The sequence below is a fragment of the Quatrionicoccus australiensis genome, assembly GCF_020510425.1.
In the GTDB taxonomy this organism is placed as follows: Bacteria; Pseudomonadota; Gammaproteobacteria; order Burkholderiales; family Rhodocyclaceae; genus Azonexus; species Azonexus australiensis_A.
In genome coordinates this window covers 1,884,607-1,939,834 of record NZ_JAHBAH010000001.1, presented here as the reverse complement: position 1 = coordinate 1,939,834, position 55,228 = coordinate 1,884,607, and the positions used below count along the sequence as shown (strand labels likewise).

Below are 55,228 nucleotides of genomic sequence, written 5' to 3'. Positions count from 1 at the left end.
TCACCCGGGTACATCGAAAAACCGAGTTTGTTGATCGGCGCGCCGAAACGGGCGTTTTCGTTGCAGATGCGCAGGTCGCAGACGCCGGCGATTTCCAGTCCGCCGCCGATGCAGGCGCCCTGGATCATGGCCACGGTCGGATGCGGGCAGTCGGCGATGGCATTGAGTGCGAGGGCAACCTGGCCGTGATAGTGCAGCGCCTGTTCAAGCGTTGTGCGGGCCGTGACAAATTCCTCGAGATCGCCGCCGGCAGCAAAGGCCTCGTGGCCGGCGCCGCGGATGACGATACAGCGCACGTTGCGGTCGACCGACAAAATAGCCATGTTTTCAGCCAGTTGCTGCCACATCGCGAGGTCGATGGCGTTCAGCTTGCCGGGGTTGTTCAGGGTCAGGGTGGCGATTTCGCCGTTGTTGCAGAGGTCGACCGTAGCCATAACAAATGCTTATCCATGTTGCGAAGTTGTGAATTATAGAGCGGTCCCGATTCACTATTAACCAATGTCTTGTATAAGATATAATACTGCCGCCGGTTTTCCGGTAATTATTAATTAAGGGGGACAGCAACCATGAGCAGCGCGATGTATGAGCGGATGCGGGCCAATCCGAAATTTCAGGAGCTTGTCGGGAAACGCACGCGTTTCGCAACGATCCTGGCGGCCATTGTTTTGATCATGTTTTACGGCTTTGTGATGGTGGTGGCATTCAACCCCGTCGCTTTGGGGCAGCCGGTCAGTGAAGGTTCGATGTGGACGGTCGGCGTTGCCGTCGAACTGTTCATGTTCATTTTCTTCTGGGTGCTTACCGCTGTTTATGTGAAGCGCGCCAATACCGAGTTTGACTCCCTGACGCAGGAAATCGTCAAGGAAGCCTGGAAGGAGAACAAATAATGCGTCATCTGAGCAAAACTACCAGCGCGCTCGGTCTTTTCGCCGTTGCGGCCACGGCCTTTGCCGGTGGCCCGCTCGAGGGCGTCACCGAACAGCAGGCGACCAACTGGCACGCCATCATCATGTTCTGTCTTTTCGTCTGCATGACGATGGGCATTACTTACTGGGCATCCAGCCGCACCAAGTCGACCGCTGACTTCTACACCGCGGGTGGCGGTATCACCGGCTTCCAGAACGGCCTGGCAATTGCCGGCGACTACATGTCGGCCGCGACGCTGCTCGGTCTGACCGCCATGGTCTATGGCAAGGGTTACGATGGCTACATCTACATGCTGGCCTTCTTTGCCGGCTGGCCGATCATCCTCTTCCTGATGGCCGAACGCCTGCGCAACCTGGGCAAGTTCACCTTCTCCGACATCACCGCCTATCGTCTCGATCAGGGCAAGGTGCGCACCATGGCCGCGATTTCGTCGCTCGTCGTGGTCTGCTTCTACCTGATTGCCCAGATGGTCGGTGCCGGTCAGTTGATCAAGCTGCTCTTCGGTCTGGAATACAACGTCGCGATCTTCGCCGTCGGTATCCTGATGATGGTGTACGTCACCTTCGGCGGCATGGTTGCCACGACCTGGGTGCAGATCATCAAGGCCTGCATGTTGCTGGCCGGTGGCACGCTGGTCATGTTCCTCGCCTTCAGCCAGTTCGGCTTCTCGTTCCAGACGCTGCTTGAAAAGGCGACGGCGGCACATGCCCTCGGTCCCAAGCTGATGTATCCGGGCAGCCTGCTCGCCGATCCGGTGACCGCCATTTCGCTCGGCCTCGGCCTGATGTTCGGTACGGCTGGCCTGCCGCACATCCTGATGCGCTTCTTCACCGTGACTGATGCCAAGGAAGCCCGCAAGTCGGTGCTTTACGCTTCCGGTTTCGTTGCCTACTTCTTCAACGTCATCTTCATCATGGGCCTGTGTGGCATCCTGATCGTCGGTCAGAACCCCGAGTTTTTTGAAGGCGGCGTGGTCGGCGGCAAGCTGGTCGGTGGCGGCAACATGGTTGCCATGCACCTGGCCAAGGCGGTTGGCGGCGACATGCTGCTCGGCTTCCTGGCGGCGGTTGCCTTCGCCACCATCCTGGCTGTGGTTTCCGGTCTGGCACTGGCTGGCGCTTCGGCCATCTCGCACGATCTCTACGCCCGCGTCATCATGAAGGGCCAGGCTTCGGAAACGAAGGAAATTCGTGTTTCGAAGATCGCCACCATCTGTCTCGGCTTTGTTGCCATCGTGCTCGGCATCCTGTTCGAAAAGCAGAACATCGCTTTCATGGTCGGTCTGGCGTTCGGTGTGGCTGCGGCTGCCAACTTCCCGGTGCTGATCCTGTCGATGTACTGGAAGGGTCTGACGACTCGCGGCGCATTGTTCGGTGGCTATGGTGGTCTGGTTTCTGCCGTCCTCTTCGTGCTGTTCTCGAAGTCGGTCTGGGTCGATGTGCTGGGCTACAAGGCGGCTCTGTTCCCCTACACCCAGCCGGCACTGTTCGCGATGCCGATTGCCTTCCTGTTTGCCTACATCTTCTCGAAGACGGATTCGAGCGTGCGTGCCGGCAAGGAAATCGAAGCTTTCGAAGATCAGTATGTCCGTGCCCAGACGGGTTACGGTGCTGCTTCCGCCAGCAATCACTAAGCTGCGCAAGTGGTGAAAAACCCCGGTGGCGCAAGCCGCCGGGGTTTTTTTTGATCTCTCCAACCGGTCGACCGTTCGCCGATGTAGTAAATTGGCAACACAAGCTACCGAGCGGCGTTTCTCGCCCAGGGGGTCAAATGAAAAGAAAGATCGAACCGACAACAGTCGAGCGCAGCATGCGCGAAGACGATTTCATCGTCTCGAAAACCACCGCCAAGGGCATCATTACCTACGGCAATCCGATTTTCATCGAATTTTCCGGGTATACCGAGGCTGAACTCCTTGGTACCCAGCACAATATCGTTCGTCACCCGGATATGCCTCGGGCTGCATTCAAGCTGGCCTGGGACACCATAGAGTCTGGGCGGGAGTTCTTCGGCTATGTGAAAAACATGGCAAAGGATGGCAGTTTCTACTGGGTTTTTACCCATATCACGCCGGATTTTGACCGGAACAAGCGAATCGTCGGCTACACCTCGGTGCGGCGTTGTCCGAGGCGCGATGCGATCAGCAAGATCGAGCCGGTTTATCGGCAAATGCTGGCGGCCGAGAGCGCTGCCGGTGCCAGGGATGCGATTGCGGCCGGTACCAAGGTCTTGCTTGATCTGCTGCAACAGACAGGAATGAGCTATGAAGAACTGGTCTTTTCCCTTTAGGCGCTGGGCGCTGGCTCTCTTGCTCGGAGCCGGTATTGGTTCTGCCTTTGTCTCGCCCTGGCTGGTCGTGCTTTTTTCGGTTCCGGCCTTTCTTGTTTTGTTCTGGCCGGAAAGCGCTGTCACCGGGCCCTTGCCCGAACTCGACCAATTGCTCAGCCGGGTCGGTCAGGGGGATCTCGTTGCCCGCATGCCGCAGGCCCTTCAGGATAGGCGCTTGGAAGCCATCCGCGTCAATCTGAACTCCTTGCTGGATCAGACCGAAACGGCTTTCCGGGAAATTCTCGGTGCGATGTCGGCCTCATCCGAGAACCACAACTGGCGGCGCCTGCAGACCACCGGTTTGCACGGTACTTTCCGGGGGGTGCTTGAGCAGATGCAACTGCTGCTCGATCGCCTTGGTGCGGCGCAGGAGTCGGTTGCCCGCGAGGCCTTGTTGTCGCGTATTTTCCTGCGCTCCGAGCGTGGTCTTTCGATGGCGATCAAACATGTTGATCTCACCTTGAACGAAGTCAGTGGCCACTCGGTGCAGGTCGAAAGCATGGCCGGGGAGTTCGCACAGTCAGCGAGTGTCATGGCCAATGCGGCCGGCCGTATGTCGACGGCCCTGGGCGATGCGCAACAGGCGGCAGAGAGCGGCGTGCAGGCGCTCGATGATCTCAATGCCAAGGCGGCCGCCATTCGCGATCTGAGCGGTCGGATTGACGGTATTGCGAAACAGACCAATCTGCTCGCCCTCAATGCTGCGATCGAGGCAGCCCGGGCTGGCGAGGCCGGGCGGGGGTTCGCCGTCGTGGCCGATGAGGTACGCAAGCTGGCCGACCAGTCGCAGCGCTCAGCCGAAGAAATCACCGTTGCCATCTCTGCAGTCAGTGCTTCAATGGAGTCGGCAACCCGGCAAATTGGCGGCTTGCATCGCTCGGTAAACGGTGCGCGGCTGACGGCGGCCGAGTTCAGTGAAAACCTGACACTATCGTCGGCATCGGCCCTGGAAGTTGGTGAGTTGGCGGCGACGATCGAAACCGGGGCACGCGCGATGATTTCTTCAATGCAGTTGGTGGAGATGGCCCAGAAGGCGCGGTCCGACGTGACGGCCATCCTGCACGGGGAAAAACTCGATGTATCCAGCCTGCCGGCCATCGAGCAGGAAGCGATCGCGGTGGTCGAGTCGAGGAAATGGGTCAAGGGCAGTGCGGATCGTGATGCCCTGGTCGATATTTACGATCGACTGTTTGCCAATATCGAAAGTCAGATGCACTGATTGGGGATGGCGTTGCCATCCCCAAGGCAACTAGGATTTGGCTGGGCTGTCCTGCATCTTGGCCAGCGCCTCGCGACCGGAAAGCAGATGGTCGTGCATTGCCTTCTCGGCCTTGGCCGTATCGCCAGCCTCAAGAGCGCCCATGATGATGCGATGCTCATCGAGTGACTGCTGCAGGCGTCCTTCCAGCGACAGCGAGTGCAGACGCGACAGCTTGAGCACCTTGCGCAGATCCTGAATTACGGTCAGCAACCAGCGATTGCCAGACAAGAGCTGAATTTGCCGGTGAAACTCCTGATTGGCCTCGAAGAACGCGTCGATGCGGCCATCGCGTGCGGCGGATTCAAGTTGCTCATGAATTTTTTTCAGCCGGGCGATATCGGCCGATTTGGCACGGCCAATCGCTTCGCTGACGCAACGTCCTTCCAGCATGGCCATCAGCGGGAAAATGTCGTCGAGATCCTGGCGCGAAATTTCGGTGACGTAACAGCCGCGGCGTGGCTTCAGTTCAACGAGTCCTTCCGAGGCCAGTACCTTGAGCGCTTCGCGCAGTGGCGTGCGGGAGATGCCGTACTGTTCGGCGAGTTTTTGCTCGTCGATCCAGGTGCCGGGATTCAGTTCGTGAGCGAAGATGCGCTGGCGCAATCGTTCGGCCACTTCCTGGTAAAGCGCTGTAGGTGCAATGCGGTTCATTGTTTCCGTCTAGTGTGAATGGGCTGGCCGATACGTTGTCGGCTTGCTTCCATAATTATGGATAAAGTATTATGTGAGGTTTGGTATGTCAAGCTGGGTCTGAAAGCGTAGAATTTTGAATTCTGCATCATCGGCCTGAAAAAATCGAATCAGCGAGGGGTGTGTCATGTCTGAAAAGTTCTTTGATTCCAATAACCTGGATGCATGGGAAAAGGCCGCAGCAAAACAGTCTCCGGGCGGCGATATCGGCAATCTGGTCTGGAACACCCCGGAAGGTCTGGCCGTCAAGGCACTGTATACGAAGGCTGACGTTGCCGGCCTGGAATTCGCTGACACCCTGCCCGGCTTCGCCCCTTATCTGCGCGGCCCGCAACCGACGATGTATGCCGTCAAGCCGTGGACCATCCGTCAGTACGCCGGTTTCTCCACTGCCGAAGCCTCCAACGCCTTCTACCGCAAGGCGCTCGCCGCCGGCGGCCAGGGCGTTTCCGTGGCTTTCGACCTGGCGACGCACCGTGGTTACGACTCGGACAATGCCCGCGTTACGGGCGACGTCGGCAAGGCCGGCGTCGCGATCGACTCCGTCGAAGACATGAAGATCCTCTTCGACAGCATCCCGCTCGACAAGATTTCCGTCTCGATGACGATGAACGGCGCCGTGCTGCCGATTCTTGCCGGCTACATCGTTGCCGCCGAAGAACAGGGTGTTTCGCAGGACAAGCTGTCCGGCACCATCCAGAACGACATTCTCAAAGAGTTCATGGTGCGGAATACCTATATCTATCCGCCCAAGCCGTCGATGAAGATCATTGCCGACATTTTCGGCTACACGGCGCAGCACATGCCGAAGTTCAACTCGATCTCGATTTCCGGTTATCACATCCAGGAAGCCGGTGCCAATCAGGCCATCGAACTGGCCTTCACGCTGGCTGACGGCATGGAATACGTGCGTACCGGCGTCGCTTCCGGCATGGACGTCGACACCTTCGCCGGTCGCCTGTCCTTCTTCTGGGCCGTCGGCATGAACTTCTACCTGGAAATCGCCAAGATGCGCGCCGGCCGCCTGTTGTGGGACCGCATCATGACCGGTTTCAACGCCAAGAGCGCCAAGTCGAAGATGCTGCGCACGCACAGCCAGACCTCGGGCTGGTCGCTGACCGAGCAGGATCCGTACAACAACGTCGTGCGCACCACCATCGAAGCGATGGCGGCCGTCTTCGGCGGCACCCAGTCGTTGCACACCAATGCGCTGGATGAAGCCATCGCACTGCCGACCGAATTCTCGTCGCGCATCGCCCGCAACACGCAGTTGATCATCCAGGAAGAAACCCACATCACCAACGTCGTCGATCCGTGGGCCGGCTCCTACATGATGGAAAAGCTGACCCAGGACATGGCCGACAAGGCCTGGGGCATCATCCAGGAAATCGAAGCGATGGGCGGCATGACCAAGGCCGTCGAATCGGGCTGGGCCAAGATGCAGGTCGAAACCTGCGCCGCCGACAAGCAGGCGCGCATCGACTCCGGCAAGGACGTCATCGTTGGCGTCAACAAGTACAAGCTGGCCAAGGAAGACGCGATCGACATTCTCGATATCGACAACCATGCCGTGCGCGATTCGCAGATCGCCCGTTTGAAGCAAATTCGCGCTACCCGTGATTCAGCAGCCGTTTCTGCCGCTCTGGACGCGTTGACCGCTGCGGCTGAGTCCGGCGAAGGCAATCTGCTCGACCTGACGGTCAAGGCCATGCGCCTGCGCGCCACGGTCGGTGAAGTGTCGGATGCGCTGGAAAAGATCTTTGGTCGTTTCCGTGCCAACAACCAGACCATTTCGGGTGTGTACGGAGGCGTTGTGGAAGGTCAGGAAAGCTGGGAAAAGATCAAGGCCGATGTCGCCAAGTTCGCCGAAGAAGAAGGTCGTCGCCCGCGCATCATGATCGCCAAGCTCGGCCAGGACGGCCATGACCGTGGTGCCAAGGTGGTGGCTACCGCCTACGCCGACCTCGGTTTCGACATCGATATGGGGCCGCTCTTCCAGACCCCGGAAGAAGCTGCCCGTCAGGCGATTGAAAACGACGTGCACGCCGTCGGCGTGTCGTCGCTGGCCGCCGGTCACAAGACCTTGCTGCCGCAGCTGGTCAAGGCGCTCAAGGATCAGGGCGGTGACGACATCATCGTCTTCGCCGGTGGCGTGATTCCGGCCCAGGACTACGACTATCTGTACAACGCCGGCGCCAAGGCCATCTTCGGGCCGGGTACCCGGATCGAGGATTCGGCCATCAAGGTGATCGAAGAAATCCGCAAGGCACGCGGCTAAGCCCTGCATGCATCCGGGCGAAGCTGCCGTGCTGGCGCATTCCCTTTCTTCTGCCGATCAGGCGCTGGTAGACGGCGTGCTGGCCGGTCAGCGCCGTGCGCTGGCCAAGGCCATCACGCTGATCGAGTCGACGCGGCCGGATCACCAGCAACGCGCGCAGCAGGTGCTGAACGCGCTGCTGCCGAGCACCGGCAAGGCGATCCGCATTGGTATTTCCGGCGTGCCGGGGGCGGGTAAATCGACTTTCATCGAAGCACTCGGCGTCTGGCTGATCGAGCAGGGCAAGAAACTTGCCGTGCTCGCGGTCGACCCCTCGTCTTCGGTGTCCGGCGGTTCCATCCTCGGCGACAAGACGCGTATGGAGCTGCTCAGTCAGCGCGAGGAAGCCTTCATCCGGCCGAGTCCGTCTTCCGGTTCATTGGGCGGCGTTGCCGAGAAGTCGCGCGAAGCCATGCTGCTCTGCGAAGCCTCCGGCTACGATGTGATCATCATCGAGACGGTTGGCGTCGGCCAGTCGGAAACGACCGTCGCCGGCATGGTCGACATGTTTTGCCTGCTGCAGTTGCCGAATGCCGGCGACGATCTGCAGGCCATCAAAAAAGGTATCGTCGAGATCGCCGACATGGTGGTCATCAACAAGGCCGACATCGACAAGCAGGCTACCGCCGTTGTCCGTGCCCAGTGGCGCAATGCGTTGCACATGCTGCGTCCGGCCTCACCGAACTGGGCGCCGCCGGTCATCGCCCTGTCGGCCTTGCACAAGCAGGGCATCGGCGAGTTCTGGGAACAGGTCGAGAAATTCGAGGCCGCCCTCAAACCGACCGGCGAGTTCGCGGCCAAGCGGCAACACCAGGCATTGTCCTGGATGTGGCAGATGATCGATTCCGGCCTGCGCCAGCATTTCCGTCTTCACCCGCGCGTGCAGGAAAACCTGCCCGCGTTCACCCAATCCGTCGAACAGGGTCATACGACACCGGCTGCTGCCGCGTATGCGCTGCTCGACTATCTGAAACACTAATCACCCGATCCACTTAGGGAGTTTTCTATGCACGACATCATCCGCCAGCTGGAAAAAAAGCGTGAACTGGCCCGCCTCGGCGGTGGCCAGAAGCGTATCGACAGCCAGCACAAGAAGGGCAAGCTGACCGCCCGTGAACGTATCGAGCTGCTGCTCGACCCGGATTCCTTCGAAGAATGGGACATGTTCAAGGAGCACCGCTGTACCGATTTCGGTATGGATCAGGCGGAAAAAACTCCGGGTGACGGCGTGGTTATCGGCTACGGCACGATCAACGGCCGTCTGGTCTTCGTCTTCTCGCAGGATTTCACCGTGTTCGGCGGCTCGCTGTCGGAAACCCATGCCGAGAAGATCTGCAAGGTCATGGATCAGGCGATGAAGGTTGGCGCCCCGGTGATCGGTCTCAATGACTCGGGCGGCGCCCGCATCCAGGAAGGCGTTGCCTCCCTCGGCGGTTACGCCGACGTGTTCCAGCGCAACGTGATGGCCTCCGGCGTCGTGCCGCAGATCTCCATGATCATGGGCCCCTGTGCCGGTGGTGCGGTGTACTCGCCGTCGATGACCGATTTCATCTTCATGGTGAAAGACTCGTCCTACATGTTCGTGACCGGTCCGGAAGTCGTCAAGACGGTCACCCACGAAGACGTCACCGCCGAAGAACTGGGCGGTGCAGTGACGCATACCAGCAAGTCCGGCGTCGCCGACCTCGCTTTCGAGAACGACGTCGAAGCCCTGTCCATGCTGCGCCGCTTCATGAACTTCCTGCCGGCCAACAACAAGGAAAAGCCGCCGGTTACCTGGACCAACGATCCGGCCGGTCGCATGGATTATTCGCTCGACACCCTGGTGCCGGACAATAACAACAAGCCGTACGACATGAAGGAATTGCTGATCAAGGTCGTCGACGACAACGATTTCTTCGAAATCCAGCCGGATTACGCCAAGAACATCATCATCGGCTTCGGTCGCGTTGACGGCCACCCGGTCGGCATCGTCGCCAACCAGCCGCTGGTGCTGGCCGGCTGTCTGGACATCAAGTCCTCGATCAAGGCTGCCCGTTTCGTCCGCTTCTGCGATGCCTTCAACATTCCGGTCGTCACCTTCGTCGATGTGCCGGGCTTCATGCCGGGTACGCAGCAGGAATACGGCGGCATCATCAAGCACGGCGCCAAGCTGCTCTACGCGTACGCCGAATGTACCGTGCCGAAGGTCACCGTGATTACCCGCAAGGCCTACGGCGGCGCTTACGACGTGATGTCGTCCAAGCACCTGCGCGGCGACGTCAATCTCGCCTGGCCGTCTGCCGAAATCGCCGTGATGGGCCCGAAGGGCGCCGTCGAGATCATCTTCCGCGAGGAAAAGAACGATCCGGCCAAGCTCGCCGAGCGCGAAGCCGAATACAAGGACAAGTTCGCCAATCCGTTCGTGGCTGGCGCACGTGGCTTCATCGACGACGTCATCATGCCGCATGCCACCCGCAAGCGTATTGCCCGCTCGCTGGCCATGTTGCGCGACAAGAAACTCGACAATCCGTGGCGCAAGCACGGCAACATTCCTCTGTAAGCGTCAGGGAGAAAAAGGAATATGTTCACTAAAATTCTGATCGCAAACCGCGGCGAAATCGCCTGCCGTGTCATCAAGACCGCCCGCAAGATGGGCATCAAGACGGTCGCCGTCTATTCCGAAGCCGACAAGGATGCCTTGTTCGTCGATATGGCCGATGAAGCCGTCTGCATCGGCCCGGCTGCCTCGAAAGAGTCTTATCTGGTTGCCGACAAGATCATCGCTGCCTGCAAGCAGACCGGTGCTCAGGCCGTCCATCCTGGCTACGGTTTCCTGTCCGAGAACGCCGCATTTTCCCGCCGTCTGGAAGAAGAAGGCATCAAGTTCATCGGTCCGAAGCACTACTCCATCGCCAAGATGGGCGACAAGATCGAGTCCAAGAAGCTGGCCATCGAAGCCAAGGTCAACACCATCCCGGGCTACAACGAGGCCATCGCGGGTCCTGACGAAGCCGTCAAGATCGCCCAGGGCATCGGCTATCCGGTGATGATCAAGGCTTCCGCCGGCGGCGGCGGCAAGGGTCTGCGCGTTGCCTACAACGATGCCGAAGCCCATGAAGGCTTCTCTTCCTGCGTCAATGAAGCCCGCAACTCCTTCGGTGATGACCGCGTCTTCATCGAAAAGTACGTGCTCGAACCGCGCCACATCGAAATCCAGGTGCTTGGCGACAGCCATGGCAACTACGTGTACCTGAACGAGCGCGATTGCTCGATCCAGCGTCGTCACCAGAAGGTCATCGAAGAGGCGCCGAGCCCCTTCGTCGATCCGGAAATGCGCAAGGCGATGGGCGAACAGGCCGTGGCCCTGGCCCGTGCCGTGAATTACGAGTCGGCCGGTACGGTCGAATTCGTGGTCTCCGGCGCGACCAAGGAATTCTACTTCCTGGAAATGAACACCCGTCTGCAGGTGGAACATCCGGTTACCGAGCTGATCACCGGCCTCGACCTGGTCGAGCAGATGATCCGCGTTGCCTACGGCGAAAAGCTGCCGCTGGCCCAGGCTGACGTCAAGATCAACGGCTGGTCCATGGAGTGCCGGATCAACGCCGAAGACCCGTTCCGCGGCTTCCTGCCGTCCACTGGTCGTCTGGTCAAGTTCCTGCCGCCCAAGGAAACCACCGACGCCAATGGCACGACCCGTGTCGATACCGGCGTATACGACGGTGGCGAAATCTCGATGTTCTACGACTCGATGATCGCCAAGCTGATCGTGCATGCTGCCACCCGCGAGCAGGCCATCGCCCGCATGCGTGATGCCCTGAACGGTTTCGTCATCCGCGGCATTTCCTCGAACATTCCGTTCCAGGCCGCGCTGATGCAGCATCCGGTTTTCCATTCCGGCATCTTCGATACCGGTTTCATCCCCAAGCACTACCCGACGGGTTTCGACGCCTCGATGGTGCCGCATGATGATCCGGCCCTGCTGGTCTCTGTTGCTGCCTACGTCTATCGCGCCTTCACCGACCGTTCCGCTTCGATCACCGGCCAGTTGCAGGGTCACGAGCGTATCGTCAGCGACAACTGGTGTGTTGTTCGCCTGAATCCGAACGGCAACGAGAGTCATCATGTTGTGGCGCGTCCGATCGCTGGCGGTTACCACGTTGAATACCAGGGCAAGCAATACGAGATCCTGTCCGACTGGAAGCTGGGCGAGTCGCTGTTCAACGGTACCTGCAACGGTGAAGCATTCACCCTGCAGGTCGAACGTCACAAGACCAAGTACAGCCTGTTCCACTGGGGCACGCGTGCCGACTTCATGGTGATGAGCGCCCGCGCTGCCGAACTGCTGGCCCTGATGCCCGAAAAGCCGGCGCCCGACCTCTCGAAGTTCCTGCTTTCCCCGATGCCGGGTCTGCTGCGCGAAGTGGCAGTCAGCGTCGGTCAGGAAGTCAAGGCGGGCGAGAAGCTGGCGGTCATCGAAGCCATGAAGATGGAAAATATCCTCAAGGCCGACCAGGACTGCAAGGTCAAGAAGATCTCCGCTGCGGCCGGCGAAAGCCTGTCGGTGGATCAGGTGATCATCGAGTTCGAATAAGCCGGATTTCGACCGTTTCTGACGGTCGACCACTGCGCGGAGGTCATTTTCGCGCAGCGCCGGACAAAAGGCCCGTCACGCGACGGGCCTTTTTATTTGCTCAGGCCAGACGGCAACTGTAGCGAACGAAGTCGATACCGCGTTCGATGACTTCGATCGGTACGAGATGCTCCAGCGTGCCGCCTTCGAGGGCCAGGCCGATACCGGGACGGATCGGGGCGGCGGACGGAATGAGCAGCGACACCTGTCCGGCGTCATGCAGCAGGAAGGCGGCCACCCGCGGCATTTTCTGTTCGCGCGGGCCCAGCGGCTTCAGGCGGCAGGCTTCGACTTTGCCGGCATACCAGTCCAATGTGGCGCTCAGGCTGCCGCCGGCGTCGCCGAGCAGCGCCCGCAATACGCCAAGGCGTGCCTGGCCATCGCGCAGCGTGGCGATCAGGCAGGGGGCCAGGCGGCGTTCGCCGGTCTCGGGCGGGCGGATTGCGATGCCGTCGAAGACTTTCCACATTTCGCCCGGAATGTGCAGACGCTGGACGGCAGTCGGCATGCGTGACACCTGGTCGAAGCCGAAAATCGCCATGCGCTCATTGGCCAGAGCTTCACTGCGTATGTCCATGCTGGCTTCGGGATTGAGCAGCTCTTCGGTGAATAGTGCGTAGGCATCGGCCGGGCCGAAGGCGAGCTGGACATCGCCGCTTTCGCTACCGGTGACCGGCGGGCTGGCCAGCAGATAGCGGTCGATGTCGGTCAACAAGCGGATGCAGGCACTTCCTGAGAGCTCACGGCCGAGCTTCAGTGATTCGGGAGTCTCGCCATTTTGCAGGGCTTCGATGCGGGCGCTGATCTTGCGGGCGATCGAGCGAATGCCTAGCCAGCGCGGCATGCCTTCCGGCAAGGTGGTGCCGAACAGCGAGGCGAGCGAGATTTCACGGGCATGCGAACTCTGGTCGGCTTCCATGTGAAAACTGCACAACTCGCGCCAGCGGCTGATCGCGCGATTGGCCACGGCCAGTTGCGGCGCGGTCAGGCGGTAAGGATCGATCAGGCGAAGCAGGAAGGCCCAGGCGAGCAGCCCGGCAATATTGCCCTCGCCCAGATGCGGGAAATGCTTGTCGGTTACCGGCTGACGCAGGATGCCACTGCTCTCGGCCTGAATCAGGACACCGAAGAGCAGTTGATCGAGCTGGGCGGGACATTCGCGGGAGGCCAGGAAGTGGCAGAACTCGGCGGTCCGGAAAGCGTTGGTGGCGCGAAACAGCAGCCGGCATTTTTCCTTGGGGGCAAAATGCGGCGCCAGACGCAGATAGGCAATGCCCAGGCGGGCCCACAGGTGTTGCGATGCGAGAAAGATGCCTTCGTCTTCCACCGGCATCGGCAAGGGCTTGCGCGTATAGCGCGATTCGAGAGCGGCGAGTGTGGCGACCGATGCGCCGTGCAGGAGGTCGAGCTGTTCGGCGATCTGGCCGGACGGCAGGCGCGCGCCGTCTACGGCATTGAGTTGCCCGGTCAGCAGTTCGAGCATGAGCAGCGGCTGGGTCTGGGGCTGGGCCGCGAGCCATGCCTTGGCGCTGGCCAGGTCGGCAAAGGCGGCATGCCGGGTTGGCTCGGGCGCGGGCAGGTTCAGCCAGTGCATTCAGAATCCTTTCGGGTTATGCTTTAGCCATGAGTGGATTCGAGCATTATGAACGCGAACTGGCCGATCTTGATCACGAGATTCGCCGTTACGCTGCGATCTGTGGGGTCGATCTGGCCAATCGTTACGCGCTGGATGCCTGCCTGCAGGATCATCACGCCAACTGGGCCGACGACAAGGCACGCGAGAGCCTGCATGGCCTGTTGATCCTGCGCATCAAGCTGGAGGCGGAGATGATCGAACTGGGCTTTACGCCACCGCCGCTCATTCCGCCGGTTTCCTTCGAGAGCTGATCAGCCGTCGGCGTTGATCTTGGTGATCAGCGCCTGCAGTGTTGCAGCAGCCTGATCGTTGGCAACCTGACAGGTGCCGGCTGCCTGGTGACCACCGCCGCCGTACTGCAGCATCAGTTCGCCAACGTTGGTCTTGCTGCCGCGGTCGAGAATCGACTTGCCGGTCGCGAAAACCGTGTTCTGCTTCTGGACGCCCCACAGCACGTGGATCGAGATGTTGGTCTGCGGGAAGAGCGCGTAGATCATGAAGCGGTTGGTCGCCCAGATGGTCTCTTCATTGCGCAGGTCGAGGACCGCGAGGTTTTTGTGTACCGTGGTGCAGCGCTGGATCTGTTCGCTGGCCATTGCCGCCTGTTCGACGTAAAGATCGACCCGCTCCTTGACGTCGGGCAGGGCGAGAATCTCGTCGATGCCGTGATTGCGGCAGTATTTGATCAGATCCATCATCAGCGTGTAGTTGCTGATCCGGAAGTCACGGAAGCGGCCGAGGCCGGTGCGTGCATCCATCAGATAGTTGAGCAGTACCCAGTCGGTCGGATTGAGGATCTCGTCGCGGCTGAATTGTGCCGCATCGGCCTTGTCGACCGCATCCATCATGTCGTCGGTGATGTTCGGGAAGGCTTCCTTGCCGCCGTAGTAGTTGTACACAACACGCGCAGCCGACGGGGCTTCCGCCTGGATGATGTGATTCTTGCGCTCGCCGGTGTTGCGGATGGTTTCCGACAGGTGGTGGTCGAAGGCGAGGTGGGCGGCGGCGACGTAAGGCAGGTTGGTGGTGATGTCGCGCGCGGTGATGTCGATCTTGCCGTCCTGCATGTCTTTCGGATGCACGAACTTGATGTCGTCGATCAGGTCGAGTTCGTTGAGCAGCACGGCACAGACGAGGCCGTCAAAGTCACTGCGCGTGACGAGACGGAATTTCTCTTGGGGCATGGAATGTCTCCGGTTGGCGAATGGCGTTATGAGGCAGAGCATAGCGCCATTGTTGCCGGAGTGGAACGCACCCGGCGCAGGCTGTGGCGTCTGCGCCGGGTGCTGGCGGTCAGTTCTTGCCGCCGGCTTTCATCTTGTCGATGCCGCTGCGCAGCATCTGGTCGATTTCCGAACCCGGATCGACTTGCGGCAACAGGGCTTCCCAGTAGGCGACGCCCTGTTTGTTGTCACCGGCTTCCATGGCGGCGGCGCCGGCCAGGAACAGGGAATGCGCGTGCTTGGGGTCGAGCTTGAGGGCGCGTTCGACGAGCTGGCGCGGCTTGCCCTTGAGGCCCTTGCCGCCGGCCATGGCCAGGGTTTCGGCATAGCTGGCGAGAAGTTCGGGGTCTTCATTGACCAGCTTTTCTGCTTTCCCGTAGGCGCTGCCGGCTTCCTCGTAGCGGCCCATGGTCTTGTAGGAGCGCGCCAGCATCAGCCAGCCCTTGAGGTCGTCGGGATTCTCCTGCATGCGGGCGGCCAGCCGGCTCACCATTTCATTGATCTGTTCCGGCGTCATCTGCGGCTGGGCGACGGCCTGGGCCGGGTCGAGAGCGCGTGGGTTGCCGAGGATGCCGTAGGCACCCAGCGCCAGGATGGGCAGGAGCAGGATCAGGGCGATTGCCGTCTTGCGGCTCGGCGCATTGCTGGTGCTGGTTTCGCCGCTGCCGGCCGGGACTTCCTCGAGCAGGCGACGCTGGATTTCGCGCTCGGCCTGGGCGAAATCGGCATCAGCCAGCGCACCGGCCTGATGCTCGGCCGCCAGGTCGGCCAGTTGGTCGCGGAAAATGGCCAGATTCGAAGCCTGGCGATCGCCGGTGCTGTTCTGCGGGCGACGGGCGAACCACAGCGGCGGCAGGATGAAGGCGGCGACGACCACGATGAGCAATATGGCGATGAGGGCGAACTGGATCATTTCGGGTCGGTTTCCTTGAGCAGCGCGGCGGCGCGGCGGGCTTCATCGGCGGTCAGTGGCTGATCGTCGGCAAGGCGCCCGGCACGCTGGCGCAGGTAGCGCAGCAGGGCGTAGAGGCCGAACAGCAGCAGGGCGATCGGACCGCCCCAGAGGAGCAGCGTGATGCCCTTGACCGGCGGCCGGTAGAGCACGAAGTCGCCGTAGCGGACGACCATGAAGTCGACGATTTCCTTGTCCGACTTGCCATCCTTGATCATGCCGCGGATTTCGCGGCGCAGGTCGACGGCCAGTTCGGCATTCGAGTCGGCAATGGTCTGGTTCTGGCAAACCAGGCAGCGCAATTCTTCGGAAAGGCCCTGCAGGCGCTTTTCGGCCACCGGGTCGGCAGCTTGCGCCGCTTCGTTGATTTCCGAGCCGAAGGCAGCGGTCGACGCGAGAAAAAGGGCAAAAACCAGAACGCGCGCGATCATTTGTCGAGCTCCGCGATCAGCGGCAGGATCTTGCCGGACAGGACGTCCGGCGTGATCGGGCCGGTGTGCTTCATGCGGATGATGCCGGCCTTGTCGATGACGTAGGTTTCCGGCACGCCATAGACGCCGTAGTCGATGCCGACGCGGCCGTCGAGATCCATCACGGTCAGCGTGTAGGGGTCGCCGTGCGTCGCCAGCCATTTTCCGGCGCGCTCGAAGGCGAGCTTCTTCTCGTCGGCAGCGGAGATCTTGCCCATGTCGAATTCGCCGTCGCCGCGCACTTCCTTGTAGTTGAGGCCAACCAGCGGCACCTTGCTGCTCTTCGAGAAATTGACCAGCACCGGGTGTTCCTGGCGGCAGGAGATGCACCACGAAGCCCAGACGTTGAGCAGCCAGACCTTGCCCTGCATGTCCTTCGGGCCGAGCGTCGTGTCCGGCTTGGCGAGCACGTTCAGGCTGAAGGCCGGGGCCGGCTTGCCGACCAGCGGCGACGGGACGTCGCGCGGATTCAGATTGAGCCCGATGGCGAGCAGCACGACGAGGGCGGCAAAGCCGCCGAGTATCCAGAAATAACGGTTCATGCGGTTTGGCTTCCTGCGGGAATGGCGGCGCTGGCGCGCGCCTTGGCGCGGTAACGGCGATCGAGCAGCGCGAGCAGGCCGCCCAGCGCCATCAGGATGCAGCCGCCCCAGATCCAGTCGACGAAGGGTTTGTAATAGACGCGCACGGCCCATTCGCCTTCCGGCTTGTCGCGGTCGATCGGCTCGCCGAGCGAGACATAGACGTCGCGCAGCAGGCCGGCATCGATCGAGGCTTCGGTCATCGGCATGCCGGAGGAGGCGTAATTGCGCTTTTCCGGGTTCATTTTGCGCTGGAATTTGCCGTTGACCGCCAGGTCGAAGTCACCCTGCGCCGCCATGTAGTTGGGGCCTTCGACGGCCTTCACGCCGTTGAAGGTGAAGTGGTAGCCGGCGACATCGACCGATTCGCCGGGCGCCATCTTGACGTCCTTTTCTTCCTGGAAGCTCGACACCATGGTGACGCCGACGACGAAAACGGCGATGCCGACGTGGGCCAGGTGCATGCCGACGAAGCTGCGCGGCTGGCTCAGTGCGGCAGCAAGGAAGGAACGGTTGCCACGCGTGTTGCCGACGCGTTCGACGAAGTTGGTTAGTGCCGTGAACACGATCCAGGCGGCGAGCAGGATGCCCAGTGCGGTCAACGCCGTCCAGCTGCCATAAACCAGCGGCAGGGCGATGCCGACGACGACTGCGGCGGCGAAGGCCCAGCGCACGGTACGGCTGATTTCGGCGATGGAGGCTTCCTTCCAGCGCGCGAAGGGACCGATGCCCATCAGGAACAGCAAGGGTGTCATGACCGGGACAAAAACGGCATTGAAATACGGTGGACCGACCGAGATCTTGCCGACGCCGAGCGCATCGATCAGCAGCGGGTAAAGCGTGCCGAGCAGCACGGTGGCGCAGGCGACGACGAGCAGCACGTTGTTGGTGAGCAGCAGCGACTCGCGCGAGACCAGGCCGAAGCGCCCGCCCAGGCCAACCTTGGGGGCGCGCCAGGCGAACAGCGCCAGCGAGCTGCCGATCACGGCGACCAGGAAGATCAGGATGAAGACGCCGCGGCGCGGGTCGGTGGCGAAGGCATGCACCGAGGTCAGTACGCCGGAACGGACCAGGAAGGTGCCGAGCAGCGACAGCGAGAAGGCGGAAATCGCCAGCAGTACCGTCCAGTTCTTGAAACTGCCGCGCTTTTCGGTGACCGCCAGCGAATGGATCAGCGCCGTACCGACCAGCCAGGGCATGAAGGAAGCGTTTTCGACCGGGTCCCAGAACCACCAGCCGCCCCAGCCCAGTTCGTAATAGGCCCACCACGAGCCCATCGCGATGCCCAGGGTCAGGAAGCACCAGGCGGCCATTGTCCACGGGCGCGACCAGCGTGCCCAGGCCGCGTCAAGCTGGCCGGAAAGCAGCGCCGCAATGGCGAAGGCGAAGGCGACCGAGAAGCCGACATAACCCATGTAGAGCAGCGGCGGGTGGATGACCAGGCCGAAGTCCTGCAACAGCGGATTCAGGTCGCGCCCTTCGGCAGCGGCCGGCAGCAGGCGCTCGAACGGATTCGAGGTGATCAGGATGAAGAGCAGGAAGCCGAAGGCGACCAGGCCGAGCGTGCCGAGGACGCGGGCGACCATGGCTTCCGGCAACTGGCGCGACAGCATGGCGACGGCAAAGGCCCACCAGGTCAGGAACAGCATCCATAACAGCAGCGAGCCTTCATGACCGCCCCAGACGGCGGCGACGCGATATTGCAGCGGCAGCAGGGAGTTCGAATGCTGGGCGGCATAAACGACGGAAAAGTCGTTCGTGACGAAGGCCTGGATCAGGCAGCCGAAGGAAATGGTCAGCAGCAAGGCCATGGCCGAGGCGGCCGGACGGGCCAGTGCAATCCAGGCGGAATGGTTGCGGTGGGCACCGAGCAGCGGCAGGGTGCCGAGGATCAGCGCGACCAGGGTGGCAAGAATGAGGGCGAAATGACCGAGTTCAGGAATCATGCTCAGTAGCCTGCTTTCGGTTGGGTGCCGGCCGATGAAGGCGAGACATGCTGGTTGGCGCCCTGCGCATCATTGACCGCCTGGGCGGCTTCCGGCGGCATGTAGTTTTCGTCATGCTTGGCGAGCACTTCGCTGGCGGTAAACTGGTTTTCTGCGGTCATTTTGCCCTGCGCGACGACGCCTTTGCCTTCCTTGAACAGGTCGGGAAGGATGCCCTTGTAATGCACGCTGATGTCCTTGGCGGTATCGGTGATCACGAAGGCGATGGTGACGCCGTCGGCCTGGCGTTGCAGGCTGCCTTCCTTGACCAGACCGCCGATGCGGAAGGTCTTGCCCTGCGGCGCCTTGCCCGCTGCGACTTCGCTCGGCGTGATGTAGAGGGCGATGTTGCTGTTCAGCGCGTTGAGGACGAGCGCGGCGATGATGCCGATGATGGCCAGCGCGCCGCCGATCAGGGCGAGTTTCTTGTGACGGGATTTCATTCTGCGGTGTTCCTGGTTTCGGCGCGCAACTGGCGCTTGAGGCGGGCGATGGTGGTCTTTCGATGGCGGACGACGAGAATAGGTTCAATCGCCATGATCGCCGCGGTGACGCCGAACGACCCCCAGACGTAAAGACCGTAGCCGCCCATGGCGAGGAAGTCGGAGAAGCTGTTCCAGTAGATCATTTGCCGTCTCCCGCGAGCAGGGCCTTGACCCAGTCGGTGTGCCGCTCGCGTTCAAGCATGATGGTGCGCACCCGCATGAAGGCGATGGCGATCGAATACATCCAGAAGCACATGGCCATCAGCAGCATGCCCCAAAGCATGGTCTCGGCCATCGACGACTTGGTCAGGTTGACGCTCGAACCCTGGTGCAGCGTGTTCCACCATTTGACCGAGAAATAGATGATCGGCACATTGACCACGCCGACCAGCAGCAACAGGCCACCCGCCTTGTCGGCACGCTTGGCATCGTCGATCGCGGCGGTCAGCGCCATGTAGCCGATGTAGAGGAAGAGCAGGATCAGCTCGGAGGTCAGGCGCGCATCCCAGACCCACCACGTGCCCCACATCGGCTTGCCCCACAGGGCGCCGGTCCACAGCGACAGGAAGGCCATCAGCGCGCCGGTCGGCGCCAGCGCCTGCGCCATCATGCCCGACAGGCGGGTGTTGAAGGCCAGCCCGATGGCAGCCCAGCCGGCCATGATCAGGTAGATGAACATCGACAGCCAGGACGCCGGGACGTGGATGAAGATGATCCGGTAGCCCTCGCCCTGCTGGAAGTCGGTCGGCGCGACCAGCATGCCGAGGTAGAGCCCGGCCAGGCCGAAGACGACGGAAATGGCGACAAAGTAGGGAATCAGCGCCCCGGCCAGCGGGTAGAAGGTGGCCGGTGACGCGAAACGATAGAGATTGAAGCGGTCTTTCATTCGAGGGCAATCTTCAAGGCAGCGGCAGACGCCCAGGGGGCGAAGCCGAGTGAGGCAAAGGTAAGGGCGGCCAGCAAGGACAGATGACCTTCCCCCCCGAGACCGGTCACTGTCGCATCGACTGCGCCAGCGCCGAATATTAGCACCGGGATGTAGAGCGGCAGCACGAGCAGCGAGAGCAGCACGCCGCCGCCGCGCAGGCCCAGGGTCAGCGCCGCGCCGATCGCGCCAATGCCGGACAGGGCGGGCGTGCCGAGCAGGATGGCAAAAGTCAGCACGACCAGCGCGTCGCCGGACAGGTCGAACTGGATGCCGAGGATGGGGGCGATCAGCGCCAGGGGCAGGCCGGAGACCAGCCAGTGAGCGATCACTTTGCCGGTAACGACCAGCCCGAGAGGGTGTGGCGCCAGTGCCAGTTGTTCGAGCGTGCCGTCGCGATGATCGTCGGCGAACAGGCGCGGCAGCGACAGCATGGTGGCGAGCAGGGCTGCGACCCACAGCACGCCGGGCGCCAGTTTCCTGAGCAGGTCGGGTTCCGGCCCGACGCCGAGCGGGAACAGGCTGACCACGATGACAAAGAAGAAGAGCGCCGAGACGATGTCGGCCTGGCGGCGCATGGCCAGTTTCAGGTCGCGGGCGATGACGGCAGTGACGATTTTGAACATTAGCGGTCGACGCTCAGGAAAGACGCAATTCGCGCACCTTGCCGGCCGGGATATTGACCAGCTGGTGCGTCGTCATCACGGCCAGGCCGCCGCGCTGCAGGTGGCCGGAAATGATGCCGGCCAGCCAGTCGACCGCTGCAACGTCGAGGGCGACGAAGGGTTCGTCGAGAATCCACAGCGGCCGCTTTTCCTTGACCAGGCGGGCCAGCGCGACGCGCCGTTTCTGGCCTTGCGACAGGTATTTGCAGGCGAGATCCTCGCGTCCGGCGAGACCGACCTGTTCGAGGGCATCGATCGCCTCTTCCTCGCTCAGCGCCTCGTCGGCAAGACGCGCCGCGGCGAGCAGGTTCTCGAGCGGGGTCAATTCTTCCTTGATCGCGTTGAGGTGGCCGAGATAGCAGAGATCGGCGCGGAATTCGTCGGATTTGATGCTCGCGCCCTGCCAGCGGATTTCACCGGCTTCCGGCGGCAGCAGGCCGATCAGCATGCGCAGCAGGCTGGTCTTGCCGGCCCCGTTCTTGCCCTGCAGATACAGCAGTTCTCCGGCCTCCAGCCGAAAGCTGAGGCCTGCGAACAGGCGGCGCTCGCCGCGCACGCATTCCAGATTGTCAGCTTCAAGCATCAGGGGAAAAACCGAAATAAATCAGCGGTGAATTATGAGCGCGCAAGTGTACCGGCAGATTGATGGGAATCAAACAAAACGGGCAAGAAAAACGGGGGCCGCAGCCCCCGTCACGGCATCTATCGATCTGCCTATTTCTTCTCGAAGGGCGTCGGACGCGGCGTGGCATCGGCCGACGGCGGCAGGATCGGCAGCTTGAAGTTCGGCTGGTCGCCGGTCAGCGTCTTCAGGAAGGCAACGACCTTGGCATTTTCATCGGCCGTGAACTTCTTGCCGAGCTGGATGCGGGCCATGATGTCGACCGCTTCCGGCAGCGTGTTGGCGGCGCCGTCGTGGAAGTACGGATAGGTCATTTCGACGTTGCGCAGGGTCGGCACCTTGAAGTTGAAGCGGTCGGCATCCTTGCCGGTCACTGCCGAGCGCCCTTCGGCCGGACTCGACGCCTTGTAGGCTTCGACCTGGCCCATCTTCTGGAAGGAGTTGCCGCCGACCGCCGGGCCGTTGTGGCAGGCGACGCAGCCGGTCTCCTTGAACAGTTTGTAGCCGGCCAGTTCATCCTTGCTCAGCGCCTTCTTGTCGCCCTTCAGCCATTTGTCGAAGCGCGAGTTCGGGGTGATCAGGGTTTCCTCGAAGGCGGCGATGGCTTTTGTCACTTTTTCGATGTCGACCGTCTCGGAAGCGAAGGCTTTCTTGAATTCCGCGACATAGCCGGGGATCGATTGCAGCACGTTGATCGCCAGGGTGTGCGTAAATGCCATCTCGCCCGGATTGGCGATCGGGCCGCCGGCCTGGGCCTTGAGGTCGGCAGCGCGGCCGTCCCAGAACTGGGCGAGGTTGAGGCTGGAATTGAGCACGGTCGGCGCGTTGATCGGGCCTTCGTTCCAGTTGTGACCGATCGAGGTCTTGATGTTGTCGGTGCCGCCCATCGACAGGTTGTGGCAGGAGTTGCAGGAAATGAAGCCGGACTTGGACAGACGCGGATCGAAGTAGAGCTTCTTGCCGAGTTCGACGAGGGCCGGGTTGCTGACCTTGGCGGCAGCGATCGGCTGGATCGGTTCCTGACTGGCAGCCTGCGCAAGCTGGCTGATGAGCAGGCCGGAAATGACCGCGAGGGCGGTGGACAAAATGCTGCGTTGCATCGTTATGTTCTCCCTTTGTGAAAAATTGCTGCGGCCATTCTCTCCTGTTCGGATGTGTTAACATTGATCCAAGTCAATGATTTTTATGGGTTTTGTATATAGGTGCTATAGCTTGCACCTATAACAGCAAGGGGCGATAGACCCCACCATTTTGCGGAGGATAGTCATGACCTTGACCGAATTGCGTTACATCGTTGCCCTCGCCCAGGAGGGTAATTTCAGTCGTGCTGCCGAACGTTGTTCGGTCAGCCAGCCGACCTTGAGCGTCTCGATCGCCCGTCTTGAAGACGAGTTCGGCGTGCAGTTGTTCGAGCGCGGCAAGGGCTTCGTCAGCCCGAGTGCGGTCGGGCTGCGCGTCGTCGAGCAGGCGCAGCAGGCCATCGCCGAAGCCGACAAGGTGCGGCAGATCGCCATGCGCGGGCGCGATCAGCTGGAAGGCCCGCTGCGCCTTGGTGTCATCCATACCATCGGGCCTTACCTGCTGCCGCAGCTGATCCAGTCGCTGAAGCGGGTGGCGCCCAGCATGCCGCTCGCCATCGAGGAAAACATGACGGCAACGCTGGCCGACATGCTGCGCGACAACGAGATCGACGTCGTCATCATCGCCCTGCCCTTCGAGTTGCCCGGCGTGCTGACCCGGCCGCTCTACGACGAATCCTTCAAGGTCGTCGTGCCGCGCGGTCACGCCTGGGAAAACATGGCGGAAATCAGTCCCGAGGAAGTGGCCGGCGACGAAGTGCTGCTGCTCAAGGCCGGCAACTGCTTCCGCGACCAGGTGCTGGGCGCCTGTCCGCAGGTGAGCAGTCCGGAAACCGACGTCCGGCTGGGCCACTCGATCGGCACCATCCGTTGCATGGTGGCTTCCGGACTGGGGGTTTCGGTGTTGCCCGAAGGGGCGCTCGGCCACCCCTACAGCAACGAGCTGATCAGCGTCATTCCCTTCCGCGCGCCGGCGCCGTCACGCCGCATCGCCCTTGCCTGGCGCGCCGGCTTCATCCGCCCGAAAGCGATCGATGCGCTACTGGCGGCCGTGGCCGGCCTGCACAACCCGGCTTATCACCTGCTTGCCTGACGGGTCAGCAGCACCTCGGTCTGGATTCTTTGCAGGTGGTCGCTCAGGGTTTGGCTGAGTTTTTCGACTGCAGCAAGCAAGCGCGCTTGTTCCGGTGGGGGGCGTCGATCGAGCAGTTGTTTGCCGAGTTGATGAATCTGCCGGTGAATGTCCGCCAGTTCGTTGAACTCCTTGATGGTCGCATAGCGCTGGGCTTTCGGGCTGGTGTACCAGCGGCCGAAACGGCAGGCGTTTTCATCCAGCTCCGGTGCCGGCAGCCGACCGTCGTCATCGGCGAGGCAAGCGTACAGTTTCTTCATCCAGCGGGTGTGGTCCACCCCGGCAATCAGCATCGGGATGTCTTCCCGCGACCAGTTGAAGGCGGTGGTTGACCCCCAGAGTTCATCCGGACGGAATCGCGTGACCCATTCCGGGAGTTGTCCGGCCGGCATCGGGCGGGCAATGCCGAAACCCTGTGCCATGTCGCAGCCGAGCAGCAGCAGGACCATGCCGTGTTCGACGGTTTCGACGCCCTCGGCGATGACCTTGCGCTGAAAGGCGCGGGTCAGGCCGATGACGCCTTCGACAATGGCGAGGTCGTCCGGGTCATCCAGCATGTCGCAGACGAAGGACTGGTCGATTTTCAGGATGTCGGCAGGCAGCCGCCGGAAATAGGTCAGCGATGAATAGCCGGTACCGAAATCGTCAAGCGAGAAGCTGACACCGAAACGCCGGCATTCGGAGAAGAGTGCGGCGACCCGGGGAATGTCTTCAAGGGCGGCGGTTTCCAGAACTTCCAGTTCGAGATGCTGGGGCGCTACCGCAGGACGGGCGGCGAGCAGTTCGCCCAGGCGCTCGGCAAAGCCCGGAGACTGCAGGTGGTTGCCGGCAATATTGACGCTGACGGTGATGCCGAGGCCTTGCTGCTGCCAGTCTTCAAGCTGGCACAATGCTTCCTGCAGCACCCAGTCGCCGAGCGTGATGGCAAGTTCGGTCCCTTCGATGGCGGGCAGGAACTCACCCGGCAGGAGCAGGCCGCGTTCCGGATGCTGCCAGCGGATCAGGGCCTCCGCCCCGACCACGCTGCCCTGGCGCATATCGACCTTGGGCTGGTAGAAAAGCACGAACTCGCCTTGCTCCAGGCCTTCGCGGATCCGCCCGACTTCATCGCGGCGGACGCGGGCGCGCCGGTCGTTTTCCGGGTCGAACAGGTGAAAGCGGTTGCGCCCGGCCTGCTTGGCCGCGTACATCGCCTGGTCGGCGTGGCGCAGCAGGGTGTCGCTGTCGGAGCCATCCTGCGGGTAGAGGGTGACGCCGATACTGGCCGAGATGAAGATCTCGTGGCCGGCAATCCGGAACGGCATGGTCAGGACCGAGATGATCCGGCTGATCGCATAGTCGCAATCGCGGATGCTGTCGAGCTCGGCGAAAAGCAGCACGAACTCGTCGCCGCCCAGCCGCGATACGGTGTCGCCGGCGCGAATGCAACTCTTCAGGCGCTGCGAGACCTCAACCAGCAACTTGTCGCCGACCGAGTGTCCATACTGGTCATTGACCGGCTTGAAACCATCGAGATCGAGATAGGCGACGGCGAGAACCTTGCCGTTGCGTTCGGTCTGCGCCATCGCGAGTTGCATGCGGTCGCCGAGCAGCATGCGGTTGGGCAACTGGGTCAGGGCGTCGAAATGGGCCAGGTGTTCAAGCCGTTGCTGGTGTTCCTTGATCAGCGTGATGTCGGAAAAAATGCCGACAAAGTGGGAAATCATGCCTTCGCGGTTGTGTACCGTCGAGATGGTCAGCAGTTCGACAAAAATCTCGCCGGATTTCTTGCGGTTCCATACTTCGCCGCGCCAGTAACCCGCCTGGCGGATGGTTTCCCACATGTCGCGGTAGAAGTCGGCGTCGTGATGGCCGGATTTGAGCAGGTCGGCGGTCTGGCCGATGGCTTCCTGGCGCGGATAACCGGTCAACTCGCTGAACGTGGCATTAACTTCGATGATCCGGCCGGCCGGGTCGGTGATCATGATGCCTTCGTGCGCGTTGTCAAAAACGCTGGCCGCCAGTTTTTGGCGCTCTTCGGCAATCAGGCGTTCGCGGATGTCCTGGGCGATCGCGAACATGGCGGGTTGGCCGTCCCAGTAGCCGGTGATGATGCGGGTATCGACGGCAATCCGGCTGCCGTTGGCATGGAGCAGCGGCAGCGGACTGCTTGAGCGTTCGCCGGCGAGGATTTCGTCGAGTATCCGGTCAGCCATTTCGCGCGTTTCCAGCGGGTTGACCGTATGGATGTGCTGGCCGAGCAGGGCGACCGGACCATAACCGAGCTTGTCGGCAACCGTATGGTTGTAATGCACGATCTGTCCCTGTTCGGCGACGACAAACAGGAAGTCCGTCAGGTTGTTGAACAGGCCGCTCAGGTTGTGTTGCAGGCGCTCGGCTTCTTCTTGCGCATTCAGGCGGAGCAGGGTCTGGGCAAAGGTGTTGCTCAGGGTTTCCAGGGCCTGCAGCGTTTCATGCGAAATCTGTTTGACCTGGCGTCCGGCCAGGTAAAGACAGGCGATCGACTCGCCGGCCAGCATCACCGGCAATATCGTCAGGCAGCGCAGGCCTTCCGCTTCAAGGTGGGGGGCGGCGATCAGCGGCGCTTCCGTGCAGTGATCACCCGTTTCGCTGCAACTGCAGACCAGGCGGCCATTGCGGATGACCGCGGCTTGCGGGGTGTCGGCGGCAAGTTCGGCATTCAGTCCGGCGAAATCAGCCGACAGTCCCTGCTCGGCGGCGAGGCGGTAGCTGCCGTTGTCCTGGCGGTAATAGATGCCGCCGGCGTCGAGGTCGGGAAAGCGCAACGCTGCCTTGAGAATGGTATCGAGCACGTCCTGGCGCGGCATCCCGGTCGCCAGCGCCTGCGCCAGGTCATGCTCGATTTCCAGGCGCAACGCTGCCTGTTTTCTTTCGCTGATATCGACCACCGAAGCGATCAGTACCTGGCGGCCGAAGTAGGTGCACGGGTGCAGGCGGACGTCGACCGGGAAAATACGGCCATCGGCAGCCTGGCCCCAATACTCGAAGTACTGTGGCGTACCGGCAATGGCGGCGCTGATATGCGAGCCGGTTCTGCTCAGGTCGTTGAGACCGGGGGCGCCGAGCTTGTGGTGGGTCTGGCCGATCATGGCCGGGCGCGGGTAGCCGAAAATCTGCTCGGCACCGAGATTGGCATCGAGAAAAGTGCCGTCTTCGGCCTGGATGAAAAGCGCCTCGCTGATGCTGTCGAAAATGCCGCGGAAGGTGCTCTGGCTTTGCTGCAGGCTCTCGGCACCCTGCTGGTGCGCCATGATCAGGGCGGCCAGTTGGCTGGCATGCGTGAAGATGGCTTGCTGCTCATCGCCGGGCGTGCCCGGCATGCTGTGATAGGCGCTGAAGGTGCCGAGCAGTTCGCCTTGCGGCGAGAGGATGGGCTCGGCCCAGGCGGCGGCAAAACCGGCCGCCTGGGCGGCCAGGTCAAAGCCGGAGCGGGCGGCGCCGCCGGCGAGGTCGTCGGCGATCACCCGCTGATGCAGTGCCGCGGCTGCGGCGCAGGGGATGTTGCCGGCGTGTACCGGAATATCGGCCGTCGCCTCGCAGAAGGTTTCGGGCAGGCGCGGCGCGGCGAGATAGCGCAGGGCGTGGTCGCCGGCACTGTAAAGCTGGATGGCGCAGCGCCAGGCAGGAATTTCGGCCTCGACGGAGAGGACGATCAGTTCGAGGATGCCGGCCAGCGGTTCGTTGCGCAACATGCCGGCGAGTGCCGCATTGCGCAGCAGGATGGCTTCTTCGGCGCGGCGTCTGTCCGAGATGTCCTGGGCAAAACCGACCGTGCCGAGCAGCTTGCCGTCATCCCCGAAAACCGGGGCCTTGTAGGTTTCGAACCAGTTCAGGTGGTGTGTCCGTCCGATCGGTTCGGTCACCACTTTTTTCTGGCCGCTGCGCATGACAGCCTGATCGTCCGCCCGGTAGCGTTCGGCCAGTTCGGGGGGCCAGTAATCGTAGTCGGACTTGCCGATCAGGTCGGCCGGTGAGCGCTCGCCACAGGTGTCGGCCAGGCTGCGGTTGCCCGCGAGAAAGCGTGATTCGGTGTCTTTCAGCCAGACGAGGAAGGGGAAATTGTCGAGCAGGGCGCGCTGGTAGCGATCATTGAGCTGGATTTCTTCCTGCGCGAGATTGTTGGTGCGGGTCAGTGCCAGACGGTCAGCCAGTGCGTCATCGACCAGGTCGAGCTCGAGCGGGCGCATCAGGGTGTGTTCGGAGAGCAGGCCAACCGCATGGCCGCTGCCGTTGACCACGACCAGATGCCGGATGCGATGCGAGTTCATCATCAGGGTCGCCTCGGCCAGCGAGCGTTCCTCGCCTATCGTGATCGGCGGCCGGGTCATGACGGCCGAGAGCGGCGGATTGTCTTCGGCATTCAGGAACAGGCGCACGACATCGCGCTCGGTCAGGATGCCGATCGCCTTGTGTTGGTCGACAACCACGGCGCAACTGGCGCGTGCCGCCTCCATCGCCGTCAGGGCGGCATCCAGCGAGGCATCCGGCGGCAGGCGCGGGAACATCCGCTCCATCAACGTATCGACATTGTTCAGGTGGCGGTAGAAGTCGGTACCCAGGTGGCGACGGAAATCCGATTCGCTGGCCACACCCAGCGGCTGGCCGCCAGCGTCGGTCACGACGATGTGGCGAATGCCCAGATTCGCTGCTTCGCGGTAGGCGGCGCGTAATTCGGTGGTGTCGACGACGCTATGCACCGGCGTCGTCATGATGCTGCTGATTGCCTGCTCCAGGGCGCGGTGTTCGCGCATGGCATGCAGGATGTCGCCCTCGGTGGCGATGCCGAGTATGCCTTCCGGGCCGACAATGATGACCGACGACAGCTTTTCCTTCAGCATCGTCGCTGCTGCTTCACCAAGCGTGGTGTCGGGCCTGAGATGTCCGCTTTGTTGTGTAATCAGTTCGGCAATTCTGGGCACTGTCTCTCTCCTAATACAAGGATTTTAGAGCCAGAACGAGACCTTGGGGCGCCTTGCTGCGCAAAGCTGTGACGTATATCCGACAGTCATTCTTTGCGGGGGTGGAAATCAACTTGTCACAGTGGAAGGAAAGTAGTCGGTCCGGGTTTGTCGGCCGGCTCCCTGTGCCCGTCCCGCTCGGCAGGAATGAACTGATTTCATTGAATAAATCCAGAACCCCGATGGCGTGGCACGCGCTTTGCCTAGAAGGCCCATCGCAACGCGACATAACAACGGGGGAATCGAACGTGACCGAGACATTCTATGAAGTACTGCGCCGCCAGGGGATTACCCGGCGCAGCTTTCTGAAATTCTGCAGCCTGACCGCCACCTCGCTTGGCCTGGGCAGCGCTGCCGCACCGCGCATCGCACATGCGCTGGAAAACAAGCCGCGTACGCCGGTGCTCTGGCTGCATGGCCTGGAATGCACCTGCTGTTCCGAATCCTTCATCCGCTCGGCGCATCCGCTGACCAAGGATGTCGTGCTCTCGATGCTGTCGCTCGACTACGACGACACGCTGATGGCCGCCGCCGGTCACCAGGCCGAAGCGATCCTCGACGAGGTCAAGAAAAAGTACAAGGGCAACTATATCGTTGCTGTCGAAGGCAATCCGCCGCTCAACGAGGATGGCATGTTCTGCATCCAGGGCGGTCGCCCGTTTGTCGAAAAGCTGCGCGAAACCTGCGCCGATGCCAAGGCCATCATCAGCTGGGGCGCCTGCGCCTCCTACGGCTGCGTCCAGGCCGCCAAGCCGAATCCGACGCGCGCTACGCCGGTGCACAAGGTGATCACCGACAAGCCGATCATCAACGTGCCGGGCTGCCCGCCGATCGCTGAAGTGATGACCGGCGTTGTCACCTACATGCTGACCTTCGACCGCATTCCCGAGCTCGACCGCCAGGGTCGCCCGAAGATGTTCTACGGTCAACGCATCCACGACAAGTGCTATCGCCGCGGCCATTTCGACGCCGGCCAGTTTGCCGAAGCCTGGGATGACGAGGGTTCGCGCAAGGGCTACTGCCTCTACAAGATGGGCTGCAAGGGCCCGACCACCTACAACGCCTGTTCGTCGATGCGCTGGAACGGCGGCGTCAGCTGGCCGGTGCAGTCCGGCCACGGCTGTATCGGCTGTTCCGAAGAAGGCTTCTGGGACAAGGGTTCGTTCTACGACCGCGTTACCGACATCAAGGCCTTCGGCGTCGAAGGCAATGCCGACGCAATCGGCAAGGCGGCCGCCGGTACGGTGGGGGCCGCGATTGCCGCGCATGCCGCGGTGACCGCCTTGGCCCGCGCCCGCCAGAAGGCTGGCGAGACTGAAGAACAAAAGGGAGAAAAATAAGATGGCCTACGAAACTCAGGGTTTCAATGTCGACAACTCCGGCAAGCGTGTCGTCGTCGATCCGGTCTGCCGCATCGAAGGGCACATGCGCGTCGAGGTCAATCTCGACAGCAACAACGTCATCCGCAATGCCGTCTCGACCGGCACCATGTGGCGCGGTCTGGAAGTCATCCTCAAGGGCCGCGATCCGCGCGACGCCTGGGCCTTCACCGAGCGCATCTGCGGCGTCTGTACCGGCACGCACGCGCTGACCTCGGTGCGCGCCGTCGAGGATGCGCTGTCGATCAAGATTCCGGAAAACGCCAACACCATCCGCAACATCATGCAGCTCAACCTGTACGTGCATGATCACCTGGTGCACTTCTACCACCTGCACGCCCTCGACTGGGTCGATGTCGTGTCGGCACTGAAGGCCGATCCGAAAGCCACCTCGACGCTGGCGCAGAGTATCTCGTCCTGGCCGCTGTCGTCACCGGGCTATTTCCGCGACATCCAGAACCGCCTGAAGAAATTCGTCGAATCCGGCCAGCTCGGTCCGTTCATGAACGGCTACTGGGGCAACCCGGCCTACAAGCTGCCGCCGGAAGCCAACCTGATGGCGGTCGCGCATTACCTCGAAGCCCTCGATTTTCAGAAGGAAATCGTCAAGGTGCATACCATCTTCGGCGGCAAGAACCCGCACCCGAACTGGCTGGTCGGCGGCGTGCCCTGCGCCATCAACCTGGAAGGCACGGGGGCGGTCGGTGCCATCAACATGGAACGCCTGAACCTGGTCAAGAGCATCATCGACCGCGCCGCCGAGTTCGTCGAACAGGTCTACATTCCCGATCTGCTCGCCATCGGTTCCTTCTACAAGGCCTGGAACTACGGTGGCGGCTTGTCGTCGCAGAACATGCTGTCCTACGGCGACCTGCCGCAGAGGGCCAATGACTACAGCTCGGGCAATCTGCTGTTGCCGCGCGGTGCGATCATCAACGGCAAGCTTGATGAAATCCACCCGGTCGACCTCAAGGATCCGGAACAGGTGCAGGAATTCGTTGCCCACTCCTGGTACAAGTACCCGGACGAAACCAAGGGTCTGCATCCGTTCGACGGCATCACCGAACCGAATTTCGAACTTGGTCCGAAGACCAAGGGCTCGAAGACCGCGATCAAGGAACTCGACGAAGGCGGCAAGTACTCGTGGATCAAGGCACCGCGCTGGCGCGGTCACGCCATGGAAGTCGGTTGCCTGCCGCGCATGGTCCTCGGTTACCTGCAACCGAAGCAGTATCCGGAAATCCACGGTCTGGTCGAAGGCGCACTCAAGAAGCTCGACGTGCCGGTCACCGCCCTGTTCTCGACCCTGGGTCGCACCGCGGCGCGCGGTCTGGAAACGGCGTACTGCGTCAAGCTGCAGCAGGATCAGTTCGCCAAGCTGATCGCCAACCTCAAGGCCGGCGACCTGAATACCGCCAATATCGAAAAGTGGGAGCCCAGCACCTGGCCGAAGGAAGCCATGGGCGCCGGTTTCACGGAAGCGCCGCGCGGTGCGCTCGGTCACTGGATCCGCATCAAGGACACCAAGATCGACAACTACCAGTGCGTGGTCCCCACCACCTGGAACGGCGGTCCGCGTGACCACAAGGGCCAGATCGGTGCCTTCGAGGCGGCGTTGATGAACACGCCGGTCGCCAAGGCCGACGAGCCGCTCGAGATCCTGCGCACGCTGCACTCCTTCGACCCCTGCCTGGCCTGCTCGACGCATGTGATGAGCCCGGACGGACAGGAAATGACGACGGTAAAAGTCCGCTAAGGAGCACGCCATGCTTTCTCAACAGGACATGCTGGAGGCCGAACGGCACGGTAAACAAGTCCGTTCGATCTACGTCTATGAAGCACCGGTGCGTCTGTGGCACTGGATCAATGCGCTCGCCATGGTGGTGCTGGCGGTGACCGGTTATTTCATCGGGACGCCGCTGCCGACCCAGCCCGGCGAGGCGGCAACGACCTTCCTGATGGGCTATATCCGTTTCGCCCATTTTGCCGCCGCCTACATCTTTGCCGTCGGTCTGCTCGGCCGCATCTACTGGGCTTTCGTCGGCAACCGCCACGCCCGGCAGATCTTCATGCTGCCGCTGACCAACAAGCACTGGTGGAGCGAAGTGTTTTTCGAGGTGCGCTGGTATCTGTTCCTCGAAAAGTACCCGAAGAAATATGTCGGCCATAACCCGATGGCGCAGCTGATGATGTTCTTCTTCTTCACCGTACTGGCCGTCGGCATGGTGATCACCGGTTTTGCGATCTACAGCGAAGGTGCGGGTCTGGGCAGCTGGCAGGACAGCCTGTTCGGCTGGGTCATCCCGGCGCTCGGTGGTTCGCTGCAGGTGCATAACCTGCACCGGCTGGGCATGTGGATCATGATGAGCTTTGCCGTCGTGCACATCTACGCCGCTATCCGCGAAGACATCATGAGCCGTCAATCACTGATCTCGACGATGATCAGTGGCTGGCGGATGTTCAAAGATTGATGGCCATGCTTGCCAGGGCTGCGTTGTCGGCGCTTGCCGTGCAGGTGCACTGCCGGCGCGCCTCCGCCTTGCCCTGGCGGCGCCTGACCATCAATCGCGGCTGATGGTTCAGCCTGCACAAGCCCCGGTCTGCCAATGTAGCCGGGGCGTTTCTTTCTGGGGATGGCAATGAATTCCAAACGCATTCTGGTGCTCGGTATCGGTAACCTGCTGTGGGCCGACGAGGGGTTTGGCGTGCGCTGTGTCGAGGCGCTCAACGCCGGCTGGGAATTCCCGCCGCAGGTTGAACTGATGGACGGCGGCACGCAGGGCCTTTACCTGTTGCCTTACGTGCAGGAGGCGGACTGCCTGCTGGTTTTCGATGCGGTCGACTACGGCGACGCGCCGGGTACGCTGCGCGAAGTGGTGGGTGACCAGGTACCGCGTTTCATGGGCGCCAAGAAAATGAGCCTGCACCAGACCGGTTTCCAGGAAGTGCTGATGGCCGCCGAGCTGACCGAGAAGCTGCCGGCCGAACTGGTCCTGATCGGCGTCCAGCCGGAAGAACTCGAAGACTACGGCGGCAGCCTGCGCGACATCGTCAAGGCGCAGATGCCGGCGGCGCTTGCGGTTGCCTTCAAGTGGCTGGAACGCTGGGGGGCGCCGGCCCGTGTGCGCCAGGGCGCAGTCGAAGGTCTGACCGACCCGGCCCTGGCCATCGACATCTACGAAGGCGAACGGCCGTCGGCCAGCCAGGCCTACCGGCTGGGCGACGCGCGTTTCCTGAATCTGGAAGAAGCCTAGGATGTGTCTCGGCATTCCTGTTCAGGTCATCGAATCGGGCGAGCATTTCGCCCGTTGTGCCGGGCGTTCCGGCGAGCTGCGCATCGACTTGAGCCTGGTCGGGGCGCAGCCACCCGGCACCTGGCTGCTCTGTTTCCTTGATGCAGCACGGGAAATCATCCCGGCCGAGCGTGCCGCTGCGATCAACGCTGCGCTCGATGCGCTGGTTGCGGTTGACGCCGGCGAAACCGATCTTTCCGCCTTTTTCGCCGATCTCGATCGCGAACCCCAACTCCCCGAACATCTGAGGACACAACAATCATGAGCCTCCAACTCGCCGCCGGCCAGACCTCCCTCGAACGTCTCGAAACCGCACTCGGTCGCATGGTGCAAAAACACGGTTTTCAGCGCGTCGACCGCCCGGATCCCGAATTTGCCGCCGGTCTAACTGCCCTGCTCCTTACCGACGATCCGCAACGCAACCTGGAAGTGCTCGACGCCTGCGTCATCCTGCCCGAGTCGCTGAAAGGGCTGGGCGATCAGGTTTCGCGTCAGGTGGCCGGTGCCGACTTTGCGCCGGCGTTGATGCAGCAGTACGGCATCGCCCGTGCGCCGGCTGTCGTTTTCCTGCGCGACGGCCAGTATGTCGGCTCGCTGAACGGCATCCGCGACTGGGCCGAGTACCAGAACGAAGTGGCCGGCTTGCTGCATGGCCCGGCCCGACCCAAGCCGATCGGCATTGCCGTCCGCAGCGAAAATGCTCAAGGAGCCTGCGCATGAACCCCTCGCAAATGCGTCCCTTCCCGATTTCCGTCGTCGCCATGGGCCCCGGCTCGCAGGGCGACGAAGCGCCGGAATACCTGCCCATGCCGCAGGGCATGGAAACCTTCTCGGCACCGCGTCTGCCGGAAAATGCCGCGCCCGAGACCGTCGACCACGCCGCCCGCCTGCTCGGCGATCTGCTCGATGCAGCGGCCAAGGTCGGCTTCGCCGGCGGCGCCACGCTCGACCTGCTCGGCCTTGATGCCGGCCTGCGCGACGTCATCAACCAGTCGCTCGGTTTCGGCGAAGTCAGCGCTTTCACCACGGCGCCGCAACACTGGCGCGTGCAGGAAACCGCCTTCGCCGGGCTGTGGCGGGTACTGAAAGTTGAAAATGACGGTATTTTCAGCGTCGACCGTCTGGAAACCGGCGCCATCCCGGTCGCCCTGGTCGATGCCATGCAGCAAACGACACAGGCCGAACTGCCTGCGCCCGCTTACCCGGCCGGCTGCATGAACGCCCAGGCCCTGGTCGAGGAACTCCGCCTGCAGGCGGCGGCCTGGCAGCCGGGCGCTGCGGCGCACGTCATCAACCTGACCCTGCTGCCGGTCAGCGATGCCGATCTCGACACGCTGTACGGCTGGCTCGGCCACCGCGAGGTGTCCATCCTGTCGCGCGGCTACGGCAATTGCCGGATCACCAGCACGCGCCTGAAAAACGTCTGGTGGGTGCAGTATTTCAACTCGATGGACACATTGATCCTCAACTCGATCGAGGTCGTCGGCATGCCGGAAGTGGCGCTCGCCGCCGACGAGGATTTCGCCGATTCGCTCGAACGCCTGCGCGAATATCTCGACATGATGCTCGAGCCGGTCTAGTCTGGCGGGATGCGTTTCGAAGGAAGCTTTCTCGCCGTCCAGCCAGAAGACCGGCTCGAGTGCGGCATCTGCTGGTGGGTGTACGATCCGGCGACGGGTGACGAGACCCGCCGGATTCCGCCCGGCACGCCGTTTGCCGAGTTGCCCGAGGACTGGTGTTGTCCCGGCTGCGATGCGCCCAAGCACAAGTTCATGGTGACCGGGTGAAGGGAATCTCGGCAGCATGAAAATCTGGCTGGACGACCCGTCGACCGATCTGGTTGCGGTTTTTGCCGAAATCGCCCGCACGCGCATGGCCGATGTGCCGCTGTGCAATCCGGCGCTGCAGGTCGAGGCGCTCGGCTTCCGCCGGCGTGCCGATGGCCATTGGGCGGGTGCGATGATCACGCCATGGGCGATCAACCTGCTCTGCCTGCCCGGCAACGCCGACTGGCCGGAGCTCGCGGCCTGCAGCAAGTATGACTGGCAGTTTCCGTCCGGCAATTACGAATTCACCGTGGCCGACGAGGCCAGTCTGGGCATCTATCACCTCTGTTCTTTGTTTTCGCCGGCTTTCGATTTCGCCAGTCATGACGTGGCGCGCCTGACCGCGCTGGCCGCGGCCGAGGCCCTGTTTGCCGAGCCGTTGGCGGTGCCGGCCGAGGCGCCGGCCCGACCGGCCGGTCGACGTGCTTTTCTCGGACTGCGGCCATGAGTGCGCCGCTGACTTCGGCCGGTCTGCTTACCGTGCAGGCGAACTACCTTGCCGGCGGGCTCGACAGTCTCGGCGTGCAACTGCGCCGGCCGCCGGTGGCGCGCCTGTTCATCGGCCAGCATCCGGAGACCGTGGTCAAGACTGTGCCCTATCTCTACACGCTATGCGCGCACGCCCAGCGTGCCGCGGCGCAGGCGGCACTCGCCGCGGCGGCCGGTGCGGCACGGCGGCCGGTCGATGATGGCGAGTTGTGGATCGAGTTCCTGCACGAAAATTTCTGGCGCCTGCTGCTCGACTGGCCGAGTGCGCTCGGCGTCGAACCGGCCAACGCCGCCTTCATCGCCTGGCGCGGTGAGCGGCAGGGGGCGGAGCGTGTCGCCGCGACGCAAGGCTTGATTGCTGGCGCGCTGCGCGAGATGGCCGAAAAATGCCGTGTTTTGCTGGTCGACCGTACGCCGGTACCAGTGTCCGAATTTCCCGCTCTGGCGCCGGAGCGCTGGCTGGCCTACTGGCTGGGCTGCGCCGCCGAAGCGCCGCAGCCGCAGCGGCCGGCCTCGATTGCCGCCGCCTATGTCCGGCGCCTCGCGGAAGTTGAACTGGCGGCCACCGCGCTGGCCGAAAACCGGCCATATCCGGTGGCCGCCGCTGGCGCTGAGGGCTGGGGCGTCGGCCAGACGATGTGCGCGCGCGGCGTGCTGACCCACGCCGTACATGTCGAAGAGGAAAAAGTGCGGAATTACCGCGTCTGGGCGCCGACCGACTGCCATTTTGCCGCCGCCGACGGCTTGCAGATCCTGCTTGCCGGCCAGCACTTCGCCGACAGCGCGGCCGCCCGGCATGCGCTGGAGCAGGCCGTGCTGGCGCTCGATCCCTGTCTGCCCTATGTGCTGGAGCTGAAGCATGCATGAAATGTCGCTCGCCGAAGGCGTGCTGCAACTGGTTGAAGAAACTGCCCGGCGCGAAAACGCCCGGCGTGTCAAACTGGTCGTTCTGGAAATCGGCACGCTGTCGTCGGTCGAGCCGGACGCCATCCGCTTCTGCTTCGAGGCGGTGACGCACGGCAGCATCGCGCAGGGGGCGGCACTGGAGATCGTGGCGGCGCAAGGTGCCGGCTGGTGTATGCCCTGCGCGGCGACGGTGCCGATGACGGAAATCTACGGCGCCTGCCCGCAATGCGGCAGTTACCAGGTGCAGCCGACCAGCGGCACGGAAATGCGGGTCAAGGAAATCGAGATCGAATAACAGGAGACGGGAATGTGTACAGTTTGCGGTTGCGGCGCGGGTGAAACGCGCATCGAAGGTGACGGGCACGAACACACGCATGTGCATGCCGACGGCACGGTGCATACGCACAGCCATGACCATGCCGACGAGCATGCGCACGAGCACGCCCATGCCGAGGCGCCGCTCGGCGTCCATGCGCATACGCACCAGCATGCCGACGGCAGCGCACACAGTCACGCCCACATCCACGACGGCGAGCACAAGCACGAACATGGGGGCGAGCACAGCCACGCGCATGATCAAGGCCATGAACATGCCCACGAACATCACCATCACGAACACGCGGTCGGCGGCGATCTCGATTTCGGCGCCGGCCCAGCCCGCGCGCATGTGCCCGGTCTCAGCCAGAGCCGCATGGTGCAGATCGAGCAGGACATTCTCAGCAAGAACAACGGCTATGCCGCCGCCAATCGCAGCTGGTTCGACGAACATGGCGTCTTCGCGCTGAATCTCGTCTCCAGCCCGGGCTCGGGCAAGACGACGCTGCTCTGCAAGAGCATCGAACTGCTCAAGGACAAGATGACGATCAGCGTCGTCGAGGGCGACCAGCAGACCTCGAACGACGCCGAGCGCATCCGTGCCACCGGCGTCGCCGCGCTGCAGATCAATACCGGCAAGGGCTGCCATCTCGACGGCCACATGGTCGGCCACGCGCTGCAGCGCATGCAGCCGGCCGACGACTCGCTGTTCCTGATCGAGAACGTCGGCAATCTGGTCTGCCCGGCCGCCTTCGATCTCGGCGAACACCACAAGGTCGCCATCCTGTCGGTGACCGAGGGCGAGGACAAGCCGCTCAAGTATCCGGACATGTTCCGCGCCGCCGACGTCATGCTGCTCAACAAGTGCGACCTGCTGCCCTATCTCGAATTCGATGCCGACCTGGCTGAAGCCAACGCGCGCCGGGTCAATCCGGACCTCACCATCTTCCGCGTCTCGGCAACCAGCGGCGACGGCATGAGTGCCTGGCTGTCCTGGGTCGAAGCCGGGCTGGCTGCGCAGGTGGCCGGGCGTTCCGAAAGCGTCGATGCGCTGAAGCGGCGGGTGGCCGAACTCGAGCGCCAGCTGGCGGCCAAGTAGGACGACCCGGACATGGCAAACAATGAGCGCGATCCGCTTGATCTCGTGGCTGGCGGCGCGCTGATTGTCTTGAATCTCGGTCTGACGGTGGCGGGCGCCCATGGTTTCGCCGGCGGGGTCGCCGGGTTTGTCGGCTTCATCGTTGTGCCGGGTGTGCTTGCCTGGGGCTTCAGTCGCCTGATCCGTCGTTGTCGGCAACGACCCGATCGGGTGGCATGAGCGCCTCCGGTCGTCTGCTGCGCATCCGCGGTCTCGTCCAGGGCGTCGGCTTTCGTCCCTACGTCTGGCGCCTCGCCAGCGAACTCGGTCTGCGCGGCTGGGTGCGCAACGACGGTGCCGGCGTCAGCCTGGCGGTCGACGGGGAAAAAACGGCCGAATTCATCGCCCGCCTGCCGCTCGAAGTGCCGCGCCTGGCGCGCATCGACGCCATCACCGAGGAAGCGGTCGCGGTTGAGGAGACGGATTTCATCATCCGCGACAGCGTCGCCGGCACGGTGAGCACGGCGATCGGCCCCGACGCCGCGCTCTGTCCCGACTGCATCGCCGATATCTGCGACCCGGCCAACCGGCGCTGGCGTTACCCCTTCACCACCTGCACCCACTGCGGTCCGCGCTACACGGTTAGCCGCAGCATTCCCTACGACCGGGCGCAGACCAGCCTGGCCGGTTTTCCGCTGTGTCCTGCCTGCCAGACTGAATACGAGCGACTCCCCCAAGGGGACTTGAGCCCAAGGCCCCCTGGCCTGCGGGGCGCGCCCGACCGCCGTTTTCATGCCGAAACCACCTGCTGCCCGGATTGCGGGCCGCAACTGGCCTTGCTCGCGGCGGATGGTAGTCCGGTAGACGGCGATCCTTTTGCCGCAACGCTGGCCCGCCTGCGTGCCGGCCAGATCGTTGCGTTCAAGGGCCTGGGCGGTTTCCATCTCGCCTGCGATGCGCGTAACGCGGCGGCGGTCGCCGAGTTGCGTCAACGCAAGCAGCGCGAAGCCAAGCCGTTTGCCTTGATGGGCCTGAATGCCGCCGCGCTCGGCGAGTTCGCCGTGATCGGCGCAGCCGAATTCGATTTGCTGCACAGTCCGGCCGCGCCCATCGTGCTCTGTCCGAAAACTGTGGCCGAGCTGCCCGGCGTCGCGCCCGGCCTGGCTGCACTCGGCGTCATGCTGCCGACGACACCGCTGCATTTGCTGCTCTGGCACGAAGCAGCCGGGCGTCCGGCCGGCACCGCCTGGCTGGCTGAACCGAACGACTTGCTGCTGGTGATGACCAGCGCCAATCCGCACGGCGAGCCGCTGGTCATCGACAATGCCGAAGCGCAGGCCCGCCTGGCCGGCATCGCCGACGCCTTTTTGCTGCACGATCGCGCCATCGTCGTGCGCTGCGACGATTCGGTCGTGCGCGCCACGCCGCAAGGCCCGTCCTTCATCCGCCGGGCGCGCGGTTACGTGCCGCTGCCGATTGCGCTGGCCGACGGCGGGCCGAGTGTGCTGGCGCTTGGTGGCTACCTGAAGAACACGGTCTGCGTCCTGAAGGGCAAGCAAGCCTTCCTGTCGCAGCACATCGGCAGTCTCGACAACGCCGCCGCCATCGGCTTTCTCGAAGAAAGCGTGGCGCATCTGCTCGCCATCCTCGACGTGCGCCCCGACCTGATCGTGCACGACCTGCATCCGGACTATCCATCGACGCAACTGGCGCTGCGCCTGGCCGAGGAATTCGCCGTCCCGGCGCATGCCGTGCCGCATCATCAGGCACATCTGGCGGCGATCTGCGCTGAACATGGCGTCAACGAGCCGATCGTCGGGCTGGCGCTCGACGGCGTCGGTCTCGGCCCGGACGGCGGCGCCTGGGGCGGCGAATTGCTGCGTCTGGACGCTGCCGGCTGCGCACGCCTTGGCCATCTGCACGAACTGAAACTGCCCGGCGGCGACCGCGCGGCGCGCGAACCCTGGCGCATGGCGCTCGCCGCGCTGCATGGGGCCGGCCTCGGCTACCGAGTCGGCGGCTGGCTCAAGCAGCGCTACCCGGAGCGTGAGGGCGCACCGCTGCTGCAGATGCTCGAACGCAATCTGCGCTGCCCGCCCAGTTCCAGCCTCGGCCGCTGGTTCGACGCCGCGGCCGGCCTGCTCGGCGTGCGCGAAATGGCGCAATACGAGGGCCAGGCGGCGATGGAGCTGGAGGCGCTGGCGCAGGGCTACGGCCCGGTCGATGCCCTGCCCGGCGGCTATGTGCTGCGCGAAGGCATCCTCGATTTTTCGCCCTTGATTCCCGAATTGCTGATCTGCCATGATGCTGCGCAGGGCGCCGCGCTCTTCCATGCCACGGTTGCGGCCGGACTGGCGGCCTGGGCCGGCCAGGCGGTCGACGCGCAAAATGGGGCAAAAATCGCCGTGGCCGGCGGTTGTGCAATGAATGCAGTGCTGATGACGGCCTTGCGCCGGCATCTCGAAGAAGCCGGCCTGACGCTGCTCGAAGCGCGCCAGGCTCCGCCCAACGACGGCGGTTTGGCGCTTGGCCAGGCCTGGCTGGGGCGCAAGTTGTTCAAGGAGATGAAGAATGTGTCTGGCAATTCCCGCGCAGATCGTTGAACTGCGCGACAACGACAATGCCGTGGTCGACCTGGCCGGCGTGCGCAAGGAAATCTCGCTGTCGCTGGTCGACAATGTGGCGGTCGGCGATTACGTCATCGTTCATGTCGGCTACGCGCTGAACAAGCTCGATCCGGAAGAGGCGGCGCGCACCCTGGCGCTGTTTGCCGAACTCGGCCAGCTGGGCGACGACGCGACGGTTCACTGATGAAGTACATCGACGAATTCCGCGACGGCGAGGTTGCCGCCGGTCTCGCCGAAGCGATCCGGCGCGAGGTGAATCCGGCGCGCAGCTACCATTTCATGGAATTCTGCGGCGGCCACACGCACGCCATCTCGCGTTACGGCGTCAGCGATCTGTTGCCCGACAACGTGCGCATGATCCACGGCCCGGGCTGCCCGGTCTGCGTGCTGCCGATCGGCCGCGTCGACCAGGCAATCCGCCTCGCCCTCGATGAAGGCGTGACGTTGTGCACCTACGGCGACTGCCTGCGCGTGCCGGCTTCGGACGGCCTGTCGCTGCTCAAGGCCAAGGCGCAGGGCGGCGACATCCGCATGGTGTATTCGAGCGCCGACGCAGTGACGCTGGCGCAGAAGAACCCGGACAAGCAGGTCGTCTTCTTCGCCATCGGTTTCGAAACGACGACGCCGCCGACCGCGGTGGCGATCAAACAGGCCGCAGCGCTCGGCCTGAAGAATTTCTCGGTGCTGTGCTGCCACGTGCTGACGCCATCGGCGATTTCCAGCATCCTCGAATCGCCGGAAGTGCGCCAGTGGGGCACCGTGCCGCTCGACGGCTTCATCGGCCCGGCGCACGTGTCGACGATCATCGGCAGCCGACCCTACGAATTCTTCGCCGAGGAATACCGCAAACCGGTGGTCATCGCCGGTTTCGAACCGCTCGACGTGATGCAGGCGATCCGCATGCTGATCCGCCAGGTCAACGAAGGCCGTGCCGAAGTCGAAAACGAGTTCTCGCGTGCCGTCGACCGCAACGGCAACCTGAAAGCGCAGCAACTGGTCGCTGAAGTGTTCGAAATGCGCAAGAACTTCGAATGGCGCGGTTTGAACGTCCTACCCTATTCGGCGCTGCGCATACGCAGCCAGTTCGCCGAATTTGACGCCGAAAAGCGCTTCCCGCTCGATTACCGGCCGGTGCCGGACCACAAGGCCTGCGAATGCGGGGCGATCCTGCGCGGCGTCAAGAAACCGCAGGACTGCAAGCTGTTCGGGACGGTGTGTACGCCGGAGAATCCGATCGGGTCGTGCATGGTGTCGTCGGAGGGGGGGTGTGCGGCGCATTACACGTATGGGCGATATAAGGATGTTTGATTTTTGTCCGGCTTCGGAACCGGTGGGTTCCGCGCTGGCGGCGCGGGCGTACTTTCTTTTGCTTCGCCAAAAGAAAGTAGCCAAAGAAAAGGCGACCCCCGGGTCGGCGCCGGGCGTTGCCCGGTCCCTTGCGCTACTCGGTCGTCCGGGCGGCTTGCTAAACTCGCCTGCGGCTCAGACAGACGCAAGCCGAATGCCCCCGGCCGTCCTGCGTTGCTCAGCGCCTCTCAGGGGGACCCGAAAGGCGTCTCGGAACAACGGCTCTGCCCAGGAAAAAGCAAAAAGGGTGTTTTTTGGCGGTCGACCGCTGGAAAACGGCAAAAACCATTTTGAGCGGTTCGGCGGCGACGCCTTTCCGGGTCCCCATGTGGAGCGCCGAGCAACGGAGCTGATGGCGGAAAAAGGGCGAGGACTGTCTGAGGGGCGTAGCCCCGAGTTCCGCAGCCCCCGCCAGCAGCGAGTAGCGCAGGGGAGTCGGCGCAGCCGACCGCGTAGCCTGGGGTCGCCTTTTCTTTGGCTACTTTCTTTTGGCGAAGCAAAAGAAAGTATGCCCGCCCGCAAGGCGGAACCCCAACGCAAAACAAGCACAACATCTTCCGTAAGCAAGACACCTCGCAAGGCGGAACCCCACCGTAAAACCAGCACAACATCTTCCGTAAGCGAGACACAACGCAAGGCGGAACCCTCCGTAGCCGAGACCGAAACAGGCCCCACCCCATGACCCAACCCCGAAAAACCTACATCCGTCCCCTCGACATCAAACACGGCCAGGTCGACATGGCGCATGGCGCCGGTGGCCGGGCGATGGCGCAACTGATCGAGGAGCTGTTCGCCAGACACCTCGGCAACGACTATCTCGCCCAGGGCGATGACGGCGCACTGCTGCCGGCCGCCGGCGAAGGCCGCCTGGTCATGGCGACCGATGCGCATGTCGTCTCGCCGCTGTTCTTTCCCGGTGGCGATATCGGCTGCCTGTCGGTGCATGGCACGATCAACGACGTGGCGATGCTGGGGGCGACGCCGCTTTACCTGGCGGCCAGCTTCATCCTCGAAGAGGGCTTCAAGCTCGCCGATCTGGCGCGCATCGTGCAAAGCATGGCGGCGGCGAGCAAGGAGGCCGGCGTGCCGGTGGTGACCGGCGACACCAAGGTGGTCGAGCGCGGCAAGGGCGATGGCGTGTTCATCACGACGACCGGAGTCGGTGTCGTGGCGCCGGGCATGGAATTGTCGGGGCGCGGCGCGCAGGTCGGCGATGCGATCCTGGTTTCCGGCACGCTTGGCGATCACGGCATGGCGATCATGGCCGAGCGCGAGAGCCTGGGTTTCGAGTCGCCCATCGTTTCCGACACGGCGGCGCTGCACGGTCTGATCGCGGCGATGCGGGCGAGCGGGGCGGATATCCATGTACTGCGCGATCCGACGCGCGGCGGCCTGGCCACGACGCTGAACGAAATCGCCCAGCAGTCCGGGGTTGGCATGCTGCTGCAGGAAAAGGCGCTGCCGGTGCAGCCGGCGGTCAATGCGGCCTGCGAGTTTCTCGGCCTGGACCCGCTTTATGTCGCCAACGAAGGCAAGCTGGTGGCGATCTGTGCCGCCGGCGATGCGGAAAAATTGTTGTCAGGCATGCGTGCGCATCCGCTTGGAGCCAATGCGGCAATTGTCGGTTCGGTGCATGCGGATCCGAATCACTTTGTCCAGATGGTGACGGGTTTCGGTGGCAAGCGCATCGTGGACTGGCTGAGCGGCGAACAGTTGCCGCGGATCTGCTGAAAGGCTTAGTGGTGGCGCAGCGCGATCATGATCGATTGCACGTCGCCGAGTTCGTCAAGCACCATGGCACGGGCATCGGCGATGTCGTCGGCGTTGCGGATGCGGAAAATGTCGCGCTTGCCGTCGAGGTAACGGACGGCGGCGGTGTATTCCGGTCGTGGTGCGCGATAGAGGGCGGCTTTGGGTGCCTCGGCGCGTTTGCGTTGTCCTTGCATACTGGTTTCCCCCGGTTGACTACTGGTGTCTGACGGATGGTAATCACAGCTAAGCATTTGAAAAATATCGCGAAGGTAATATAACCAATGGTCTAGTGAGTGGTTTTCGCCCCGGCAGGGCAGGCCCTTTCTGGCTTCACTTCAATGTCATGACGACTTAAAAAATCAAAAAGCATGCGAATTCTTTTTCTGACACACTCTTTTAACAGTCTGACGCAGCGTCTTTTCTGCGAATTGACCCGGCGCGGCCACCAGATCAGCATCGAATTCGACATCGCCGACAGCGTCAGCGAAGAAGCGGTCGCGCTGTTCCAGCCGGATCTGATCGTGGCGCCCTTCCTCAAGCGGGCGATTCCCGAGTCGATCTGGTCGCGCCATCTTTGCCTGGTCGTGCATCCCGGCAGCGTTGGCGACCGCGGCCCTTCGGCGCTCGACTGGGCGATCCAGCAGGGTGTGCCGGAATGGGGCGTCACGGTGCTGCAGGCCGAGGCCGAAATGGATGCCGGGCCGGTCTGGGCCTCGGCGAACTTCCCGCTGCGCGCGGCGCGCAAGGCTTCGATCTATCGCAACGAAACCACCGAGGCGGCGGTAAATGCCGTGCTCCAGGCGGTCGACCGGGTCCAGGCCGGCAATTTCACGCCGGCCCGCGTGCCCGGTCAGGCGCATGCCTTGATGCGCCAGCTTGACCGGCGTATCGACTGGCAGCAGCAGACGACTGCCGAAATTCTTGCCCACCTCAATGCCGCCGACGGCTTTCCCGGCGTTGCCGATGAGTTGTTCGGCCAGCCCTGTCATCTCTTCGATGCCTGGCCGGAAGCGACGCTCAAGGGCGCGCCCGGCGAACTGCTCGGCCGGCGCGAGACGGCCATCCTGCGTGGCACGGCTGATGGCGCCATCTGGCTCGGCCACGCCAAGCGTGCCGGCGGCATCAAGTTGCCGGCGACGCAGGCTTTCCCGGCAGCTCTGGCCCTGCCCGAGCTGCCGCTTCCTGGCTGGCACAAGTCGGCGACACCGACCTGGCAGGACATCGCTTACGAAGAGGCCGGCGGCGTCGGTTTCTTCTCCTTCGAGTTCTACAACGGCGCGATGAGCACCGAGCAATGCCGGCGCCTGACCGCGGCATTCCAGTGGGCGACGGCGCAGCCGACGCGGGTCATCGTGCTGCGCGGTGGCAGCGATTTCTGGTCGAACGGCATCCATCTCAACACCATCGAGGCAGCGGAGAGTCCGGCCGACGAATCCTGGGCCAACATCAATGCCATCGACGATCTGGCCGAGGCCATTTTGCGCTGTGAAACGCAGTTGACCGTTGCCGCGCTGGGCGGCAATGCCGGCGCCGGCGGCTGCTTCCTGGCGCGCGCCGCCGATTTCGTCTGGGTGCGCGATGGCGTCATGCTCAATCCGCACTACAAGAACATGGGCAACCTGTACGGCTCGGAATTCTGGTCCTACCTGCTGCCGCCGCGCGTCGGTGTCGACGGGGCGCAGGCGATCATGCGCCACCGCCTGCCGATGACGGCGCCGGAAGCGGTCAAGCTGGGTTTCTACGATGCCTGCCTGCCCGGTCCCGGCTTTGCCGTCGATGTCGCGCGGCGCGCCGCCGAACTGGCCGCGGCGCCGGATTTCAGCGGTCGACTCGCTGCAAAAGTCGAAAAGCGCCGCGCCGACGAGGCGGCCAAGCCGCTCGCCGTGTGGCGGGAAGAAGAGCTGCGCGAAATGCGCCGCAACTTCTACGGCTTCGATCCGTCGTATCACGTCGCGCGCTATCATTTCGTCTCGCGCACGGCCAATTCGTGGACGCCGCGCCATCTTGCCCGCCACCGCGACCTCGACTGGAAAACGCCGACATGATTCCGACCAGCCTGCGCCAATTGCCCGCCGTCCTTGTCGTCGACGACGAAGTGCGTTCGCAGGAAGCGCTGCGCCGCACGCTGGAGGAAGATTTCGAAGTCTTCTGTGCCTCCGGGGCGAGCGAGGCGCTGGCCGTGCTCGAGCGCGAGATGCCGAGCGCCGCGATCCGCATCGTGCTTTGCGACCAGCGCATGCCGGGCACGACCGGGGTGGTTTTTCTCAAGGAAGTGCGGCACCGCTGGCCGGACGTCGTGCGCATCATCCTGTCCGGCTACACCGACGCCGAGGACATTATTACCGGCGTCAACGAAGCCGGCATCTGGCAATACCTGTTGAAGCCCTGGCAGCCGGAACAACTGCTGCTGACGCTGCAGCGCGCCGCCGAAGTCTGGCGCCTGCAGCAGGAAAATCAGCGCCTGTCGCTGGATTTGCGCACCGCCGAGCCGGTGCTCAGGAAGCGCGTCGACAGCAAGCAGGAAAAGGCCAAAAGCAGTTTCGGTCTGGGCGCGCTGATCCGCGCGTCGGGCAGCCCGCTCAACGCGCTGTGCGGCATGGTCGAGCGCATCGCGCCCTACGACCTGTCGGTGATGGTGACCGGCGAGTCGGGCAGCGGCAAGGAAATGATCGCCCGCGCCATCCACTACGAGAGCCGCCGCTCGCATCGGCCCTTCGTCACCGAGAACTGCGGTGCGCTGCCCGACACGCTGCTCGAATCGGAACTCTTCGGCTACAAGCGCGGCGCCTTCACAGGCGCGGTGGAAGACCGGGTCGGTCTGTTCCAGCAGGCCGATGGCGGCACCTTGTTCCTCGACGAAATCGGCGAAACCAGCCCGGCCTTCCAGGTCAAATTGCTGCGCGTGCTGCAGGAGGGCGAATTCCGCCCGCTCGGCAGCAACCGGGTGGTGAGCGCTGACGTGCGCGTCATTGCGGCGACCAATCGCGATCTGGAAGAAGACGTCCGCACCGGCCGTTTTCGCGAGGATCTCTACTACCGCCTGGCAACCATTTCGTTGCATGTGCCGGCCCTGCGCGAACGACCCGGCGACTTGCCGCTGCTCGCCCGGCGCCTGCTCGACAATGCCTGCCGGGTCATGGACAAGCCGGCCGAAGGCTTCTCGCCGGACGCACTGGCCTGCATGGCGGCCTGGCACTGGCCGGGCAATGTCCGCGAATTGCAGAACGAAATCCTGCGCATGCTGGCGCTGGCCGATGCGCCCTTGCTGGGGATCGAGTTGCTTTCGCCGCGCGTGCGTCAGATCGTGGATCGCCAACCCGCGGCGCAGCTGCCGGGCAGCACTCCCTTATCCGGCGCCAGCCTGAGCGGCGGCCTCAAGGAGCGCATGGAGCAACTGGAAATGGAAGTGCTCGCCGAGGCGATGCGCCGGCATCGCGGCAACAAGTCGCGTGCGGCGCGTGAGCTCGGCCTGTCGCGGGTCGGTCTGCGCGCCAAGCTGACGCGTTACGGGCTGGAGCCGGACGCATGAAAGTCCTCTGGCTGCAAAGCGGCGGTTGCGGCGGCTGCACGCAGTCGCTGCTGTGCTCCGAACCGCGTTCCCTGTTCGATGAACTGCGCGATGCCGGTATCGAGTTCGTCTGGCATCCGGCGCTGTCCGAGGCCAGCGGTGGCGAAGCGCTGGCCGTGCTGGAGGCCTGCACCAGTGGCGAGCTGGCCTTCGACGTGCTGTGTGTCGAAGGCGCCATGCTGCGCGGCCCGAACGGCAGCGGCCGTTTCCACCTGATGGCCGGCAACGGCCGGCCGCTCACGGAATGGGTGACGCGTCTGGCCGGGCACGCCAAATGGGTGTTCGCGATCGGTTCCTGTACGGCCTACGGCGGCTTTTCGGCCAATACGCCGGGCAATCCGCTTGAAGCCTGCGGCCTGCAGTACGACGAACAGACGCCGGGCGGCCTGCTCGGCGCCGACTTCCGCTCGGCCGGCGGTCTGCCGGTGGTCAATATCGCCGGTTGCCCGACGCATCCGGGCTGGATCGTCGAATCGTTGCAAAAGCTGGCGCTGGAAGGCATGGCCGACACCGATCTGGACGAACTCGGGCGGCCGCTGTTCTACGCCGGCGAACTGGTGCATCACGGCTGCCCGCGCAACGAATATTACGAATTCAAGGCGAGCGCCGAGAAGCAGTCCGACCTTGGCTGCCTGATGGAAAACCTCGGTTGCAAGGGCACCCAGGCGCATGCCGACTGCAATCTGCGCGCCTGGAACGGCAGCGGCTCCTGCCTGCGCGGCGGTTTCGCCTGCATCGCCTGTACCGAGCCCGGCTTCGAGTCGCCCGGCCATGCCTTCCAGGAGACGCCCAAGGTGGCGGGCATTCCGATCGGCCTGCCGAGCGACATGCCGAAAGCCTGGTTTGTCGCGCTTGCGGCGCTGTCCAAGTCGGCGACGCCGAAGCGGGTGCGCGACAACGCGGTCGTCGATCATCTCGTCTTGCGGCCGGCGATCAAGAAGAAAGGCGGTGGCAAATGAGCCGCATCGTCGTCGGACCGTTCAACCGTGTCGAGGGCGATCTCGAGGTCAGTCTCGAGCTTGAAGGCGGGCGGATTCAGGCGGCTCACGTCAATTCGCCGCTGTTCCGCGGTTTCGAGCAGATCCTGGTTGGGCGTGCGCCGCTCGACGCGCTGGCCATCGTGCCGCGCATCTGCGGCATCTGCTCGGTGGCGCAATCGGCCGCCGCCGCGACGGCGCTGGCCGACGCGATGGGCGTGACGCCGACGCCGAACGGCCTGCTCGCCCGTCACCTGATCCAGGCGACCGAGAACATGGCCGATCACCTGACGCATTTCTACCTGTTCTTCATGCCGGATTTTGCCCGTCCGGACTATGTCGACCGTTCATGGCATGCGGCGACTGCCGAGCGCTTCACGGCGATCAAGGGCTCGGCTGCGGCCGAGGTCTTGCCGGCGCGCGCCAGCTTCCTGCGCCTGATGGGCTTCCTCGCCGGGCGCTGGCCGCATACCCTGGCCATCCAGCCGGGCGGCAGCACGCGGGCGATCACTGCTGGCGAGCGCATCCGCCTGCTCGCGCTGTTGCGCGAATTCCGCAGCTTCCTTGAGCGCCGGTTGTTCGGCGATGCGCTGGAGCGTATCGGTCAACTCGCCAGCAAGGCCGAATTACTGGCCTGGGCGGATGGCCGGGCTGGCGATTTTCCGGCCTTCCTGAAAATTGCCGGCGATCTCGGGCTTGAGCGTATCGGGCGGGCCGACGACCGTTTCCTGTCACACGGCGCCTACGGGCTGTTCCCGGCCGGTACCTGGCAGCAGGGAAAAACGGTAGCTTTCGCCCCGGCGCTAATTACCGAAGATACCGAGCGCGCCTGGCTGCTCGCCGATCAGCCGCGGCATCCGGCCGCGGGTGAAACCATCGTCGCCGCCGACAAGGCGGATGCCTACACTTGGTGCAAGGCGCCGCGCTATGCCGGTCGGGCCCATGAAGTCGGCGCCCTTGCCCGCCAGGTCGTGGCCGGCAATCCGCTGTTGCTCGATCTGGTGCAGCGCGACGGCGGCAGCGTCATGGCCCGCGTCGTCGCCCGCCTGCAGGAACTGGCACGGCTGATTCCGGCCATGGAGGGCTGGGTGCAGGCGCTGCAGCCGGGCGACTCCTTCTGTGCGCAGGGCGTGCTGCCGGACGAGGGCAGCGGCGTCGGCCTGGTCGAAGCGGCGCGCGGCAGTCTCGGCCACTGGCTGACGATACGACGCGGCCGCATCGAGCGTTACCAGATCATCGCACCGACCACCTGGAACTTCTCGCCGCGCGATGCAAGCAACCAGGAAGGACCGCTGGAAAAGGCCCTGCTCGGACTCGCGGCGGGGGAAGGCGCGCCGCCGACCATCCAGCATGTCGTGCGCTCGTTCGATCCCTGCATGGTCTGTACGGTGCATTAGGTGTAACTCATTGATTTGTTTGTGGCTACGGAAAACGTGCAGAAAACTGAGTTTCACATTTCGGCCTGAATCAGCTCTGATGCATATTGTTATTTTGAGATTGAACCGCCAGTACCAATCGCCTCACCCCCTCCAAAAGCATTTTTTCTTCCAGATTCCCGTACCCCAGCACAAGGCCGTTGCAAATCATCGGCGCTTTTGTGTAGCTACTCAGTGCTCGCACCCCTAGCCCTAATGCCTCCGCTCGAGTTGCTACATCCGTGTCGCGTATTTCCTGCGGCAGCCACATCACCAGATGCAACCCTGCTTCACCACCCGACAATGTCAAGGATGGCCCAAATGCCTCCTTCAACGCTGCGCGCAGTGCGATCTGCCGGGCGGTATAGCGTGCTCGCATGCGACGCAGATGGGCGGTGTAGTAGCCCCGCCGAATGAAGTCAGCCAGTGCGCGTTGTTCAATACCCTGCCCGGGGCGCGTGGCCTGGGCTGTAGCGCGGGCAAAATCGGCTGCAATGGCGTGCGGCAACACTAGGTAGCCGAGGCGCAAGCCAGGATAGAGAGTCTTGCTGAAGGTGCCGATGTAGACGATCGGAGCGTCAGGCTTCAAACCGAACAGCGCAGGGGGCGCCGGGCCAGCACGGCGGAATTCGCTGTCGTAATCGTCCTCAATGATCCAGGTGCCGGACTGGAGGGCGCGCTCAATCAGGGCCAGACGCCGCGGCAAGGACATTACGCGGCCGGTCGGGTACTGGTGCGATGGCGTAATCATGATCAGGCGCGGCGGATGCTCACACCAGTCTCTGTCGCTCGGTGCCAGGCCCTCTGTATCGACCGGTACGTCATGTACGCGCAGCCCGGCTAGACCAAACGCGACGCGCGCGGCGAGATAGCCGGGATTCTCGGCCCAAACGACATCGCCGTGGTCTCCGAGCAGTCGGGCGCAGAGGTCGAGCGCCGCCTGGGTGCCACCAGTAATGACAATTTGCCCGGCATCTACCGCTAGACCACGGACAGTTGTGAGGTGGCCGGCAAGCGCCTCTCTCAGTGCGGGGTCGCCGCCGTGCGCGGCATAGCCGAGTTGGCGCCACCCCGCATCGCGCCACGCGCGCTCCAGGCAGGTGCGCCAACTGCGGAAAGGAAAGGCGCTATAGTCGGGCGTGCCGGGAGCAAAAGGCAACACGGCTGCCTCACGCGCCGGCCCAGGCTGCAAAGCCACCTCGGCGCGAACGGAGAGTTGCAGCGGCACCTCGTTCGCATCTTCTTTCCTTGGCAACATAACTGGCTGCACGGACAGCATTGCCACGCGCGTGCCTTGGCGATCTGCCAGTAGACAACCTTCGGCAACAAGTTGCTCATAGGCGAACAGAACTGTATTGCGGGAAATTTTCAGCGAGCTCGCCAAGCTGCGGCTAGCCGGAAGCTGGGTGCCTGGAGCGATATGGCCGGACAGGATGGCTTGGCGCAGGCGATGGTAGAGAACGCGCTGTCGCGGCATTGTTTCCGGCAAAGGCGGAGCGAGTAGCCAGTCCAGTTCCATCGTGGCTCCATGATTAGTTCATTTTGTGGCACTACGAAAGGTACCATGAGGTCCGTAAAGTAGGGCCATCAACAACATCCGGAACTCTGCGACTATGACCCTCTCTCCCGCTCCTTCCTCGCGCACCCGCGTATTTCGTAAGCCGGATCGCGCCGACTATAACCCCGAGGCCATCAACGCCATTGTCGATGCAGCGGTCATCTGCAGCGTTGCATTCCAGATTGAGGGTTCGGTGCACGCCATTCCGACCATCCATTGGCGCGATGGCGAGTATCTCTACATCCACGGTGCCAAGGCATCGCGCATGCTTAAGGCACTTACGGAAGGCGAGGCCTGCATCACGATCGCTCTGGCCGATGGTCTGGTGCTCGCCCGCTCGGCCATGCACCACTCGATGAACTACCGCTCGGTGGTGATCTACGGCCAATTCGAACTGGTGAGCAATCCAGCGGAAAAAGAACGCAGCCTACAGGCCCTCATCGAAGGTCTGTACCCCGGACGCTGGAACACCTTACGTCCGATCAACGACAAGGAACTGAACGCTACCAGCGTGCTACGAATTCCGCTGACCGAGGCGTCGGCCAAAATACGTGACGCCGGGGTAAAGGACGACGTCGAGGATCTGGAATGGCCGGTCTGGGCAGGTGTAATCCCGCTCAATTTCGTTGTCGGCGCGCCGAGACGCGAGGAGGATAGCGAGGGAGGTACAGTACCGGTCACACGCTACAGTCCTCGAAGCGACAGTAATTTGGGCGTTGCCTGAATTGACAGTACTGAAAGGCGTTCCCCACTCGAATCGACGTGCAATGATCGGCGGCAGTCTTCCCTTGATGCGACCGGTACGCAAAATTTCGGACATCTTCCATACTCGAAACGCAGGCCATGCACGCCGAACTGAGCGGCCTCTACAAGCGGCGGGCGATCATGAACCTGCTCGAGACGCGCTTGTCGAGCACGCGCCGCGATGACGCCGCGCGTGCTCGAACTCAATCCGCACCGGTTCATCGCGGTGGCCGATTTGGCGCTGTCCGACGCCAAGCAGGGTGGGCGCAACCGGGTCCGGGTGCGCAGGATCGTTTGAATGGGCGCCCGGCCTGAACGGCCGGGCGCGTTTTCAGAAGCCGATCTTGCGACTGCGCCCCATGCGGGCCTGTTCGAAGTCGGCTGCTTCCAGCCAGTTGCGGCCTTCCAGCTTGGCCGTACCGAAAGCGGCGAGCAGGCGCTTGCGCATGTCGCGCGGCGGCAGCGAACCGAGGCGTTCGAGCACGCTTTCCTCGGCTTCCGGCGGGAAGCCCCAGTCATGCTCGCCGACGATCTCGCGGTAGAGCGCGGCGGCGATGCTGATGGCGGCATCGTGGTCGGGGCGCGGTACTTCGTACACGTTCATGCGGTTGAGGATGGGTTCCGGTATCGAACGTTCGTCGTTGGCCGTCGTCACCCACAGGATGTGCGAGGCGTCGATGTCGATATCGATGAACTCGTCCTTGAAGGCACGCGCCGTGTCGTGTTCGAGCAGGCCGTAGAGGGCGCCCATCGGGTCATAGCGCGAGTCGCCGCCGGCTTTGTCGATCTCGTCGAGCACCACGATGGGGTTGGCGTAGTCGCCATGCACCAAAGTGTGCGCCACCTTGCCCGGCTTGGCGTTGTTCCATTGCGACGAGGCGCCGGACAGCACCCAGCCGGCGGTCAACGCGCTCATCGAGATGAATTCGTGGCCGGTGCCGAGGCGGGCCGCCAGTTCGCGCGCGAAATGCGTCTTGCCGATACCCGGTTCGCCGAGCAGCAGGATGGGCGTGAAGCTCATCGGCTCGTTGCCGGCCACCGACAGCGCGACGTATTTGCGCAGGTCGTCGATGACGTCGCTGAAGTTGGGGCAGGTGTCGTAGAGGTCGTCGATCATGTCGGCGCCGGTCGGGCGGATCAGGAAACGGCCGCCGCCGCGCTGCTTCATCTTGTCGTACAGGGTGGCGAGCGCTTCGTTGCGGTTGCCGGCGGCCTCTTCCATGGCGCGTTCGATGGCGGCCACGTCGTAGATGGTGCGTTCTTCGGCGACGGCGAGTCGGATGTCGGTATGAGCCATGATGAATCCTCCTGTTGCGACATGTGCTTCTTGTGAAAGCAGGGATGCCAGAGCGTGATTCCCGAACTGCAGTCATCTACTAGCATTTCCCGTTCCAGCTTTTTGTCGCGAGTGACTTGCACGGTATCGGGAATGCCGGCATTGTTGCCGGTGTTTTCGCCAAGGGGATGATCGATGGAGCGCTTTACCATTTCGCTAGACGAGTCGCTGGCCAGCCAGTTCGACGAGCTGATCGCGGCGCGCGGCTACAGTAACCGCTCGGAAGCGGTGCGCGACCTGATTCGCGGCGCCATCGAGAGCGACCGCCAGCGCGATCCGCCGGCCGGGCATTGCGTCGCCAATCTCTCTTACGTGTACAACCACCACGAGCGCGAGCTGGCCGAGCGCATCACCGGCCTGCAGCACGACCACCACGACCTGACCGTGGCCGCCATGCACAGCCATCTCGATCACGACAATTGTCTGGAAACCGTCATTTTGCAAGGGTCGACCGCCGAGGTCAGACAATTTGCCGACCAGCTGATGGCCGAGAGCGGCGTGCGCCACGGCAAGCTCAACGTGATCGCCCTCGAACCCGAGCATCATCACGCCCACGACGAACACGGCGCAGCACATGTCCACTACCGGCCGGCCCGCTGATCTGACGACCGATTCGCCCTTGCCGGCGGCCACCGAGCAGCTCGGCGAGCAGGCCTGGATCGAAGTCATCCAGAAAATGGACGAGGTCTACAACGACCTCCTCCAGTACGAAGTGGCGCTCGAAGAGAAGAACGCCGCGCTCGAGGAGTCCCACCAGTTCATCGAGAGCGTGCTCGCCTCGATGTCGGACATCCTGATCGTCTGCGACCGCAACGGCAATATCGAGGAGGTCAATCCCTCTCTGTCGCATATCGCCGGCAAGACGACCGAAGAATTGCAGCACAAGCCGGTCTTCGACCTGTTTGCCGACGATGTCGAGCGCGCCAAGGCACGTGACATATTTGCCCGTTTCGGGCGCGAGGGCGTGCACGACTGCGAATTCTTTTTGCGTGCCGGCGACGGGTCGACCGTACCGGTCTCGATGAACTGCACGCCGCGTCTGTCGCAGACCGGCAAGCTGATGGGCATGGTGGTCACCGGCCGCCCGGTCGGCGAATTGCGCCGCGCCTATTCGGCGCTGCGCCAGGCGCACGACGATCTGAAACGCACGCAAGGGCAATTGCTGCACGCCGAGAAAATGGTTTCGCTGGGCCGCCTGGTGGCCGGCGTCGCGCATGAACTCAATAACCCGATCAGCTTTGTGCTTGGCAACGTGCTCTCGCTGCAACGTTACGCCGGCCGCCTCGACGCCTACCTGAACGCCGTGCATGCCAGCCCGGCGGCGGCCGATGCCGGCTTGCAGGCGATGCGCGGCGAACTGCGCATCGACCGCATCGTCGCCGACATGCCGCAACTCATCGACGGCATGATCGAGGGGGCCGAACGCACGCGCGACATCGTCGATGCGCTGAAACGGTTTTCGGCGGTGGACAAGATGCAGCCCGAGCAGGTCAGCCTCAACGAGGTGGTTGAGCGCTCGATGCGCTGGGTGGTGCAGAGCGCGGCGAGCAAATTTGCGGTCGACCTCGATTTGCCGGCCGATTTGCGCTGCTCCGGTTCGTCCGGCCAGTTGCAGCAGGTGGTGATGAACCTGATCCAGAACGCCTGCGATGCGACAGCCAACCAGCCGCGGGCGACGCTCAGGATCGTCGGCAGCCGCGCCGACGGCATGGCCGTCCTGCGTTTCATCGACAACGGGCCGGGCAT

General features: G+C 63.1%; 52 protein-coding genes (2 of these 52 running past the window's edge). 34 read left to right on the top strand and 18 right to left on the bottom strand.

All coding sequences use genetic code 11. From position 1 onward, the window contains the following. Positions 1–434, bottom strand: partial view of an enoyl-CoA hydratase/isomerase family protein gene (locus KIG99_RS09255; RefSeq protein ID WP_226441622.1) — the 5' portion only. The gene continues 343 nt to the left of window position 1, outside the view; only the first 434 of its 777 coding nucleotides appear in the window; the start codon lies at positions 432–434; its stop codon lies beyond the left edge, outside the window. A gap of 132 nt (positions 435–566) precedes the next feature. Between KIG99_RS09255 and KIG99_RS09250 the strand changes: the two genes are divergently transcribed. The 4 genes from KIG99_RS09250 to KIG99_RS09235 all read left to right on the top strand — a co-directional run bounded on the left by KIG99_RS09250 (position 567) and on the right by KIG99_RS09235 (position 4,474). Then, complete coding sequence (locus tag KIG99_RS09250) at positions 567–887, top strand: DUF485 domain-containing protein (RefSeq protein WP_226459901.1); 321 nt, start codon at positions 567–569, stop codon at positions 885–887. Continuing rightward, the gene (locus KIG99_RS09245; RefSeq protein ID WP_226459900.1) at positions 887–2,560 is read left to right on the top strand and encodes a cation acetate symporter; all 1,674 of its coding nucleotides are present in this window, start codon (positions 887–889) and stop codon (positions 2,558–2,560) included. Before KIG99_RS09250 ends, KIG99_RS09245 begins: the two co-directional genes overlap by 1 nt. 137 nt (positions 2,561–2,697) lie before the next feature. Continuing rightward, the gene (locus KIG99_RS09240; RefSeq protein WP_226459899.1) at positions 2,698–3,216 is read left to right on the top strand and encodes a PAS domain-containing protein; all 519 of its coding nucleotides are present in this window, start codon (positions 2,698–2,700) and stop codon (positions 3,214–3,216) included. Next, complete coding sequence (locus KIG99_RS09235) at positions 3,191–4,474, top strand: methyl-accepting chemotaxis protein (protein WP_226459898.1); 1,284 nt, start codon at positions 3,191–3,193, stop codon at positions 4,472–4,474. The genes KIG99_RS09240 and KIG99_RS09235 overlap by 26 nt, the downstream gene beginning before the upstream one ends. Before the next feature lie 30 nt (positions 4,475–4,504). On the opposite strand, the gene KIG99_RS09230 is transcribed toward KIG99_RS09235, so the two are convergent. Continuing rightward, positions 4,505–5,167: a GntR family transcriptional regulator gene (locus KIG99_RS09230; protein WP_226459897.1), complete on the bottom strand. Its 663-nt coding sequence runs from the start codon at positions 5,165–5,167 to the stop codon at positions 4,505–4,507. 166 nt (positions 5,168–5,333) lie between these two features. Between KIG99_RS09230 and scpA the strand changes: the two genes are divergently transcribed. The 4 genes from scpA to KIG99_RS09210 are packed head-to-tail and all read left to right on the top strand — an operon-like array spanning position 5,334 to position 12,099. Next, complete coding sequence (gene scpA / locus KIG99_RS09225; protein WP_226459896.1) at positions 5,334–7,484, top strand: methylmalonyl-CoA mutase; 2,151 nt, start codon at positions 5,334–5,336, stop codon at positions 7,482–7,484. A gap of 7 nt (positions 7,485–7,491) precedes the next feature. After that, complete coding sequence (meaB, locus tag KIG99_RS09220; RefSeq protein ID WP_226459895.1) at positions 7,492–8,502, top strand: methylmalonyl Co-A mutase-associated GTPase MeaB; 1,011 nt, start codon at positions 7,492–7,494, stop codon at positions 8,500–8,502. Between the two features lie 27 nt (positions 8,503–8,529). After that, positions 8,530–10,065: an acyl-CoA carboxylase subunit beta gene (locus KIG99_RS09215; protein ID WP_226441614.1), complete on the top strand. Its 1,536-nt coding sequence runs from the start codon at positions 8,530–8,532 to the stop codon at positions 10,063–10,065. A 21-nt stretch (positions 10,066–10,086) separates the two neighbouring features. Beyond that, positions 10,087–12,099 carry an acetyl-CoA carboxylase biotin carboxylase subunit gene (locus tag KIG99_RS09210; protein WP_226459894.1) on the top strand — a complete coding sequence of 671 codons (2,013 nt, stop codon included), beginning with the start codon at positions 10,087–10,089 and terminating at the stop codon, positions 12,097–12,099. Positions 12,100–12,199: 100 nt separating this feature from the next. On the opposite strand, the gene KIG99_RS09205 is transcribed toward KIG99_RS09210, so the two are convergent. Then, positions 12,200–13,732, bottom strand: coding sequence for a hypothetical protein (locus tag KIG99_RS09205; protein ID WP_226459893.1), 1,533 nt, complete (start codon positions 13,730–13,732; stop codon positions 12,200–12,202). Between the two features lie 29 nt (positions 13,733–13,761). On the opposite strand from KIG99_RS09205, the gene KIG99_RS09200 reads away from it, so the two are divergent. Then, positions 13,762–14,025, top strand: a complete 264-nt coding sequence (locus KIG99_RS09200) for a hypothetical protein (RefSeq protein WP_226459892.1) — start codon at positions 13,762–13,764, stop codon at positions 14,023–14,025. Here KIG99_RS09200 and KIG99_RS09195 read toward each other — a convergent pair whose 3' ends face one another. From KIG99_RS09195 to KIG99_RS09145, 11 genes are all read right to left on the bottom strand, one after another. Beyond that, the gene (locus KIG99_RS09195; protein WP_226459891.1) at positions 14,026–14,958 is read right to left on the bottom strand and encodes an exopolyphosphatase; all 933 of its coding nucleotides are present in this window, start codon (positions 14,956–14,958) and stop codon (positions 14,026–14,028) included. Between the two features lie 109 nt (positions 14,959–15,067). Continuing rightward, positions 15,068–15,910 (bottom strand): c-type cytochrome biogenesis protein CcmI, encoded by an 843-nt coding sequence (ccmI, locus tag KIG99_RS09190; RefSeq protein ID WP_226459890.1) that lies wholly within the window; start codon positions 15,908–15,910, stop codon positions 15,068–15,070. After that, positions 15,907–16,380: a cytochrome c-type biogenesis protein gene (locus KIG99_RS09185; protein ID WP_226459889.1), complete on the bottom strand. Its 474-nt coding sequence runs from the start codon at positions 16,378–16,380 to the stop codon at positions 15,907–15,909. The genes ccmI and KIG99_RS09185 overlap by 4 nt, the downstream gene beginning before the upstream one ends. After that, positions 16,377–16,961 carry a DsbE family thiol:disulfide interchange protein gene (locus KIG99_RS09180; protein ID WP_226459888.1) on the bottom strand — a complete coding sequence of 195 codons (585 nt, stop codon included), beginning with the start codon at positions 16,959–16,961 and terminating at the stop codon, positions 16,377–16,379. Before KIG99_RS09180 ends, KIG99_RS09185 begins: the two co-directional genes overlap by 4 nt. Further along, the gene (locus tag KIG99_RS09175) at positions 16,958–18,946 is read right to left on the bottom strand and encodes a heme lyase CcmF/NrfE family subunit (RefSeq protein ID WP_226459887.1); all 1,989 of its coding nucleotides are present in this window, start codon (positions 18,944–18,946) and stop codon (positions 16,958–16,960) included. Before KIG99_RS09175 ends, KIG99_RS09180 begins: the two co-directional genes overlap by 4 nt. 2 nt (positions 18,947–18,948) lie before the next feature. After that, entirely contained in the window at positions 18,949–19,428 is a 480-nt protein-coding gene (gene ccmE, locus KIG99_RS09170) for a cytochrome c maturation protein CcmE (protein WP_226459886.1), read from the bottom strand. Next, positions 19,425–19,613: a heme exporter protein CcmD gene (gene ccmD, locus KIG99_RS09165; RefSeq protein ID WP_226441604.1), complete on the bottom strand. Its 189-nt coding sequence runs from the start codon at positions 19,611–19,613 to the stop codon at positions 19,425–19,427. The genes ccmE and ccmD overlap by 4 nt, the downstream gene beginning before the upstream one ends. Next, positions 19,610–20,356 carry a heme ABC transporter permease CcmC gene (ccmC, locus tag KIG99_RS09160; protein ID WP_226441603.1) on the bottom strand — a complete coding sequence of 249 codons (747 nt, stop codon included), beginning with the start codon at positions 20,354–20,356 and terminating at the stop codon, positions 19,610–19,612. Before ccmC ends, ccmD begins: the two co-directional genes overlap by 4 nt. After that, the gene (ccmB, locus tag KIG99_RS09155) at positions 20,353–21,021 is read right to left on the bottom strand and encodes a heme exporter protein CcmB (protein ID WP_226459885.1); all 669 of its coding nucleotides are present in this window, start codon (positions 21,019–21,021) and stop codon (positions 20,353–20,355) included. The genes ccmC and ccmB overlap by 4 nt, the downstream gene beginning before the upstream one ends. Positions 21,022–21,034: 13 nt before the next feature. Beyond that, complete coding sequence (gene ccmA, locus KIG99_RS09150) at positions 21,035–21,643, bottom strand: cytochrome c biogenesis heme-transporting ATPase CcmA (protein WP_226459884.1); 609 nt, start codon at positions 21,641–21,643, stop codon at positions 21,035–21,037. A gap of 131 nt (positions 21,644–21,774) precedes the next feature. Further along, the gene (locus KIG99_RS09145) at positions 21,775–22,782 is read right to left on the bottom strand and encodes a cytochrome-c peroxidase (protein WP_226459883.1); all 1,008 of its coding nucleotides are present in this window, start codon (positions 22,780–22,782) and stop codon (positions 21,775–21,777) included. Between the two features lie 166 nt (positions 22,783–22,948). On the opposite strand from KIG99_RS09145, the gene KIG99_RS09140 reads away from it, so the two are divergent. Next, on the top strand, positions 22,949–23,854 hold the full coding sequence (locus KIG99_RS09140; protein WP_226459882.1) for a hydrogen peroxide-inducible genes activator: 906 nt from the start codon (positions 22,949–22,951) through the stop codon (positions 23,852–23,854). Here KIG99_RS09140 and KIG99_RS09135 read toward each other — a convergent pair. Then, positions 23,839–28,833 (bottom strand): EAL domain-containing protein, encoded by a 4,995-nt coding sequence (locus KIG99_RS09135; RefSeq protein WP_226459881.1) that lies wholly within the window; start codon positions 28,831–28,833, stop codon positions 23,839–23,841. The two genes, KIG99_RS09140 and KIG99_RS09135, sit on opposite strands and share 16 nt — an antisense overlap. Before the next feature lie 287 nt (positions 28,834–29,120). Here KIG99_RS09135 and KIG99_RS09130 point away from each other — a divergent pair, with 287 nt between their 5' ends. The 17 genes from KIG99_RS09130 (at position 29,121) to hypE (ending at position 43,863) form a co-directional block, all read left to right on the top strand. Continuing rightward, entirely contained in the window at positions 29,121–30,212 is a 1,092-nt protein-coding gene (locus tag KIG99_RS09130) for a hydrogenase small subunit (protein ID WP_226441597.1), read from the top strand. Position 30,213: 1 nt separating this feature from the next. Next, complete coding sequence (locus KIG99_RS09125) at positions 30,214–32,007, top strand: nickel-dependent hydrogenase large subunit (RefSeq protein ID WP_226459880.1); 1,794 nt, start codon at positions 30,214–30,216, stop codon at positions 32,005–32,007. Positions 32,008–32,017: 10 nt separating this feature from the next. Next, positions 32,018–32,722, top strand: coding sequence for a Ni/Fe-hydrogenase, b-type cytochrome subunit (gene cybH, locus KIG99_RS09120; protein ID WP_226459879.1), 705 nt, complete (start codon positions 32,018–32,020; stop codon positions 32,720–32,722). 168 nt (positions 32,723–32,890) lie between these two features. Next, complete coding sequence (locus KIG99_RS09115; RefSeq protein ID WP_226459878.1) at positions 32,891–33,505, top strand: HyaD/HybD family hydrogenase maturation endopeptidase; 615 nt, start codon at positions 32,891–32,893, stop codon at positions 33,503–33,505. 1 nt (position 33,506) lies between these two features. Continuing rightward, positions 33,507–33,809, top strand: coding sequence for a HypC/HybG/HupF family hydrogenase formation chaperone (locus KIG99_RS09110; RefSeq protein ID WP_226441593.1), 303 nt, complete (start codon positions 33,507–33,509; stop codon positions 33,807–33,809). Further along, positions 33,806–34,264, top strand: a complete 459-nt coding sequence (locus tag KIG99_RS09105) for a thioredoxin domain-containing protein (protein ID WP_226459877.1) — start codon at positions 33,806–33,808, stop codon at positions 34,262–34,264. Before KIG99_RS09110 ends, KIG99_RS09105 begins: the two co-directional genes overlap by 4 nt. Beyond that, the gene (locus tag KIG99_RS09100; protein WP_226459876.1) at positions 34,261–35,124 is read left to right on the top strand and encodes a hydrogenase expression/formation protein; all 864 of its coding nucleotides are present in this window, start codon (positions 34,261–34,263) and stop codon (positions 35,122–35,124) included. The genes KIG99_RS09105 and KIG99_RS09100 overlap by 4 nt, the downstream gene beginning before the upstream one ends. Positions 35,125–35,133: 9 nt before the next feature. Beyond that, complete coding sequence (locus KIG99_RS09095) at positions 35,134–35,331, top strand: rubredoxin (RefSeq protein ID WP_226459875.1); 198 nt, start codon at positions 35,134–35,136, stop codon at positions 35,329–35,331. Between the two features lie 16 nt (positions 35,332–35,347). Continuing rightward, on the top strand, positions 35,348–35,818 hold the full coding sequence (gene hybE, locus KIG99_RS09090; protein WP_226459874.1) for a [NiFe]-hydrogenase assembly chaperone HybE: 471 nt from the start codon (positions 35,348–35,350) through the stop codon (positions 35,816–35,818). Then, positions 35,815–36,726: a hypothetical protein gene (locus tag KIG99_RS09085; protein WP_226459873.1), complete on the top strand. Its 912-nt coding sequence runs from the start codon at positions 35,815–35,817 to the stop codon at positions 36,724–36,726. Before hybE ends, KIG99_RS09085 begins: the two co-directional genes overlap by 4 nt. Beyond that, a complete protein-coding gene (gene hypA / locus KIG99_RS09080) occupies positions 36,719–37,060 on the top strand; it encodes a hydrogenase maturation nickel metallochaperone HypA (protein ID WP_226459872.1) in 342 nt (113 codons plus the stop codon). The genes KIG99_RS09085 and hypA overlap by 8 nt, the downstream gene beginning before the upstream one ends. A 12-nt stretch (positions 37,061–37,072) precedes the next feature. Then, positions 37,073–38,179, top strand: coding sequence for a hydrogenase nickel incorporation protein HypB (gene hypB, locus KIG99_RS09075; protein ID WP_226459871.1), 1,107 nt, complete (start codon positions 37,073–37,075; stop codon positions 38,177–38,179). A gap of 12 nt (positions 38,180–38,191) precedes the next feature. Beyond that, positions 38,192–38,398, top strand: a complete 207-nt coding sequence (locus KIG99_RS09070) for a hypothetical protein (RefSeq protein ID WP_226459870.1) — start codon at positions 38,192–38,194, stop codon at positions 38,396–38,398. Then, positions 38,395–40,761, top strand: coding sequence for a carbamoyltransferase HypF (gene hypF, locus KIG99_RS09065; RefSeq protein ID WP_226459869.1), 2,367 nt, complete (start codon positions 38,395–38,397; stop codon positions 40,759–40,761). Before KIG99_RS09070 ends, hypF begins: the two co-directional genes overlap by 4 nt. Next, entirely contained in the window at positions 40,730–40,969 is a 240-nt protein-coding gene (locus KIG99_RS09060) for a HypC/HybG/HupF family hydrogenase formation chaperone (protein ID WP_226441583.1), read from the top strand. The genes hypF and KIG99_RS09060 overlap by 32 nt, the downstream gene beginning before the upstream one ends. Continuing rightward, positions 40,969–42,093 (top strand): hydrogenase formation protein HypD, encoded by a 1,125-nt coding sequence (gene hypD / locus KIG99_RS09055; protein ID WP_226459868.1) that lies wholly within the window; start codon positions 40,969–40,971, stop codon positions 42,091–42,093. Before KIG99_RS09060 ends, hypD begins: the two co-directional genes overlap by 1 nt. A 717-nt stretch (positions 42,094–42,810) precedes the next feature. Beyond that, positions 42,811–43,863, top strand: a complete 1,053-nt coding sequence (gene hypE / locus KIG99_RS09050) for a hydrogenase expression/formation protein HypE (protein ID WP_226459867.1) — start codon at positions 42,811–42,813, stop codon at positions 43,861–43,863. A 5-nt stretch (positions 43,864–43,868) separates the two neighbouring features. Here the strand turns inward: hypE and KIG99_RS09045 are convergent, their stop codons facing one another. After that, positions 43,869–44,078 carry a hypothetical protein gene (locus KIG99_RS09045; protein ID WP_226459866.1) on the bottom strand — a complete coding sequence of 70 codons (210 nt, stop codon included), beginning with the start codon at positions 44,076–44,078 and terminating at the stop codon, positions 43,869–43,871. 174 nt (positions 44,079–44,252) lie between these two features. Here KIG99_RS09045 and KIG99_RS09040 point away from each other — a divergent pair, with 174 nt between their 5' ends. Genes KIG99_RS09040 through KIG99_RS09025 form a run of 4 tightly spaced genes read left to right on the top strand, consistent with a single transcriptional unit; the run spans position 44,253 to position 49,826 of the window. Further along, positions 44,253–45,929: a hydrogenase maturation protein gene (locus tag KIG99_RS09040; RefSeq protein ID WP_226459865.1), complete on the top strand. Its 1,677-nt coding sequence runs from the start codon at positions 44,253–44,255 to the stop codon at positions 45,927–45,929. Continuing rightward, a complete protein-coding gene (locus tag KIG99_RS09035; protein WP_226459864.1) occupies positions 45,926–47,413 on the top strand; it encodes a sigma-54-dependent transcriptional regulator in 1,488 nt (495 codons plus the stop codon). Before KIG99_RS09040 ends, KIG99_RS09035 begins: the two co-directional genes overlap by 4 nt. Beyond that, positions 47,410–48,411 (top strand): NADH-quinone oxidoreductase subunit B family protein, encoded by a 1,002-nt coding sequence (locus KIG99_RS09030; protein ID WP_226459863.1) that lies wholly within the window; start codon positions 47,410–47,412, stop codon positions 48,409–48,411. Before KIG99_RS09035 ends, KIG99_RS09030 begins: the two co-directional genes overlap by 4 nt. After that, positions 48,408–49,826 (top strand): nickel-dependent hydrogenase large subunit, encoded by a 1,419-nt coding sequence (locus KIG99_RS09025; protein WP_226459862.1) that lies wholly within the window; start codon positions 48,408–48,410, stop codon positions 49,824–49,826. Before KIG99_RS09030 ends, KIG99_RS09025 begins: the two co-directional genes overlap by 4 nt. A gap of 70 nt (positions 49,827–49,896) precedes the next feature. Here KIG99_RS09025 and pdxR read toward each other — a convergent pair whose 3' ends face one another. Then, on the bottom strand, positions 49,897–51,363 hold the full coding sequence (pdxR, locus tag KIG99_RS09020; RefSeq protein ID WP_226459861.1) for a MocR-like pyridoxine biosynthesis transcription factor PdxR: 1,467 nt from the start codon (positions 51,361–51,363) through the stop codon (positions 49,897–49,899). A 94-nt stretch (positions 51,364–51,457) separates the two neighbouring features. On the opposite strand from pdxR, the gene KIG99_RS09015 reads away from it, so the two are divergent. Further along, the gene (locus KIG99_RS09015; protein ID WP_226459860.1) at positions 51,458–52,126 is read left to right on the top strand and encodes a pyridoxamine 5'-phosphate oxidase family protein; all 669 of its coding nucleotides are present in this window, start codon (positions 51,458–51,460) and stop codon (positions 52,124–52,126) included. Positions 52,127–52,477: 351 nt separating this feature from the next. On the opposite strand, the gene KIG99_RS09010 is transcribed toward KIG99_RS09015, so the two are convergent. Further along, positions 52,478–53,443: an AAA family ATPase gene (locus tag KIG99_RS09010; RefSeq protein ID WP_226459859.1), complete on the bottom strand. Its 966-nt coding sequence runs from the start codon at positions 53,441–53,443 to the stop codon at positions 52,478–52,480. Positions 53,444–53,617: 174 nt separating this feature from the next. Between KIG99_RS09010 and nikR the strand changes: the two genes are divergently transcribed. Beyond that, positions 53,618–54,082: a nickel-responsive transcriptional regulator NikR gene (gene nikR, locus KIG99_RS09005; RefSeq protein WP_226459858.1), complete on the top strand. Its 465-nt coding sequence runs from the start codon at positions 53,618–53,620 to the stop codon at positions 54,080–54,082. Next, positions 54,057–55,228, top strand: partial view of a PAS domain-containing sensor histidine kinase gene (locus tag KIG99_RS09000; protein WP_226459857.1) — the 5' portion only. It continues 187 nt past the right edge of the window; the window shows 1,172 of its 1,359 coding nt (coding positions 1–1,172); the start codon lies at positions 54,057–54,059; the stop codon falls past the right edge of the window. Before nikR ends, KIG99_RS09000 begins: the two co-directional genes overlap by 26 nt.

Bases quoted from the DNA above. Each gene is read 5' to 3' on its own strand.
- KIG99_RS09040 (WP_226459865.1), top strand. From the start codon at position 44,253: ATGCGAATTCTTTTTCTGACACACTCTTTTAACAGTCTGACGCAGCGT.
- KIG99_RS09025 (WP_226459862.1), top strand. From the start codon at position 48,408: ATGAGCCGCATCGTCGTCGGACCGTTCAACCGTGTCGAGGGCGATCTC.
- KIG99_RS09035 (WP_226459864.1), top strand. From the start codon at position 45,926: ATGATTCCGACCAGCCTGCGCCAATTGCCCGCCGTCCTTGTCGTCGAC.
- KIG99_RS09250 (WP_226459901.1), top strand. From the start codon at position 567: ATGAGCAGCGCGATGTATGAGCGGATGCGGGCCAATCCGAAATTTCAG.
- KIG99_RS09100 (WP_226459876.1), top strand. From the start codon at position 34,261: ATGAACCCCTCGCAAATGCGTCCCTTCCCGATTTCCGTCGTCGCCATG.
- KIG99_RS09180 (WP_226459888.1), bottom strand. From the start codon at position 16,961: ATGAACCGTTATTTCTGGATACTCGGCGGCTTTGCCGCCCTCGTCGTG.
- KIG99_RS09210 (WP_226459894.1), top strand. From the start codon at position 10,087: ATGTTCACTAAAATTCTGATCGCAAACCGCGGCGAAATCGCCTGCCGT.
- KIG99_RS09230 (WP_226459897.1), bottom strand. From the start codon at position 5,167: ATGAACCGCATTGCACCTACAGCGCTTTACCAGGAAGTGGCCGAACGA.
- KIG99_RS09185 (WP_226459889.1), bottom strand. From the start codon at position 16,380: ATGATCGCGCGCGTTCTGGTTTTTGCCCTTTTTCTCGCGTCGACCGCT.
- KIG99_RS09070 (WP_226459870.1), top strand. From the start codon at position 38,192: ATGGCAAACAATGAGCGCGATCCGCTTGATCTCGTGGCTGGCGGCGCG.
- KIG99_RS09110 (WP_226441593.1), top strand. From the start codon at position 33,507: ATGTGTCTCGGCATTCCTGTTCAGGTCATCGAATCGGGCGAGCATTTC.
- ccmA (WP_226459884.1), bottom strand. From the start codon at position 21,643: ATGCTTGAAGCTGACAATCTGGAATGCGTGCGCGGCGAGCGCCGCCTG.
- hypF (WP_226459869.1), top strand. From the start codon at position 38,395: ATGAGCGCCTCCGGTCGTCTGCTGCGCATCCGCGGTCTCGTCCAGGGC.
- meaB (WP_226459895.1), top strand. From the start codon at position 7,492: ATGCATCCGGGCGAAGCTGCCGTGCTGGCGCATTCCCTTTCTTCTGCC.
- ccmC (WP_226441603.1), bottom strand. From the start codon at position 20,356: ATGAAAGACCGCTTCAATCTCTATCGTTTCGCGTCACCGGCCACCTTC.
- KIG99_RS09105 (WP_226459877.1), top strand. From the start codon at position 33,806: ATGAGCCTCCAACTCGCCGCCGGCCAGACCTCCCTCGAACGTCTCGAA.
- hypB (WP_226459871.1), top strand. From the start codon at position 37,073: ATGTGTACAGTTTGCGGTTGCGGCGCGGGTGAAACGCGCATCGAAGGT.
- pdxR (WP_226459861.1), bottom strand. From the start codon at position 51,363: ATGGAACTGGACTGGCTACTCGCTCCGCCTTTGCCGGAAACAATGCCG.
- KIG99_RS09175 (WP_226459887.1), bottom strand. From the start codon at position 18,946: ATGATTCCTGAACTCGGTCATTTCGCCCTCATTCTTGCCACCCTGGTC.
- KIG99_RS09045 (WP_226459866.1), bottom strand. From the start codon at position 44,078: ATGCAAGGACAACGCAAACGCGCCGAGGCACCCAAAGCCGCCCTCTAT.
- hybE (WP_226459874.1), top strand. From the start codon at position 35,348: ATGAAAATCTGGCTGGACGACCCGTCGACCGATCTGGTTGCGGTTTTT.
- ccmE (WP_226459886.1), bottom strand. From the start codon at position 19,428: ATGAAATCCCGTCACAAGAAACTCGCCCTGATCGGCGGCGCGCTGGCC.
- KIG99_RS09140 (WP_226459882.1), top strand. From the start codon at position 22,949: ATGACCTTGACCGAATTGCGTTACATCGTTGCCCTCGCCCAGGAGGGT.
- hypE (WP_226459867.1), top strand. From the start codon at position 42,811: ATGACCCAACCCCGAAAAACCTACATCCGTCCCCTCGACATCAAACAC.
- KIG99_RS09245 (WP_226459900.1), top strand. From the start codon at position 887: ATGCGTCATCTGAGCAAAACTACCAGCGCGCTCGGTCTTTTCGCCGTT.
- KIG99_RS09200 (WP_226459892.1), top strand. From the start codon at position 13,762: ATGAGTGGATTCGAGCATTATGAACGCGAACTGGCCGATCTTGATCAC.
- ccmB (WP_226459885.1), bottom strand. From the start codon at position 21,021: ATGTTCAAAATCGTCACTGCCGTCATCGCCCGCGACCTGAAACTGGCC.
- KIG99_RS09235 (WP_226459898.1), top strand. From the start codon at position 3,191: ATGAAGAACTGGTCTTTTCCCTTTAGGCGCTGGGCGCTGGCTCTCTTG.
- ccmI (WP_226459890.1), bottom strand. From the start codon at position 15,910: ATGATCCAGTTCGCCCTCATCGCCATATTGCTCATCGTGGTCGTCGCC.
- KIG99_RS09240 (WP_226459899.1), top strand. From the start codon at position 2,698: ATGAAAAGAAAGATCGAACCGACAACAGTCGAGCGCAGCATGCGCGAA.
- KIG99_RS09030 (WP_226459863.1), top strand. From the start codon at position 47,410: ATGAAAGTCCTCTGGCTGCAAAGCGGCGGTTGCGGCGGCTGCACGCAG.
- cybH (WP_226459879.1), top strand. From the start codon at position 32,018: ATGCTTTCTCAACAGGACATGCTGGAGGCCGAACGGCACGGTAAACAA.
- scpA (WP_226459896.1), top strand. From the start codon at position 5,334: ATGTCTGAAAAGTTCTTTGATTCCAATAACCTGGATGCATGGGAAAAG.
- hypD (WP_226459868.1), top strand. From the start codon at position 40,969: ATGAAGTACATCGACGAATTCCGCGACGGCGAGGTTGCCGCCGGTCTC.
- KIG99_RS09010 (WP_226459859.1), bottom strand. From the start codon at position 53,443: ATGGCTCATACCGACATCCGACTCGCCGTCGCCGAAGAACGCACCATC.
- KIG99_RS09085 (WP_226459873.1), top strand. From the start codon at position 35,815: ATGAGTGCGCCGCTGACTTCGGCCGGTCTGCTTACCGTGCAGGCGAAC.
- KIG99_RS09060 (WP_226441583.1), top strand. From the start codon at position 40,730: ATGTGTCTGGCAATTCCCGCGCAGATCGTTGAACTGCGCGACAACGAC.
- nikR (WP_226459858.1), top strand. From the start codon at position 53,618: ATGGAGCGCTTTACCATTTCGCTAGACGAGTCGCTGGCCAGCCAGTTC.
- hypA (WP_226459872.1), top strand. From the start codon at position 36,719: ATGCATGAAATGTCGCTCGCCGAAGGCGTGCTGCAACTGGTTGAAGAA.
- KIG99_RS09195 (WP_226459891.1), bottom strand. From the start codon at position 14,958: ATGCCCCAAGAGAAATTCCGTCTCGTCACGCGCAGTGACTTTGACGGC.
- ccmD (WP_226441604.1), bottom strand. From the start codon at position 19,613: ATGATCTACTGGAACAGCTTCTCCGACTTCCTCGCCATGGGCGGCTAC.
- KIG99_RS09125 (WP_226459880.1), top strand. From the start codon at position 30,214: ATGGCCTACGAAACTCAGGGTTTCAATGTCGACAACTCCGGCAAGCGT.
- KIG99_RS09215 (WP_226441614.1), top strand. From the start codon at position 8,530: ATGCACGACATCATCCGCCAGCTGGAAAAAAAGCGTGAACTGGCCCGC.
- KIG99_RS09015 (WP_226459860.1), top strand. From the start codon at position 51,458: ATGACCCTCTCTCCCGCTCCTTCCTCGCGCACCCGCGTATTTCGTAAG.
- KIG99_RS09115 (WP_226459878.1), top strand. From the start codon at position 32,891: ATGAATTCCAAACGCATTCTGGTGCTCGGTATCGGTAACCTGCTGTGG.
- KIG99_RS09095 (WP_226459875.1), top strand. From the start codon at position 35,134: ATGCGTTTCGAAGGAAGCTTTCTCGCCGTCCAGCCAGAAGACCGGCTC.
- KIG99_RS09205 (WP_226459893.1), bottom strand. From the start codon at position 13,732: ATGCACTGGCTGAACCTGCCCGCGCCCGAGCCAACCCGGCATGCCGCC.
- KIG99_RS09145 (WP_226459883.1), bottom strand. From the start codon at position 22,782: ATGCAACGCAGCATTTTGTCCACCGCCCTCGCGGTCATTTCCGGCCTG.